The organism is Candidatus Palauibacter scopulicola (genome assembly GCF_947581915.1).
GTDB classification, from domain to species: domain Bacteria; phylum Gemmatimonadota; class Gemmatimonadetes; order Palauibacterales; family Palauibacteraceae; genus Palauibacter; species Palauibacter scopulicola.
The window spans coordinates 115,343-173,013 of sequence record NZ_CANPWG010000021.1 but is presented as its reverse complement, the minus strand read 5'-3'; the positions used below and the strand labels follow the sequence as shown (position 1 = coordinate 173,013).

47 protein-coding genes (2 of these 47 running past the window's edge) are annotated in these 57,671 nt (G+C 69.9%); 25 read left to right on the top strand and 22 right to left on the bottom strand.

Features of this window, described 5'->3' with window-relative positions:
- The 8 genes in view from lnt to RN743_RS04665 are tightly spaced (at most 13 nt apart) and all read left to right on the top strand, a layout consistent with a single transcriptional unit that may run on beyond the window.
- Positions 1-1,056: the 3' portion of an apolipoprotein N-acyltransferase gene (gene lnt / locus RN743_RS04700; RefSeq protein WP_310776809.1), read on the top strand. Its footprint begins 612 nt before the window's first position; the window shows 1,056 of its 1,668 coding nt (coding positions 613-1,668); its start codon lies off the left edge, out of view; its stop codon occupies positions 1,054-1,056.
- On the top strand, positions 1,053-3,134 hold the full coding sequence (locus tag RN743_RS04695; protein ID WP_310776807.1) for a TonB-dependent receptor: 2,082 nt from the start codon (positions 1,053-1,055) through the stop codon (positions 3,132-3,134). The genes lnt and RN743_RS04695 overlap by 4 nt, the downstream gene beginning before the upstream one ends.
- A 13-nt stretch (positions 3,135-3,147) precedes the next feature.
- Complete coding sequence (locus RN743_RS04690) at positions 3,148-4,581, top strand: isochorismate synthase (RefSeq protein WP_310776805.1); 1,434 nt, start codon at positions 3,148-3,150, stop codon at positions 4,579-4,581.
- Positions 4,578-6,341, top strand: a complete 1,764-nt coding sequence (menD, locus tag RN743_RS04685) for a 2-succinyl-5-enolpyruvyl-6-hydroxy-3-cyclohexene-1-carboxylic-acid synthase (RefSeq protein WP_310776802.1) — start codon at positions 4,578-4,580, stop codon at positions 6,339-6,341. The genes RN743_RS04690 and menD overlap by 4 nt, the downstream gene beginning before the upstream one ends.
- A gap of 13 nt (positions 6,342-6,354) precedes the next feature.
- Positions 6,355-7,215 carry a 1,4-dihydroxy-2-naphthoyl-CoA synthase gene (gene menB / locus RN743_RS04680; protein ID WP_310776800.1) on the top strand — a complete coding sequence of 287 codons (861 nt, stop codon included), beginning with the start codon at positions 6,355-6,357 and terminating at the stop codon, positions 7,213-7,215.
- Complete coding sequence (locus RN743_RS04675; RefSeq protein WP_310776797.1) at positions 7,203-8,096, top strand: 1,4-dihydroxy-2-naphthoate polyprenyltransferase; 894 nt, start codon at positions 7,203-7,205, stop codon at positions 8,094-8,096. The genes menB and RN743_RS04675 overlap by 13 nt, the downstream gene beginning before the upstream one ends.
- Entirely contained in the window at positions 8,093-9,577 is a 1,485-nt protein-coding gene (locus RN743_RS04670) for an AMP-binding protein (RefSeq protein WP_310776795.1), read from the top strand. Before RN743_RS04675 ends, RN743_RS04670 begins: the two co-directional genes overlap by 4 nt.
- On the top strand, positions 9,574-10,743 hold the full coding sequence (locus RN743_RS04665; RefSeq protein WP_310776791.1) for an aminotransferase class V-fold PLP-dependent enzyme: 1,170 nt from the start codon (positions 9,574-9,576) through the stop codon (positions 10,741-10,743). The genes RN743_RS04670 and RN743_RS04665 overlap by 4 nt, the downstream gene beginning before the upstream one ends.
- On the opposite strand, the gene RN743_RS04660 is transcribed toward RN743_RS04665, so the two are convergent.
- From RN743_RS04660 to RN743_RS04630, 7 genes are all read right to left on the bottom strand, one after another.
- Positions 10,740-13,901 (bottom strand): hypothetical protein, encoded by a 3,162-nt coding sequence (locus RN743_RS04660; RefSeq protein WP_310776789.1) that lies wholly within the window; start codon positions 13,899-13,901, stop codon positions 10,740-10,742. The genes RN743_RS04665 and RN743_RS04660 overlap by 4 nt on opposite strands.
- 75 nt (positions 13,902-13,976) lie before the next feature.
- Complete coding sequence (locus RN743_RS04655; RefSeq protein ID WP_310776786.1) at positions 13,977-15,203, bottom strand: succinylglutamate desuccinylase/aspartoacylase family protein; 1,227 nt, start codon at positions 15,201-15,203, stop codon at positions 13,977-13,979.
- A gap of 8 nt (positions 15,204-15,211) precedes the next feature.
- Positions 15,212-15,556: a 4a-hydroxytetrahydrobiopterin dehydratase gene (locus tag RN743_RS04650; protein ID WP_310776784.1), complete on the bottom strand. Its 345-nt coding sequence runs from the start codon at positions 15,554-15,556 to the stop codon at positions 15,212-15,214.
- Between the two features lie 35 nt (positions 15,557-15,591).
- The gene (locus tag RN743_RS04645) at positions 15,592-16,074 is read right to left on the bottom strand and encodes a redoxin domain-containing protein (RefSeq protein WP_310776781.1); all 483 of its coding nucleotides are present in this window, start codon (positions 16,072-16,074) and stop codon (positions 15,592-15,594) included.
- Between the two features lies 1 nt (position 16,075).
- Positions 16,076-17,875, bottom strand: a complete 1,800-nt coding sequence (locus tag RN743_RS04640) for a DUF2207 domain-containing protein (protein ID WP_310776779.1) — start codon at positions 17,873-17,875, stop codon at positions 16,076-16,078.
- The gene (locus RN743_RS04635) at positions 17,872-18,420 is read right to left on the bottom strand and encodes a LemA family protein (RefSeq protein ID WP_310776777.1); all 549 of its coding nucleotides are present in this window, start codon (positions 18,418-18,420) and stop codon (positions 17,872-17,874) included. The genes RN743_RS04640 and RN743_RS04635 overlap by 4 nt, the downstream gene beginning before the upstream one ends.
- Before the next feature lie 18 nt (positions 18,421-18,438).
- Positions 18,439-18,915: an EVE domain-containing protein gene (locus tag RN743_RS04630; RefSeq protein WP_310776774.1), complete on the bottom strand. Its 477-nt coding sequence runs from the start codon at positions 18,913-18,915 to the stop codon at positions 18,439-18,441.
- A 209-nt stretch (positions 18,916-19,124) separates the two neighbouring features.
- Here RN743_RS04630 and RN743_RS04625 point away from each other — a divergent pair, with 209 nt between their 5' ends.
- Together RN743_RS04625 and RN743_RS04620 are read left to right on the top strand one after the other, a co-directional pair.
- Positions 19,125-19,928 carry a PhzF family phenazine biosynthesis protein gene (locus RN743_RS04625; protein ID WP_310776772.1) on the top strand — a complete coding sequence of 268 codons (804 nt, stop codon included), beginning with the start codon at positions 19,125-19,127 and terminating at the stop codon, positions 19,926-19,928.
- 101 nt (positions 19,929-20,029) lie between these two features.
- Entirely contained in the window at positions 20,030-20,845 is an 816-nt protein-coding gene (locus RN743_RS04620) for a hypothetical protein (protein WP_310776770.1), read from the top strand.
- A gap of 79 nt (positions 20,846-20,924) precedes the next feature.
- Here the strand turns inward: RN743_RS04620 and RN743_RS04615 are convergent, their stop codons facing one another.
- From RN743_RS04615 to RN743_RS04590, 6 genes are all read right to left on the bottom strand, one after another.
- The gene (locus RN743_RS04615; RefSeq protein ID WP_310776767.1) at positions 20,925-21,980 is read right to left on the bottom strand and encodes a PQQ-dependent sugar dehydrogenase; all 1,056 of its coding nucleotides are present in this window, start codon (positions 21,978-21,980) and stop codon (positions 20,925-20,927) included.
- Positions 21,981-22,141: 161 nt separating this feature from the next.
- On the bottom strand, positions 22,142-24,610 hold the full coding sequence (locus RN743_RS04610; protein WP_310776765.1) for a choice-of-anchor B family protein: 2,469 nt from the start codon (positions 24,608-24,610) through the stop codon (positions 22,142-22,144).
- A 30-nt stretch (positions 24,611-24,640) separates the two neighbouring features.
- Complete coding sequence (locus RN743_RS04605) at positions 24,641-26,554, bottom strand: VCBS repeat-containing protein (RefSeq protein ID WP_310776884.1); 1,914 nt, start codon at positions 26,552-26,554, stop codon at positions 24,641-24,643.
- 22 nt (positions 26,555-26,576) lie between these two features.
- A complete protein-coding gene (locus tag RN743_RS04600) occupies positions 26,577-27,629 on the bottom strand; it encodes a YncE family protein (protein ID WP_310776762.1) in 1,053 nt (350 codons plus the stop codon).
- An 80-nt stretch (positions 27,630-27,709) separates the two neighbouring features.
- Positions 27,710-30,094, bottom strand: coding sequence for a choice-of-anchor B family protein (locus RN743_RS04595; RefSeq protein ID WP_310776759.1), 2,385 nt, complete (start codon positions 30,092-30,094; stop codon positions 27,710-27,712).
- A 48-nt stretch (positions 30,095-30,142) separates the two neighbouring features.
- Positions 30,143-31,177: an alpha/beta fold hydrolase gene (locus RN743_RS04590; protein ID WP_310776757.1), complete on the bottom strand. Its 1,035-nt coding sequence runs from the start codon at positions 31,175-31,177 to the stop codon at positions 30,143-30,145.
- 20 nt (positions 31,178-31,197) lie between these two features.
- Between RN743_RS04590 and RN743_RS04585 the strand changes: the two genes are divergently transcribed.
- The gene (locus RN743_RS04585) at positions 31,198-31,995 is read left to right on the top strand and encodes an alpha/beta fold hydrolase (RefSeq protein WP_310776754.1); all 798 of its coding nucleotides are present in this window, start codon (positions 31,198-31,200) and stop codon (positions 31,993-31,995) included.
- A 20-nt stretch (positions 31,996-32,015) separates the two neighbouring features.
- Here RN743_RS04585 and RN743_RS04580 read toward each other — a convergent pair whose 3' ends face one another.
- Positions 32,016-33,080, bottom strand: a complete 1,065-nt coding sequence (locus tag RN743_RS04580) for a hypothetical protein (RefSeq protein ID WP_310776748.1) — start codon at positions 33,078-33,080, stop codon at positions 32,016-32,018.
- A gap of 115 nt (positions 33,081-33,195) precedes the next feature.
- Entirely contained in the window at positions 33,196-35,013 is a 1,818-nt protein-coding gene (locus RN743_RS04575; protein ID WP_310776746.1) for a DUF885 domain-containing protein, read from the bottom strand.
- Positions 35,014-35,140: 127 nt separating this feature from the next.
- Between RN743_RS04575 and RN743_RS04570 the strand changes: the two genes are divergently transcribed.
- From RN743_RS04570 to RN743_RS04550, 5 genes are all read left to right on the top strand, one after another.
- Entirely contained in the window at positions 35,141-35,329 is a 189-nt protein-coding gene (locus RN743_RS04570; RefSeq protein WP_310776743.1) for a hypothetical protein, read from the top strand.
- Entirely contained in the window at positions 35,330-35,611 is a 282-nt protein-coding gene (locus RN743_RS04565) for an OsmC family protein (RefSeq protein ID WP_310776740.1), read from the top strand.
- 10 nt (positions 35,612-35,621) lie between these two features.
- A complete protein-coding gene (locus RN743_RS04560) occupies positions 35,622-35,849 on the top strand; it encodes a hypothetical protein (protein WP_310776737.1) in 228 nt (75 codons plus the stop codon).
- Positions 35,850-35,927: 78 nt separating this feature from the next.
- Entirely contained in the window at positions 35,928-36,188 is a 261-nt protein-coding gene (locus tag RN743_RS04555; protein WP_310776734.1) for a type II toxin-antitoxin system Phd/YefM family antitoxin, read from the top strand.
- A gap of 4 nt (positions 36,189-36,192) precedes the next feature.
- Entirely contained in the window at positions 36,193-36,606 is a 414-nt protein-coding gene (locus RN743_RS04550) for a type II toxin-antitoxin system VapC family toxin (protein WP_310776731.1), read from the top strand.
- An 18-nt stretch (positions 36,607-36,624) separates the two neighbouring features.
- Here RN743_RS04550 and RN743_RS04545 read toward each other — a convergent pair whose 3' ends face one another.
- A complete protein-coding gene (locus RN743_RS04545; protein WP_310776728.1) occupies positions 36,625-37,353 on the bottom strand; it encodes a UPF0149 family protein in 729 nt (242 codons plus the stop codon).
- Between the two features lie 201 nt (positions 37,354-37,554).
- Here RN743_RS04545 and RN743_RS04540 point away from each other — a divergent pair, with 201 nt between their 5' ends.
- The 3 genes from RN743_RS04540 (at position 37,555) to RN743_RS04530 (ending at position 39,888) form a co-directional block, all read left to right on the top strand.
- Positions 37,555-39,084, top strand: coding sequence for a solute:sodium symporter family transporter (locus RN743_RS04540; RefSeq protein WP_310776725.1), 1,530 nt, complete (start codon positions 37,555-37,557; stop codon positions 39,082-39,084).
- 145 nt (positions 39,085-39,229) lie between these two features.
- Complete coding sequence (locus RN743_RS04535; RefSeq protein WP_310776723.1) at positions 39,230-39,469, top strand: ribbon-helix-helix protein, CopG family; 240 nt, start codon at positions 39,230-39,232, stop codon at positions 39,467-39,469.
- Entirely contained in the window at positions 39,466-39,888 is a 423-nt protein-coding gene (locus tag RN743_RS04530) for a PIN domain-containing protein (protein WP_310776721.1), read from the top strand. Before RN743_RS04535 ends, RN743_RS04530 begins: the two co-directional genes overlap by 4 nt.
- A 15-nt stretch (positions 39,889-39,903) precedes the next feature.
- On the opposite strand, the gene trxB is transcribed toward RN743_RS04530, so the two are convergent.
- From trxB to RN743_RS04515, 3 genes are all read right to left on the bottom strand, one after another.
- A complete protein-coding gene (gene trxB, locus RN743_RS04525) occupies positions 39,904-40,860 on the bottom strand; it encodes a thioredoxin-disulfide reductase (protein ID WP_310776718.1) in 957 nt (318 codons plus the stop codon).
- A gap of 246 nt (positions 40,861-41,106) precedes the next feature.
- Entirely contained in the window at positions 41,107-42,297 is a 1,191-nt protein-coding gene (locus RN743_RS04520) for an ATP-binding protein (RefSeq protein WP_310776715.1), read from the bottom strand.
- 134 nt (positions 42,298-42,431) lie between these two features.
- On the bottom strand, positions 42,432-42,608 hold the full coding sequence (locus RN743_RS04515) for a hypothetical protein (protein WP_310776711.1): 177 nt from the start codon (positions 42,606-42,608) through the stop codon (positions 42,432-42,434).
- Between the two features lie 146 nt (positions 42,609-42,754).
- On the opposite strand from RN743_RS04515, the gene RN743_RS04510 reads away from it, so the two are divergent.
- The 5 genes from RN743_RS04510 to RN743_RS15970 all read left to right on the top strand — a co-directional run bounded on the left by RN743_RS04510 (position 42,755) and on the right by RN743_RS15970 (position 54,382).
- Positions 42,755-45,865, top strand: coding sequence for a tetratricopeptide repeat protein (locus RN743_RS04510; protein ID WP_310776709.1), 3,111 nt, complete (start codon positions 42,755-42,757; stop codon positions 45,863-45,865).
- Entirely contained in the window at positions 45,862-47,658 is a 1,797-nt protein-coding gene (locus RN743_RS04505; protein ID WP_310776707.1) for a CRTAC1 family protein, read from the top strand. Before RN743_RS04510 ends, RN743_RS04505 begins: the two co-directional genes overlap by 4 nt.
- Before the next feature lie 110 nt (positions 47,659-47,768).
- Complete coding sequence (locus tag RN743_RS04500) at positions 47,769-50,294, top strand: choice-of-anchor B family protein (protein WP_310776704.1); 2,526 nt, start codon at positions 47,769-47,771, stop codon at positions 50,292-50,294.
- 112 nt (positions 50,295-50,406) lie between these two features.
- Positions 50,407-53,913, top strand: coding sequence for an FG-GAP-like repeat-containing protein (locus tag RN743_RS04495; protein WP_310776701.1), 3,507 nt, complete (start codon positions 50,407-50,409; stop codon positions 53,911-53,913).
- Positions 53,914-54,187: 274 nt separating this feature from the next.
- Positions 54,188-54,382: a hypothetical protein gene (locus RN743_RS15970; protein WP_343218986.1), complete on the top strand. Its 195-nt coding sequence runs from the start codon at positions 54,188-54,190 to the stop codon at positions 54,380-54,382.
- A gap of 24 nt (positions 54,383-54,406) precedes the next feature.
- Here RN743_RS15970 and RN743_RS04485 read toward each other — a convergent pair whose 3' ends face one another.
- Positions 54,407-55,345 carry a hypothetical protein gene (locus tag RN743_RS04485; protein ID WP_310776697.1) on the bottom strand — a complete coding sequence of 313 codons (939 nt, stop codon included), beginning with the start codon at positions 55,343-55,345 and terminating at the stop codon, positions 54,407-54,409.
- 152 nt (positions 55,346-55,497) lie between these two features.
- Positions 55,498-56,055, bottom strand: coding sequence for a Uma2 family endonuclease (locus RN743_RS04480; RefSeq protein ID WP_310776881.1), 558 nt, complete (start codon positions 56,053-56,055; stop codon positions 55,498-55,500).
- 280 nt (positions 56,056-56,335) lie between these two features.
- Here RN743_RS04480 and RN743_RS04475 point away from each other — a divergent pair, with 280 nt between their 5' ends.
- The gene (locus RN743_RS04475) at positions 56,336-56,698 is read left to right on the top strand and encodes a cupin domain-containing protein (RefSeq protein ID WP_310776695.1); all 363 of its coding nucleotides are present in this window, start codon (positions 56,336-56,338) and stop codon (positions 56,696-56,698) included.
- A 3-nt stretch (positions 56,699-56,701) separates the two neighbouring features.
- Here the strand turns inward: RN743_RS04475 and RN743_RS04470 are convergent, their stop codons facing one another.
- Positions 56,702-57,671, bottom strand: partial view of a Uma2 family endonuclease gene (locus tag RN743_RS04470; RefSeq protein ID WP_310776693.1) — the 3' portion only. Its footprint extends 254 nt past the window's final position; the window shows 970 of its 1,224 coding nt (coding positions 255-1,224); its start codon lies off the right edge, out of view — the gene reads right to left on this strand; it ends in the stop codon at positions 56,702-56,704.

The following is a 57,671-nucleotide window of genomic DNA, read 5'->3' as shown; positions in this document are numbered from 1 at the left end:
CTCCTGCTCGTGCTCGCCGTCCCCATCGCCTATTCCGTGGCGCGCTGGCAGACGCTGGAGGTGCGGCCCGTGGCCCGCGTCGGGGTCGTCCAGCCCAGCGTCCCGCAGCACCTGCGCAACACCGATCGCGCCGCGTCGGCCGACAGCGCCTTTCGGTCGACGGCGACGCTCATCTCCGCGTGGCCGGACCGGGAGCGCATGGATCTCGTGATCTTCCCCGAGACGATGCTCGGGGCCGGTATCTTCGATCCGCTTCCCTCCTACGACTATGCCGGATGGCAGGAGGCGCGCGCCTGGGCCGAGGGCGTCGCCGAGGCGCTCGACGCCGAGGTCGCCGTCGGAGGGCGCGGGGCGGACGACCTCGGCGACCGGGAGTACCAGCCGTTCAACTCCGCCTTCCACCTCCGCCCCGGAGAAGGCGTCGTCAACCGCTATGACAAGCGCTTTCTGGTGCCGTTCGTGGAGCGGGTGCCGTTCATGCCCCCCGAGTGGTTCCAGGCCATCCCCTACGCGGGGGGGAACTTTGGCATCGGCGAGTGGCAGGCCCCGATCGAGATCGCCACCGAGGAGGGAAGCGCGGCGTACGGGACGATGATCTGCTACGAGTCGATCTTCTCCCCCCTGGCGCGGCACTACCGGCGGAACGGCGCGGACTTCCTCGTCAACATCACGAACGACTCCTGGTTCGGCCGCGACGCGTGGTGGAGCCGCTCGAGCGCCCTGTGGCAGCACCCGGCCCACCTCGTGATGCGTTCCATCGAGACACGGATGGGGGCGGCGCGCTCGGGGAACACGGGGGTATCGAAGGTTGTGGATCCGCTGGGGCGGGTGTCGCACCGCACCGAACTCTTCGAGCCCGCGTCTTTCGTGGCGGATGTGTCGACGACGGATGAGTTGACGGTGTACGTGCGTTTCGGCGACGTGGTGGGGACGCTGGCCGCGCTGGCAGCGCTTCTTGCTCTTGGGGCGTCTTTCCTGAAGGATCGCACCCGACGCGGCCGGACGCCGCGCGGGGCTTCGGGAGAGTCAGTGGAGCAGGCAAGCGGGAGCGCATGACACGGAGGATGGAAGGGAAGGTCGGGCGACGGTTCGCCCGGCGTGGCGCGTGGCGGCTTCTCGCCGCATTGGCGTGTCTGCCGGGGGCGGAGGGCGTCGCCGCGCAGGTACCGGACACCGTGTCCCGGGATACGGTGTCCTTCCAGCTTCGCGAACTCCGCATCGAGGCGCTGCGGCCGGTCGCCAGCGTCTCGGGTGCGAGCGCGGTGCGCCTCAGCCTTCAGTCGCCGCGCGTGGCCGCCGTCCCCCTGCTCGACGAGGCGTTGCGCGAGATTCCGTTCCTGCAGGTGCGGGAGAACTCGCGCGGCGAGGCCCAGCCGACGCTGAGGGGGACCGAGTCGCGTCAGCTTTCCGTGCTCGTCGACGGGGTGCCTCTGACGCTCGGGTGGGACGCGCGCACGGATCTTTCCCTCATTCCGGTCGACGCGGCGCGCGAGATCCAGCTCTTCCGGGGCATCTCGTCGGTTCTCCACGGTCCCAACGTTCTGGGCGGCGTGGTCTCGATCGAGATCGGACACGGGAGCGTCGACGCGGACCGACGGCTCAACGGGATGCAGGGCGGCATGGACGCGACCGGTGCGGCCTTCGGCGGCGTGCGGCTCGGACGCACGTGGAGTTCGGGGGACGGCGGCGTGTCCGTTCAGGCGGGCGGCGGCTACCGGACGCGCGACGGCGTACCGCTTCCCGGCGGCGTCGTGCAGCCGGCCGCGACCGACCCGAACCGGCGTCTCAACAGCGATCTCGACCATGTGAGCGCCTTCTTCACCGGCCGGGCCGAATCCGAAGGCGGCGCCTGGGTCTCCACGTCCGCCTTCGGGTATCGCGCCGAGCGGGGGGTCCCGCCGGAGCTCCACGTGATGAATCCGCGGCGCTGGAGGCTGCCGGAGGCGAAGCGCGCCGTGGGCACGGTCTCAGCGGGTACCGGGTGGGGTCGCACCCCCTTCGGCACGGGAGACTTCGAGGTCAGCATCGGGGTCGACGTGGGCGACGCGCAGATCGACGAGTTCGAGACGCTGGCCTATGAGGATGTTGCGGGACAGGAGTTCGCGGACGACCGCACCCTCACCTTCCGCGGCCTGTCCGACCATGAACTCGGCGATGGGATCGTGCGGACGGCACTGACGGTGGCCGAGACGCGCCACGTGGAGCGTCTCGTGCCCGGCGGAGAGTCCACCTTCCGGCAGCGCCTGTTCAGCCTCGGCGGCGAGGTCGAGTTGCCGCTTGCGGGCCCCGGCGCGGGGTTCTGGTCGGGCGCCCGCGTCAGCCTGGGGGCGAGTTGGGACCGCGGCAGCACGCCGGAGACCGGCGGTCGCGAAGCGCGCGAGACGATCGACGACTGGGGGGCGCGCATCGGGGGGTCCGCGCAGATCGGATCGCGCGTGCGCTTCCACATGGGGGCGAGCCGCCGCGTCCGCTTCCCGTCGCTGCGGGAACTGTATTCGGGCGCGCTCGGCCGCTTCGTCCCCAACCACGAACTCGCGCCGGAGATCCTCCGCGCGGCGGAGGGCGGCGTCACCGGGACGGTGGAGGCGTTCGGGGCGGAGGTCGAGGCACAGGCTGTGCTCTTCGTCCAGAGCTTCTCGAACGCGATCGTGCGCACGGGACTCGGGGACGGGAGGTTCCGGCGGGAGAACCGGCGTCGCGTGGACGCGGCGGGGATCGAGCTGCTCGGCGACGCGCGGTGGGGGAATGTTTCCCTGGGGGGCGACCTGACGTGGCAGAACGTGAATGTCACGGACCGGCGGTTCGAGGGCCGCAGCCTCCGTGCGGAGTATCAGCCCGGGATCGCCGTCGGAGCGCACGTGGAGAGCCCGCTCCCCGCGGGTTTCCGGGCGCGGGCCGCGGTGGAGGCGATCGGGCGCCAGTACTGCGTCGATCCGGACTTCGATGCCGACATCGCCCTCGATCCGACGGCCCGCGTCGACCTCGTCGTGAGTCGGGAGTTTGCGGTCAGCGGACCCTTCCGGACGCTCCAGACGTCGCTGTCTCTGGACAACCTCGCGGACGCGACGGTCTTCGATCAGTGCGGACTGCCGCAGCCCGGCCGGCTGCTGCGCCTCCAGTTCCGGCTCTTCTAGTGTCGTGTCCAGGATGAGGGCGTCCGGGCGGTCCCGCGGGAGGCGGGCGGAGGAGGCGCTCGAGGCGGCGCGCGGGGCGGGTTGCTTCGCCAGCGTGACCTTGCGCTTGCCGAGCATCGAGCCCGAAGCGGTGCTCGCCTCGCCACCGGTCGGCGTGCGTGGCTTCTGGCAGAGCGGCCCGCACTGGATCGCGCACGCGGGCGCCGCCGCGGAGATCGACAGCCGGGAGGGGGCGCCGGGACCCGCTCCCGGAGATCTCATCGCCTGGACGCGGGGGCGCGCGGAGAAACTGTTCTCGGAACCGTGGGTTCTCGACCTGGACGGCGAGGCCAGGCGGCCGCGCATGCATGGCGGCTTCGCCTTCGACCCCGCGCGGCGCGCGGATCGGGAGCCGGGCTTCTGGGAGGCGTTCCCGAGTGCGCGCTTCGTGCTGCCGGCCTACGAAGTCGAGGCGGACGAACGTGGTGCGTGGCTGACGGTGACGCGCCGCTTCGCCGCCGGCACCTCCGGCGGTCAGGCGATCGATCGACTCCGCCGGCGCGCGACGCGAACGCGCGAGCAGCTTGCGAGGCTCGAGCGTCAGGGGGCGGCGCCGGGGCCCGTGCCGTCCGCGACCGCCATCGAGGAACTGCTGGATCGCCGGCAATGGCAGCGCGCCGTCGACGAGATTCTTGAGGAGATCCGATCCGGTCGGGTTCGAAAGGTCGTGCTCGCCCGTTCCATCGATATCACGCTCGGAAGGCTGCCGGACTCCGCCGCCGTTCTCACGGCTCTGCGGACGGCGAACCCGCTCGCGCACCTCTACCTGATGCAGTTCGCCCGCGACCGCTTCCTCGTCGGCGCCGCCCCCGAGCTGATCGGTTCGCTGCGCGGGCGCCGTTTTCGCACGATGGCGGTCGGGGGGTCGACGCCGCGCGGCGCGGATCCGGCATCGGACGCGTGGCTTGGCCGCCAGTTGCTCGACAGCCGCAAGAACCGGGAGGAACACCTCGTCGTGGTCGAGGACATCGTCGAGCGGCTGCGTCAGTCCGGCGTCCGGATCGGAGCGATCCCGAAGCCCGCCCTGCTGCGCCTGCCGCGGATCCAGCACCTTCGCACGGACCTCGAGGCGGAGACCCGGCCCGGCACGCACATCCTGTCGCTGGTGGAGACGCTCCATCCCACCGCGGCCGTATGTGGCGATCCTCGCGCCGGCGCACGCGACATCATCCGCGCGCACGAGACGGAAGGTCGCGGCTGGTACGCGGGTCCGGTCGGCTGGTTCGACGAGGACGGCAACGGGGAATTCGCCCCCGCGCTGCGCGGCGGCGTCGCCAGGGGGCCGCTCCTCCGGCTCTACGCCGCCGCGGGCCTCGTCAGCGGTTCCCGGGCTCCGGCGGAGTGGGACGAGACCCGGGTCAAGCTGCAGACGATGCTCGCGGCGCTCGGTGTCGCGCGGACGCGGTGAGCCGGACTTCGGCCGCGCCCAATCGGAATGCACTGTGGGCGCGGGCGCTCGTCGACGGCCTCGCCCGGCGCGGGGTGTCGCACGCCTGCATCGGTTCCGGGTCCCGGTCCGCCCCCCTGGTGGACGCGCTGGCGGCGGACGACCGGTTCATCCTTCACCCTCACGTGGATGAACGGAGCGCCGCCTTCTTCGCTCTGGGCGCGGGCGCGGCGAGCGGACGGCCGGCGGCGGTCGTCACGACGTCCGGCACCGCCGCGGCCAATCTCTTTCCGGCCGTCGTGGAGGCGAGCCGGAGCGAGGTCCCTTTCCTCGCGCTGACGGCGGATCGGCCGGCGGCGCTGAGGGGCACGGATGCGAACCAGACGATCGACCAGCGGGATCTCTTCGGCCGCTACGCCCGCCGGTCCATCGACCTGGCGCTTCCGGAGCCGACCGCGGCGGGGCTCGCCCGCCTGGGAGCCGCGGTGGAGGCCGCGTGGCGCGCGGCGCTGGGCCCCCCGGCGGGACCGGCGCACCTGAACGTCCAGTTCGCGAAGCCGCTGGAGCCGGTTCGGGTGCCGGGCGACGTGCCTCCCGATCTGGAGCCGCGCCTCCCCGGCTCCCCGACGCCCGGCGACGAGCCGGGAGCGCTGCCGCCGGACGCCGGCGGCGAACTCGCGGCGCTGCTGCAGGGCGCGCGGCGACCGCTCATCGTCTGCGGTCCAAACCAGCGGCCCGGGATCGGCCGCGCCGCCCTGACGCTGGCGGCCCGGATGCGCGCCCCGCTCGTCGCCGATCCGCTCTCCGGCGCCCGTTTCGGCTCCGGCGCGGAGCGCTGGACGATGGGCAGCGCCGACCTTTCGCTCCGCGCCGACGAAGTGGCCGCGGCGCTGCGCCCGGATCTGGTCCTTCGCGTCGGACGCGCGCCGACCTCCGCAGCGGTCTGTCGCTACCTGGAGCGGCACGCGGACGCGCCCCAGTTCGTCCTCGACGCGACGCACCGCTGGCACGATCATCTCGCCACGAAGGCGCGGCCGCTGACCGGCGATCCGGTCGCGACCCTCGAGCGTGCGGCCGCAACCGATTCCGGAGAAGCGGAAGAGGCGTGGTTCGGGCGCTGGCGGGCCACGGATCGCGCGGCGCGTCTCGCGGTCGAGCGGTCGCTGGCGGAGACGTGGTTCGAGGGCGCGATCGCGAACGCCATGGCGGAGAGCCTCCCGGAAGGGACGCCCTGGTTTATCGGCAACTCGATGCCGATTCGCGACATCGACGCCTTCACGCGCGCGACGGATCGGTCGCTGCGCACCCTCGGCCTCCGAGGCGCGAGCGGGATCGACGGCAACGTGAGCGCCGCGCTCGGCGCCGCGGCCGCCTGCGGACGACCCTCGGCTGCGCTCATTGGCGACCTCACGCTACTCCACGATGTGGGGGCGCTGCTCGCCGATCGCCCGTCCGGCATCTCGCTCCACCTCGTTGTCATCCAGAACCGCGGCGGCGGCATTTTCCACATGCTACCGATCCGCGAGCACGATCCGCCCTTCACGCCCTACGTGGTCATGCCTCAGTCCGTCGATCTGGGCGCGGTTGCCGCCGCCGCCGGAATCCCGCACCGTCTCGTTTCGTCGGCCGCCGAACTGCGGGAGGTCGTGAAGGCGCCGGGCCCCGGCTCGGAGGGCCGGGGCCTCCGCCTCACGGAGGCGTGCGTCGAGCGTGAACACAACTGGCAGCAGCGCACCGCCGCGATCGAACGCGCGAAGGAGGCGGCGCGCCGCGAGATCTGAGGGAGAACCCGCGATGGCAGAGACCTTCTCGCCCCCGGAAAGCGGCGTCGACTGGGAGCCGGCCGGCGAATACGGGGATATCACGTATCACAAGAGCGACGGGATCGCCCGCATCGCCTTCAACCGGCCCGAGGTGCGCAACGCGTTCCGCCCGGACACGCTGTTCGAGATGTACGAGGCGTTTCAGGACGCGCGCGATGACGAGCGGATCGGCGTCGTCCTCCTGACCGGGAACGGACCTTCGAGGGACGGGAAATGGGCCTTCTGCTCCGGGGGCGACCAGCGCGTGCGCGGGACGGCCGGATACGTGGGGGAGGACGGGGTCGCGCGCCTCAACGTCCTCGATCTCCAGCGTCTCATTCGCTCGATGCCGAAGCCCGTCATCGCGCTCGTCGCCGGGTATGCGATCGGCGGCGGGCACGTGCTGCACGTGGTGTGCGATCTGACGATCGCGGCGGACAACGCCGTGTTCGGGCAGACGGGGCCGAAGGTGGGGAGCTTCGACGGGGGGTTCGGTTCCTCGTACCTGGCGCGGTCGGTGGGCCAGAAGAAGGCGCGCGAGATCTGGTACCTGTGCCGGCAGTACGGAGCGGAGGAGGCCGAGCGGATGGGGCTCGTGAACAAGGTCGTGCCGCTGGCGCGCATGGAGGCGGAAGGCGTCGACTGGGCGCGAGAAATCCTCGGGAAGAGCCCGCTCGCGATCCGGTGTCTGAAGGCGGCGATGAACGCGGACTGCGACGGACAGGCCGGGCTCCAGGAACTGGCCGGCCACGCGACGATGCTCTTCTACATGACCGAGGAGGGCCAGGAGGGGAAGAACGCTTTTCTGGAAAAGCGCGCGCCGAACTTCAGACAGTACCCTTGGCGCCCGTAACCCCCGGCAGCGCGGGCGCGTGGGTCGCCGGCGCCCGCCTGCGCACGCTGCCGGCCGCGGCAGGGCCCGTGCTCGCGGGCGGCGGGTTGGCGTGGAAGGACGGCGGTTTCGCCGCCGCGCCCTTCCTGGCGGCGCTCGGCGCCGCGCTCCTGATTCAGATCGGCACGAACTTCGCGAACGACTACTCCGACTTCGCGCGCGGGGCGGACACGGCCGACCGGCTCGGCACGCCGCGGGTGACGCAGGCCGGTCTGCTGACCGCGGCGGCCGTCCGGCTCGGGGCGGCGGTCTCGTTCGCGCTCGCCGTCGCGGCTGGCATCTACCTCGTGATTGTCGGCGGATGGCCGATCGTATGGATCGGCGTGGGCTCGATCCTGCTGGCGGTCTGCTACACGGGCGGGCCGTGGCCGTACGGCTACCACGGACTCGGCGACCTCGCCGTGTTCATCCTGTTCGGCCCGGTCGCGGTGGCCGGCACGTATTACGTGCAGCTCTCCCGCTGGGCGCCCGAGGCGCTCCTCGCGGGGCTCGGCGCGGGCGCGCTCGCCACGGCGATCCTGGTGGTGAACAACCTGCGCGACATCGCGACGGATGCCGCGGCGGGCAAGCGCACGCTGGCCGTGCGGATCGGTCCGTCCGCGACGCGGGTGCAGTATTCGCTGCTCGTCGCCGCCGCCATCGCGGTGCCGCCCGTCGGCGTCATGGCGGGGTGGTGGCCGCCGGGGGCGTTGCTCGCGTCGGGTGCGGTGCTGCTCGCGGTCGCTCCGCTGCGCGTCGTGTGGACGTACGAGGACCCGCGGACGCTGAACCCCGCCCTCGCCGCCACGGCGCGGATGACCGGTGCCTGGGGCCTCCTGTTCGCGGCTGGCTGCCTGTGGTGAACGAACCCGCGACTCCCGCCCCCTCGTCGTCCTTCTCGCTCGTGTCGCGCGACCGGAGGTGGTCCGCCGAGGAGATCCGCGCGGCGGGCCGCGCGGTGGCCGCGATCCTGGAGGAAGAGGGAGTGGGGGCGGGGGCCGTCGTCGCGCACCAGTTCCCGCTGGACGCGGCCGGCGCGGTCGCCCTTGCCGCGGTCGCGCCAGAGGCCGCTCCGGGAGGCTCCTGGGTCCTCGCCCCCGCGCATGCGGAATGGACGTCGCATGAGCGGAACGCGTTCGTCGTGGCGCTTCGACCGGCCGCCGCGCTTACGCGGAGGGCGGCGGCGTGGCCGGCTACCGGGTGGAGGCCACGGGCGGTCGCGGTCCCAGAGATCGGGGAGATCGTGGTGCATCTGCACGAACCCGCGGAGGCGGATCTCACCCTCCCCTCGGCGCCCCCGGGGCGGGCGGATCTTGCCGGGATCGGCGCCATCCTTCCCACGTCCGGAACCGAGGGACTGCCCCGCTTTGTCGCCCACGAATGGCGGTCGCTGCGCGCGAACGCCGCCGCCTCGAACGAGCGTCTCGGGTTCGGCGCGGGCGACCGGTGGCTCGCGACGCTCGCCTGGGCGCACGTAGGGGGGCTCGCCGTGCCGCTGAGGGCCGCGGCCGCCGGCGCCACGGTCGCGCTGGCGGGGCCGCGGTTCGACGCCGCCTCCGTCGCCCGGGCGCTCGACGAACTCGCCGTGACGCACATCTCGCTCGTGCCGGCCATGCTGCACGGGCTGCTGGCCGTGGGCGCCCGGCCGCCGGGCTCGCTGCGCGCCGTCCTGCTGGGCGGCGCGGCGACCCCGCCGGACCTGGCGGAGCGGGCCCTGTCCGCCGGGTGGCCGATCGCGCTGACGTACGGATTGACCGAGGCGGGGTCGCAGGTCACCACGGCCACGCCCGCGGAGGTGCGCGCCGGCGACCGGTCGGCCGGCGTTCCGCTTACCGGCGTCGAAGTGCGGATCCGCCCGTCCGGCGACGCGGCCGCGGGGCCCGCCGGCGCGCCGGCCCCGGGCCACATCGAGGTGCGCGGCGACACGCTGTTCCGGGGGTACTTCGGAGAGGCCGCGCGGCCCCCCGCCGGCTGGTTCGCGACCGGCGACCTCGGCCATCTCGATGCGCGGGGACGCCTGGCGGTGACGGGGCGGCTGCGCGACCGGATCGTAAGCGGTGGCGCCAACGTCGACCCGGCCCAGGTCGAGGCCGTGCTCCACGCCCACCCGGAGGTGGGGGAAGCCGCCGTCATCGGCTTGCCGGACGGCCGGTGGGGGCAGGTGGTGGTCGCCGTCGTCGGCGGAGCAGAGCCCGACCTCCCCGGCCGTCTCGACGCGTGGTGCCGCGAACGGCTGTCGGGGCCGCGCGTGCCCCGCCGCTGGGAGGTGCTGGACCGTCTCCCCCGGACGGCGACCGGCAAGGTGGACCGCGCGAGATTGAGGACCGACTTGAGAGGCGGATGATGGAACGACCGAATACGGCACTCGGCTGCCAGAAGAGCCGGTTCGCGCTCGACGAGGGCGAACACTTCCTCAACTGCGCCTATCTCGGCCCCCTCCCGCGCTCGGTCGCGGAAGCGGGCGTGGAGGGAGTTCGCCGCAAGTGCTCGCCGACCCCCTTCCCGAGCGAGCGGTTCTTCACGGACTGCGACCGCGCCCGGGAGCGCTTCGGACGCCTCGTCAACGCGCCGCCGGAGCGGATCGCGCTCGCGCCTTCCGCGTCCTACGGCATCGAGGTCGCGGCCCGCAATCTCCCGCTCGAACCGGGCCAGAACATCGTCCTCCTCGGCGAGCAGTTCCCGAGCAACGTGTACGCCTGGCGCCGCCGCGCGTCGGCGTACGACTGTGAGGTCCGCACCGTCGACCGCCCCGGGCCGCCCCCGTCCGCCGCGCTCTGGAACGAACGGCTGCTCGAAGCGATCGGACCGGAGACCGCCGTCGTCTCCCTCCCGCACTGCCACTGGACGGACGGAACCCGGATCGACCTCGAGGCGGCGGGGGAGCGCGCACGCGAGGTGGGCGCCGCGCTCGTCATCGACGGCTCGCAGTCCATCGGCGCCGTCCCGTTCGATGTGGAGCGCTTCCGGCCCGACGCGCTGATCACCGTCGGGTACAAGTGGCTCCTGGGACCTTATTCGACCGCCTTCGGGTACTACGGTCCACGCTTTGACGACGGCACGCCGCTCGAGGAGACGTGGATCTCGCGCCGCGGTTCCGAGGACTTCCAGGGTCTCGTCGACTATACCGACGAATACCGGCAGGGGGCCGCCCGGTACGACGTGGGCCAGACGTCCAATTTCATCCTCATCCCGATGCTCGTGGAGGCGCTCGACCTGATCCTCCGCTGGGACCCCGCCCGCATCCTCGACTATTGCCGCAGCCTCCTGTCCGGCCTCGCGGACGAACTGCGCCTCCGCGGCTGGGCGGTCGAGGACGACGAGTGGCGGACGGGGAACATCCTCGGCGTCCGGCTGCCCGCGGGCTGCGACCTCGCCGAGGTGGGCGCCCGCCTCGCCGAAGCTCGCGTCCACGCCTCCCTGCGGGGCGATGCCCTGCGCGTCTCGCCGAACGTCTATAACGAACCGCGCGACATCGACGCCCTCCGCCAGGTGCTGGCGACCTACGGCTAACTTCCGCCCGGGTGTCGGGGGAGGCCGCGCGCGACTTCCAGCCGTTCGCCCTCCGACCGCAACCGCGGCGGGAGCGTATCGGGCCCGTCGCGGACGATGCTGCGGACGCGTCGCGTGGCGCGGTCGATGACCAGCGCGGCGCGGCCCCCGCGACCCCGGTCCACCGAGACCGACCCCGCCGGGCCGACGAGCGTGAGGACATCCAGCGTCTCCGCCCAGGCGGGATCGAAGGGGATCGCGAAGGCGAATGCGCGGTGGTCTTCGCCGATGCCGTGGCCGACCGAAGTCGGCGTGAAGCTGAGCGAGAACAGGATCCGTCCCGCCGCATCGCGGCCCGACAGGCGGTACGGGCCCGCCGACGAGGGAAGGTGTGGGGCGGTCGGATAAACGAAGGCGGGTTCCAGCCGCGGTTGGCCGGCGTCGACCCCTCCCCAGAGAAGGAGCATGTCGCCCCGCCCGGCTCCGCGATCCGCCGCGTGCGCGAACGCCGAAATCCCGGCGCTTCCGTCCCGTGCAAGTCGGAACTCCAGCATCTTCGTGAAGCTGTAGTCGCTGATCCACTGGGGATAGCAGTACGACATCAGGTCCCGGTATCCCTCCGGGTTGAACACGTGCCCCGGGCCCGGCCCGTCGCCGCCACTGTCTTCGTCGCCATTCCCGAAATCGTATCCCCACACCCCGATACGACCGTCCGGCCACGGATAGTCGGGGTCCACCGCCCCTGGGTCCGTGACGGGCGCGTCGCAGGGCGTGTGCGGACGCCCGAGGTTGTGCCCCAGCTCGTGCGCGAACACGAGGCGAAGACGACCGGTCCGCTGCAGCAGACCGTCCGGACCGTGTGAGCCCGTGAGAGAGCTTCGCCCGCCCAACATCCCGAGACCGTCGATCCAGTACGCATCGGGGTGCCTCGAGCGCGGTTTCGGAACGCCGAAGATCCCGGTGTAATGCCCCCGGGGGTCCTCCGCCTCCATCAGCCGGAGCAGTTCGATCTCACGGATGAGGCCGACGACCCCCGCCTCCGAGGTGTCCGCCCACGTGTGGTAGGGTTCGCGGAGCGCCACGTGCAGGTCTCCGACCGGCAGGACGGTACGGGCGTAACGCAGTACGTTCCTGCCCGCGGCCGAGCCCGCCCCCGTGGCCGCCGCCGCGAGTTCGCCCGCGAACGCCGCCACGAGCGGATTCACGTCCCGGTTTTCCTCCGAATGGTACTGCACCGGAACGAGTGTCACGCGCAGCGGGGGCATCCGCTGAACGTCGATGTCGTACGGGCCCTCCGCCGGAAACCGGGACCGGCTCGAGGAGGTCAGGGGAAGTGCGCCGTCCGGATCGAGTTCCACGACCATGCTCACGCCCGGCTGCAGCACGCGGCCCGGCACGACGGCGTTGAAGGATCTTTCGAGGCGGCTCTCGTCGACGGCGAGCGGAATGCCTCCGCCGGGAGGGTCAAGCTCCGTTCGGTACGTCTCCGCTCCGTCATGGAAGAAGGTCGCGGTGGCTTCCGGCCGGAAGCCGTTGACCTCGTCGGCGGTCGCGAACACGCGAAGGAGGGCGCGCCGATCCGCCACGAGCGGTACGCCGCCCTCCCGGTCCTGGGCCGCCTGCGTGAGATACGCATGGGGCACGGACATCGTGACCGAAGCGGGGTTGGACACGACGAGCGGGTCCCCCGCGACGAGATCGAAACCGTCGCAACGATCCGCGCAGGCTTCGGCAAGCGCCTCTTCCGTGCCGACGGTGACGGAGACCGGGGAATCCGCAGCGTCGCCGGGAGTGAGCGTTACGGCGGCGCTCGCCGTGGTGCCCGCTCGCACCAGGATCGAGTCGACCGAGAGCGTCCCCCCCTGGGCGAGAAGAGGGAGTCGGACATCGAAGGGCGCCCCCTCCAGGATTCGGGCCTCGATCGTGGCGGGCCCCGGAGCCGTGGGGTCCTCGTGGTCCGTCCGGACGAGCCGCACGGGGAAGGCGAAGGCGGTCTCGTTCCCCCCCAGCGTCAGCCGTTCCAGGCTCCGAAGGCCGGTCAGCGCGCCCGGGGGCAGCGCGCGCAGTTCGTTGTCCTGCAGAAACAGCTCCCGCAGGCCGGCGAGGTCGCCGAATACGCCCGCGGGCAGCGTCCCCAGCCGATTGTCGACCAGGGAGAGCCATTCGAGCCTGCGAAGTCCCGCGAACACCCCCGGCGGCAGGTCGGCGATCAGGTTTCCCGCGAGATTGAGCACCTCCAGGCTGGAGAGATCGGCGAACGCTCCGGGGGGGAGGGCTCCCAGCCGGTAGTCCTGGAGCGAGAGCCATTCCAGGCCGGAGAGGGCGCTCAGGTCGGCTGGGCGCAGTCGGCCGGGGGGCACTCCGGTTCCCCCCTCGAGGCCGGGCTCCCGCGGCCTGATCCTCAGCGAGCGGAGTTCGGCCAGCGCCTGACCGTCGGGGGCGCTGCAGTCGTCGGCCCGGAGCCCGCGCACGATCGCGTCGCGCACGGCGGCCGTCCGGTCGCACACTCCCTCCCGGATGACCACCGCGGCGCTCGAAGGAGGGGCGAGCACGAAGCCGCTCCCGGCCGCCGGCCGACCGAGGACAAGGGTGAGGACTTCACGGGGCGGCTCGATCTCATCGTCGTCGGCGATGCGGATCTCGATGACGGCGGCACTCGCTCCCGCGGGGACCTCGATCTCGCCCCCGCCCGCGCCCAGCACGTCCGCCGAATCCGCGTCATCCGTCAGCCGTGAGTCATCCGCGCCCAGCGAATAGCGCACGGCCAGCGGCGATGCCGCGGACTCGTCGAGCACGACTTCGACGCGCGCGATGCCGCCCTCCCGCGCCTGCGCCACGCCCAGGGAGAGCGCGACGCCGGCCCCGACCGTCGCCTCGAAGCGCTGCGTGACCGCAAGTCCGCCGCCGTCGCGGGCCGTCACCTCCACCGTCGCGGACCCCGGCGCGACCCCTTCCACCGTCACCCGACTCCCGGCAACCGTCACGCGGGCGACGCCGGTGTCGAAGGATCTCGCGGCGAACGTCAGCGCATCGCCGTCCGGATCCCGGAACCAGAGGTCTGCGTCGATGACCGCCGGATGCCCGAGCCGCACATCGAGGTCGGGAAGGGCGTCCACCGCCACCGGGCTCCGGTTCTTCGGGGGCCCCGGCGGCGTGACCTCCGTTCCGCACGCGCCCACCCACACAGCGGCGCCCGCGAGTGCGACCGCGGCGGCGCGGGTTCCCAACCGGGGCCGGCAACGAACCACGGGTCGCTAACCGCCCGTGGACGCAGACTCCGGCCGGCGGGCGGGCCCTTCCTGGCGTCGCACCATCACCGCCCCGCCGCTCTCGCCCCGGACGGTGAACCCCATGAGGTGGAGGAGCCCGATCACCCCCCGGTTGCGCGCCCAGCGCGCCAGGACGACGGCGTCGCTCCGTGCGGGATGCGGCCGTACTCCCGGAAGCCATGTGGCCGCGCGATCCGCACCGGCCGTCCGAAGTACCCGGGACACTTTCAGCCACACGGGAGCCCGCTGCCGGACGATGAAGAAACCGTCGTCGCCTTGCCGCTGGTAGAGTGGGAGGAAGACGCGGCCCGCAAACGCCGTCCGCACCGGTCCCGCCCGGTCCGCGCCGAGTTCCTGCCCCGCGTCGACCACGTCGAAGTTCCTGAACCCCGGGTGCATCCGGAATTCGTCCTCCTCCGAGACGACGTGGCGATAGCGGACATGGAGCACACTCGGCAGGCCTTCTGCGCGGCGAGCGAGACGCGCCTTCAGGTCGCCCGGACCCGGTGCGCTTCCTTCCTCGATCAGTCCGAGGGTCTCAAGCAGGATCCACACGGCCTCCTCGTGCACGTCGATGGACGACGCGGCCGCGTGCTGCCCCGCCTCGATGCCGATGTTCGCCCAGCCCAGGCGGTCGAAGTAGTGGAGCATGGCGCCATCGATCTGCTCTTCCAGTCCCAGGACCACCGGGACGGGAAGGCGGAGTGCGAGTGCCCGGTTCTGAAGCGTGTCCCCAAGCGTCGTGAAAGGCGCGCTTTCCGCTGATGTGGTATGAAGGTCGAGGACGTGGATGGGCCCGCGCGCGCGTCGGTCTTCCGCCTGGAAGGCGGCCAGAAGATCCCGCTGTTCCGCCAACTCGGCGCTCCCCACGATCGGCCCCCTGTCCCCCTCCCGCGCCGGCTCCCCGGAGCGCAGCGACTCCAGTACCGCGTCCACGCGCTCGCGTTGCCACACGCGATTGAGATCCTCGTCGATGAACCGCGTACCCGCTCTGCGCGCCTGGAGGTTGCCACGGAGGCCGACCAGGTCCCCGCGCATCCGAAACCGGTTCGACGAGAGCACGTCCAATACTCGTTCCAGCGCCGCGATACCCGCCGGTTCGTTTCCGTGCAGCGAGGCGATACAGATGACGAGCGGACCGGGCTCGGCCCCCCGGTACGCGCCGATCCGTCGTCCGTGGTCTCCGGGCTCCTCGATGGCCCTTGAGGACATCCTGTGGTTCACGCCCGCGGTCGGTGCAGCGTTTCCGCCTTCGCCGCGAACACGAAGTCACTCTCCGTGAGCCCGTCGATCTTGTGTGTCCAGATCCGAACGACGACCCGTCCCCACGCGAGGAACAGGTCCGGGTGATGGTTCTGCTCCTCCGCCATCCCGCCCACGCGATTCACGAAGTCGAGCGCCGTCACGAAGTTGGGGAAGCGGTACTCCTTCTCGAGGTGGTGGCCGTCCACCACCCGCCAGTCGGCCCCGAGTTCCTCGGCAAGCGCGTCGAGGGCCGCTCCCTCCAGGGGTGGAACGCCGCCTCGACACGGAATGCACTGCTGCTGCGCGAGCGGTATCGACATCGGATCGTCTCCGTGGCTGCGGTTCGTCTCTGTCCTCAGGGCGCGTCGGCAACCGCCTGAAGGAGTTCGTCGTAGTCGGGCTCCACGCCCGCGTCCTCCGACACCCATGCGTACGCGACCCGGCCGTCCGTTCCAATCACGAACGCCGACCGCTTGGAGACGCCCCGAAACCCGTGAAACTCCTCGTACAGCACGCCCCAGTCACGCGAAACCGTGCGGTTGAAGTCGGAGAGGATGGGGAACGGGATGCTCTCCTCGGCCCGGAAACGGGACGTGACGAACGGGCTGTCGACGGAGATCGCGAACACGGTGGCGTCGAGCGACGCGTAGGCGCTCCACTCATCGCGGAGCCTGCACATCTCCGCCGTGCAGACCGAGGTGAAGGCGAGGGGGAAGAAGAGGAGCACGATCCGGTCGCGGCCGAGATGGTCGCCCAGATCGATCGTTCCTCCGGCTTCGTAGGGGAGCGTGAACGGCTCCGCGCGGTCGCCGACCGAAATCTTCTTGCTGGAAGTCATGTCAGAATGCGCCTCCTCCACCTCCGCCGAAGCCGCCGCCCGAGAATCCGCCGCCCCCGGAAATCCCGCCGCCCGAGAAGCTCGAGCCCTGGGCGCTGCGCGGCGCGGACTGCATCACGCTGTGCGTCTCCGCGGACATGCTGTTGAGGTTCGAGACCAGGATATGAGAGTTGAACGTCGAAAGAGCGTGCCCATGATACCAGTCCGGGGGTTCGCGATACAGGTCCCGGAAGGCTCGCGCCCACTGCGCCGCGACGCCCAGCGCCATGGCGTACGGAAGACACTTCTCGAACATCTCGGGGCCCGTGATCTTCCGCCGGTAGCGGTCGGATTCGACGCGCGTGAGGAACTCCTCGAACCCCTTCACCTGCCGCAGCAACTCCGTCCCCCTCTTCGTGCGCGCCGGCATGAAGAGTCCGAAAACCACGATGACGAACGCCGAAGCGATGGCCGCCCCGAGCACGGCCCCCATCGCGAGCGGGAGCACGGCCTGGGCGAGCAGCCCGCCGAAGAAGATCACGATGCCGACCAGGAACCCCAGACCCACGTATTTCCCGGCGACGATGGTCGGCGATTCGGTGTACACGCCGTGCTCGATGAGCGTCGCCAGCAATTTCGACTTCAGTTCCGGGAGGTCCTTGTAGAAGCGGTCCTTGAGGTCCGAGAGCCGGCGGGTCCTTCGCCCCCCGAACACCGCCCGCAGGAGCGCGCGTTCGTGCGGGGCCAGGTGGTCGCCCGTGTTGTCGCGTCGCTCGAAGAGGTAGTCCTTTCCGGTCACCAGCCCCAGGAGTTGCTTCTCCTCGCGTTCCTCGATCGTCAGGTGCCCCCGGACGGCGAGGTCGATCAGCGTCGCCGTGATGTCGCGCAGGTCGGCGCGGTTGTCGATGATGACGCCGACCTCGGCGGGCGTCAGGTCGCCGGGCGGCTCGTAGCGCGGCTCGATCGACCCGATCTCGGGATCGCGCCCCCGCTCGTTCCAGCGCCGGTACATGAAGGCGAGGACGAAGAAGGGCAGGAAGAGCGGCCAGTTGTCGGACAGGTACATGCCGGCGCGGTCGATCGCCGCGGGCCGCCGCACGACGCCGGCATTCCATCCGACCCCGATCGTCAGGCCTTCCCGGAAGCCGAGCGGCCGGTCGGTTCGCACGTCGATCCGCGTGCCCGTGACGGCGACCGTCGCATCCCGGCCCGTGGCGCCGTAGCCCCCGGTGAAGGCGTGGGCGCGCACGCCCCCGACCGCCGGCGGAAGCCTCACGGTTGCGCTCGCCGTCTCGATCGGGACCGGCCATTCGGTGCCCGTCACGTTCCAGTACAGTTCGTCGTACGCCTCGACGATGCCGTCCGTCCCCTCGTCCGCCTCGAAGAAGCGGAGCCCGTTCGTCACGCTGTACGAGAGTCGGACCGTGCGCACCGTGTCGACGGCGCCGGGCACCCAGATCTTCGTGCTCAGGTAGTCCCCATCGCGCGTCGACTCGTGGCGCAGCGGATTCCCGTCCGCGTCCGTCGCCGCCTCCACGGAAGTGCGCAGCCTGTACCGGAACCCGTTGATGCGGTACTCGACGGGAATCGTCCGCTGGATGCCGTTGTAGCTTCCATTGAACCGCGGCCGGATCGTTTCGGTCACCTCGACGGCCCCGCTTTCCAGCACCCGGATGTCGGCGTGGAAGTCCTCGATGCGCCAGGAGCGCTCCTGCGCGGCCGCCGGAGAAGGGAAGAGCCAGATGGCACCGGCGGTGGCGCCCGCCAGCAGGGCGGCTCGCACCGCCGCCTCCGCGGCTCGTCGCGGGTGTCCGCGCTTCACGAGAACGCCACCTGCGGCCCCTCGCGCTGCCGCTCGTCGTCGAGCGAGAAAAACTCCCGGCGTGTGTGGCCGAACAGCCCGGCGATCAGATTCGTCGGGAAGACCTGCATCTTCGTGTTGTAGTCCCGGACGACGGCGTTGTAGTAGCGTCGCGCGTTCTGCACCGCCTCCTCGATCTCATCCAGGGAGCGCTGAAAGTCCGTGAACGCCTCGACCCCGCGCAGCTGGGGATAGGCCTCGGAGAGCGCGAAGAGCCTCCCGAGCGCCCCCGCGAGCGCTCCCTCGGCCGCCCCCGCCTCGGCGGGCCCCCGTGCGCCCATGGCCCGATTCCTCGCCTCGACCACGGCCTCGAGCGTCTCGCGTTCGTGGCCCGCCGATGCCTCGACTGTCTCCATGAGGTTGGGGATGAGGTCCCAGCGGCGCTTGAGCTGGACGTCGATGTCGGCCCAGGCGCCGTTCACGCGTACGCGAAGCCGCACGAGGCTGTTGTACATGCCGATGGCGATGAAGGCGACCGCCGCGAGTATGACCAGGAACCACAACATGACCTGCCTCTGTTTCCCCTATGCTCCACGTCCAAGGCGGAGGATGATCTCGAACTCCTCCTCCGTCACCGGCATGACCGAAAGTCGCATGCCCCGTTTCATGACATTGATAGCCTCGAGGCCGGCCGTTTCTTTCATCATCTGCCGCGTCACCGGCGTCCCGAAGGTCTCCACGTAGCGGAAATCGGGGCACCACCAGCGGGGATCCTCCCGGCTGGACTTCGGGTCGAAGTAGTGGCTGTCGGGATCGAACTGGGTGGAGTCCGGATGCGCCGGACCCGCGACTTCAGCCACCCCGTAGACGCCGAGCACCCTGGTGTTGGAATGATAGATGAGGACCTTCTCGCCCGGATTCATCCGGTCGCGCATGAAGTTCCGGACCTGGTAGTTCCGCACGCCGTCCCATTCCGTCTCGCCGTCGAGGGCGAGGTCGTCGATCGAGTACACGTGGGGCTCGGTCTTGGCCAGCCAGTATCCGGTGATTTCGACCGGCATGTCGCGCCTTCCCTGTTGATGTCCGTCCGCATCCCGACGGCGCGCGGATGTCCCGCGCGGATGGGCGGAATCTACCGGCGCAGCCGTGTACGGTGAACCCCGCGCCGCGGGCCTCCCGCTGCCGGCCCGTGGCGACACCCGGCGTCAGCGCCGAAAGTGGCGAGGCGCTAGCTTACCCGAATTGGCAGTTCACGTCGCACGGAGCGCGCATGAAGATCCCGCTGTACCAGCTCGACGCCTTCTCGGACCGGCCCTTCGAAGGCAATCCGGCCGCCGTCTGTCCGCTCGAGGCGTGGCTCGACGACGACGTCCTGCAGAAGATCGCGGCGGAGAACAACCTCTCGGAGACCGCGTTCTTCGTTCGCGACGACGAAAGCGAAGGAGATGGGTTCGGGCTCCGCTGGTTCACGCCTCTGTCGGAGGTCGACCTGTGCGGCCACGCGACGCTGGCCTCCGCCTGGGTCATTCTCGAGCGGCTGGCGCCGGGCCGCGAGAACGTGCGTTTCGAGACGAGAAGCGGTGAGCTCGTCGTGGAACGGGGCGAGGGGGATCTCCTCGTGATGGACTTTCCGGCGCGTCCCGCGGCCCCGCGCGAGGCCCCTCGCGCCCTGGTGGAGGGGCTGGGGGCCGCACCGGCGGAGGTTCTGGCCTCGGAGCGGGACTATCTCGTCCTCCTCGAGGCCGAGGACGATGTCCGGAAGCTGAAGCCGGATTTCGCGCGGCTGCGCGGACTGGACCGGCTCGGGATCATCGTGAGCGCGCCCGGAGTGAGCGCGGATTTCGTGTCCCGCTTCTTTGCGCCGAGCGTCGGCGTGCCGGAGGATCCGGTCACGGGCTCCGCGCACTGCACGCTGGCGCCCTACTGGGCCGAGCGGCTCGGTCGCGGCGAGGCGCCGCTCGAGGCGAGGCAGATCAGCGCCCGCGGCGGTACCCTCATCTGTCGCCACCTCGGGGACCGCGTGACGATCGCCGGTCGTGCGGCGCTCTACCTTACCGGCGAGATTACGCTGTGACGGTTTCCGGAGTGCGGCCGTCTACGGGACGACGAGAGACAGCGGGCGCGGAGCCGGGCGACCGACCGGACGCCAGGGAAACGCGGGAAGGAGCGGGACGGATGATGCGTACACGGATGCTGCGCAAACGGCGGAGGAGTCGAAGCGCGCTCGGGACCGGACTCGCCGTGCTTGTGACGCTGGTGACGCTGGCGCCTTTGGACGTCGCGGCGCAGGTGCCGGGCGGACAGCTCCCCGGCCAACCGCCCCGGGACGCCTCCGGGGGCGGAAACGGCGCGCAATGGGACTTGGGCGGGATCTTGTCCGTGATGTCGCCGCGGGGGCAATTCGGTTCGTTCGTCAACGACGGTTTCGGGGGGGCGCTCACGGCCCTGCTCGGCTTCGCGGACTCCCCCGCCTTCCGGGTCCGGTTCGAAGCCGGCTTCCTCGAATACGGGTCGGAGACGCTTGGCGTCCCGGTATTCGCGGCGACCGACCGGATCCTGACCGACGTCGTCACGCAGAACAACATCGGCTACCTGGGATTCGGCCCCGAGATCCGGTTTCCGTACGGCCCCGTCCAACCCTACGTGAACGGCTTCGTCGGGCTCGGCTACTTCTTCACGGTCAGCTCCGCCGAGCCTGGTTGGGACCTCTACCAGACGCTCCATCGCGACTCGCCCTATCAGGGGACGACGGTGAACTTCGACGACGTGCGCGCGGCGTACGGCGTCGGCGGCGGCCTGGCGATCCCGGTCAGCCGGTCCGCCAAGCCGGTAGTGTTGAAGCTCGAAGCCCAGTACCGGAGGCACGGCCACACGGAGTATCTCGTGCCCGGGAGCATCGTCGAGGACGGCTTCGGCGGGAGTTCGTTCTCGCCCATCGCCTCCGATGTTGACTTCCTGCTCTTCCAGGTGGGGCTGACGTTCAGGGTTTAGCAGCCCCGGCCCAGCAGCGTCGACACGATCCGGCGGCCATCGGCGGGTATCATCGAACACGGCGGCCCGCCGAGCGCCGCTACGGCTGGCGGCGCTCCAGGCGGGAGACGGAGCCGGTGATGTTCACGACGTAAAGTTCCCCGGCGCCGTCGACGCCGAAGGACGACACCGCCCCGAGGCTCCCCGCGTTCCAGCGTCGCTCGTCCGTCGCCTGCCCGCCGTCGAACCGGAAGCTCCGCAGGAAGCCGGTGCAGAAATCCGAGTAGAAGTAGTGCCCCGCGATCTCGGGGAGCTGTGAGCCGCGGTAGACGTATCCTCCGGTCACCGAGCAGACGCTGCCGTCGTGGATGTACTCGACGACGGGCAGGGTAAGCCCCGACATGTCGCACCCGGAGCTCTGGTAGCAGGCGGTTCCCTCCATGGTGCTCCAGCCGTAGTTCACGCCCGCCTCGCCCGCCGGCACCGCATTGATCTCCTCACGCTCGTTCTGGCCCACGTCCGCCACGTAGAGGACGTTGTCCGCGAAGTCGAAGGTCGAGCGCCACGGATTCCGGACGCCGATGGCCCAGATCTCGCCCCGCGCGCCCTCTTCTCCCGCGAACGGGTTGTCGTCCGGGATCGCGTACGGGTCGCCTCCGTCCACGTCGATACGGAGGATCGAACCGTGCAGCGTCTCCGGATTCTGGCCGTTGCCGAACGGATCGCCCGCCCCGCCCTCGTCGCCGAGGAAGATGTACAGCATCCCGTCGGGCCCGAACTGCAGCATCCCGCCGTTGTGGTTCTGGCGGCGCTGCGTGAGCGCGAGGATCCGCTTCGCCGAGCCCGGGTCGAGCCGGTCGGGGTCCCCCGAGACGGTGTAGCGCTCGACCACCGTGTCGTCCCCCGTGTCGGTGTAGTAGACGAAGACCTGTCCGTTGTCCGCGTACCGCGGGTGGAAGGCCATCGTGAGGAGGCCGCCCTCGGGGGCCGTGCCGACACGGCCCGAAAGGTCGAGGAAGGGGTCCGCGAGGAGTTGCCCGTCCGGGCTCGCGATGCGGATGCGGCCCGTCTGCTCCACGACGAAGAGTCTCGCGTCTCCCGGCGGAGCGGTGAGGAAGACCGGTTGGGAGAGTCCGGTCAGCACTTCGTTCGCCACCAGCTCGAAGGCGGCGGGCTCCGGTGGCGCGGGCGGCGGTGGCGGAGCCGGGGAGGGGCCGGTGCCATCCGAGCATCCCCAGCCCGCAACCCCCGCCAGGAGCGCGAGCGCCCGCGCCGTCAGCGGCCGGGCGGCCGCCGCGGGCGGGTGACCCGGGCGTCTCAGGGCACCAGTTCCGGCCGGCGGTACCGGAGGAAGAACACGCCTTCCTTGCCGCTCGACACGATGATCGTCCCGCTGGCGAAGAACGGGTAGTTCGACCACGAGCCGTCGAAGGTGACGGACTCGTCCCACGGCACCGTGTCGAAGAAGCCGACCTCGCGCGGGTTCTCGCGGTCGCTGATGTCGAGCACGCGCAGCCCGCTCACGTAGTTCGACTGGTACATGAGATCGCCCACGATGTAGAGGTTGTGGTCGATCGTGAACGTCTCCCCGAAGTGTTCCTTGACGAGGATCGGATCGTCCAGGTCCGAGACGTCCCAGATGAGCGTGCGGCTCGCCTCCATGTCGGGCTCCGTCCCGGTCTGCTGCGCCTGGCCCACCGAAGCCATCTCGTCGAGTTCGTCGTTCTGGTAGAAATAGCGGTGGTCGTCCGTGAGCCAGCCCTGGTGCGTGTAGGTGGCGGCCGGGTAATCGGCGGTCGAGAGCGTGACCGGGTTGTCCCGGTCCGTGACGTCCGCGATCACGACGTGCGTCTCGTTGGCCTTGAGGCAGATCTCCTTCCCGACGTGCTCGGCGTCCGGGCCGTGGTAGTTCACGCACTGCGCGTCGTGCGTGTAGCCGGTCTGCCCTCGTCCGGTGCCCGCCTCCGCGTGGCAGCCGAGGAAGGTCGGCGCCTTCGGATCGCTGACGTCGATCATGTGGAGCCCACCGCCGCACGTCTCGCCGCCGCCGCTCGAACCGACGGCGTACGCGGTCGCGGTCTCCTCGTTGATCACCACGTTGTGGGCGCTCGCGATCCCCTCGTAGACCGTGTCGGGATCGAACTCGACCGGCGCACCGCGCACGTCGCGGAGCCGCGTGAGGTCGAAGACCTGCATCCCGTGCTCGCCGGCATTGTCCGCCACGACGAAGGCGTGGTTTGCATGAACCTTGATGTCGCGCCACGACTGCGTCAGCGAGCCCGGCGTCTTCGGCAGACTGCCCAGGTAGACGGGCGCCGCGGGGTCGGAGATGTCGATGAACGCGGTGCCATCCGTGCGGCCGACGATCGCGTACTCGCGGCCGGTCTGCGGATCCGTCCACCCCCAGACATCGTTCGTCTCGATGCCGCGGTCGGTGCCGCCGATCGCGTCGAGCGGCAGGAATGAGATCACGTCCACCTGGTCGCAGGTGAACTGGTCCGCCATGCCATCGTCGCCGCAGTCGACCTCGGAGAGCGCCGTCAGCGGGCGCCGTTCCTCGGGGATGAAGAGCTTTGCCGTTTCGGACCATGTGCCATCCCGGTTCTCGAACACGGCGGCGGAACCGAGCGCCGCATCGTCCCACGGCTGCCCAACGACCGCCATGTCGCCGGAGGCGGAGATCGAGAGGCCGAAGCCGTCTCCCGCATCCGTTCCGGGCCCCGCGGCGATGCGGGTCACCGAGCCGAACTCCGCGGCCGCGGCATCCCGGGAGAAGGCGTAGATCGCGCCGAAACGGCCCGCGCCCGGTGCCGCGATCCAGAGTTCGTCATCGCGCGCCGCGATGGTCGCTCCGAAATAGTCGCCGGGCTGACGCTGGAAAGCCGACAGCGATCCCTGCCGCACCCACTCGCCGGACGAGCGGCGCACGTAGTTGAGGACCGTCCCCGCCCCGTCGTAGGCGCCCGGCAGCCCGAGAAGGGCGTGGGAGCCGTTGATGCCGACCGCGAGGACCGCGGCGCGATTCGCCACCAATGCCGCTCCCGGCTGCCTCTCGTCGCCCTCGTGGCCGAGCCGCGCCTCCTGCACCCAGTCACCTTCGGCACTCCGCCCGAACACGTACGCGGCCCCGGGCAGTTGCGGGCCGGCGAAGGCGCCCACGATCACGCGTTCGCCATCGGTGTGGGCGCCCCAGCCGAAGAACTCCTGCTGGGGATCCGGGTCGGCGGAGGTCAGGATCCCGTCCTCGATCCACTCGCCATCCGCGCCGCGCGTGAAGACCCAGGCCCCGCCGGTTTCCTGATAGCCCAGCGCGGTGACGACGAGGAGGTTGCCGCCGATCGAGGCGAAGCGGCCGAAGGACACGCCGGGCGGGACGCTCTCCGGCCGCAGGTAGCGCTCGAATTCCCACCCGTCTCCGCCGCGCCGGAAGATCAGGACGCTGCCGTCGCTCTGGCCGTCCCCGTCGGAGTCGAGCGCCGTGGCCCCGACCAGCAGCCGGTCGCCGTCCGCGAGCACGAAGCGGCCGAAGTAATCCGCGCCGCCATGTTCCGGCGCGCGCAGCGTCGCCGTGCGCTCCCAGCCTTCTCCGGCCCTCTCGTACACGTAGAGGCTGCGGGGCGAGGCCGACGATGGGTCCTGTGGATTCGCAGCCGCGTCGACCGCTTCGCTGACGATGATCGTTCCTTCGTGGAGCACCACCGTGCCGCCGAATTCCTGGGCTTCCGCCGCCCCCGGCAGGAGCAGGCCGCAGACGGTCGCAGCGAAGAACGTGCGCGTTCTATTCATCAGGTACATCCTTTACGTCCTTTCAACGATTCAACGTCGTTCGAAGTAGTAGAGGCCGCCCCCGGCGGCGCCGACGACGAGGTCGAGGTCACCGTCCCCGTCCAGGTCCCCGAACTCCGGCGTCGCAAATAGCGGCAGATCGTCCGCGGAGGGGAACCCGCCGTCGGCCTCGACGAAGTTCGGGGCCGCGGGAGTCCCATCGTTTCGGAAGTAGCGGATCCCGTCGGACTCGGTGCCGACGATGAGATCGAGATCGCCGTCCCCGTCGTGGTCGAGGAGTTTGGGGAAGCTCCTCCGGCCGATGTCGATTCCCCCGTATTCGTCGCTCACGAATTCGAAGCTCGGTTCCGAGGCGGAGCCGATGTTCACGTAGTAATTCAGCGCTCCCGAGGACTCCCCGATCATGAGGTCGAGGTCTCCATCGCCGTCGAGGTCGCCGAGCGCGGGCGTCGCGTTGCTCCCGCGCGTGATCTCGACGAACGCCGAGTCCACCAGCGCGAGGCGGGGTTCCATGGCCGACCCCTCGTTGCGCGCGTAGCGGATCTCGTCGCGCCAGGTGCCGAGCAGCAGGTCGAGATCGCCGTCCCCGTCCAGGTCGCCGAAGGCGGGCGCGTTGTGGTAGGCGCCCGGCAGTTCGAACTCGCCCGTCCGGCGGAAGACCGGCCGCGTCCCGCTCCCTTCGTTCTCGAACAGGAAGACGCGCGAGTTCGACAGATCGCCGGGGTCGATCTTGTTGCCGAGCAGGAGGTCGAGGTCGCCGTCGCCATCGAGATCCACGAGGGAAGCCACGCTCTCGCTGCCCACATCGATCTGCGAGATGAAGCGGCGCGTCCGCAGTTCGAAGCCGCCGTCCGACTCCTGCGAGAAGAGCATGAGGTTGTCGGCGGTCGTCGTGTTCGCGTTGTACGCGCCGCCGAGCACGCCGATGAGCAGGTCGAGGTCGCCGTCGCCGTCGTAGTCGCCGAAGGTCGGAGCGTTGTAGCCGCTCGTCCGGATCGGGTCGTCGAGAGGGAAGGGACGCGGCTCCACCCGGAGGTTCGGCGCCTCGCACGAGCCGGCGTTCTCGATCAGGAGGAGTCCGGCCTCGAAGAAGTCGCCCCAGAACATGTCCGTGTCGCCGTCCGCGTCGTAGTCGGCCAGCGCCATCGTGTTCGCCCCGTGCAGGGTGGGGAGGGGCCCGCCCGCGTCCGGGCCGCCGAAGGGCGGCACGCCCCCGGCGGCCGCCGGGTCGGCGACGATCTCGATGTCCTCGAAACGGTCCGTGATGTGCCGGAAGGGCGAGGCGTTCGCGCCGAACGCGCCCGTCGCCTCGTAGCGCGTGACCGTCCCCACGAGGCGGCCGATGAAGAGGTCGAGGCGGCCGTCGCAGTCGATGTCCGCCGCGTTGGGGATGTTCTGCCGGTCCGAGAAGATCGCCTCACCGCGCGTGTCGCGGAGGGTGTCCGCGATGAGTTCGAATACGGCCCCGCCCGCCGTGCCCGTGTTCCGGTAGAGCTTCATGTAGCTGAAGGGGGACTCCGCGAGGAGGTCGCGGTCGCCGTCCGCGTCGACATCCACGAAGCGGAACCACTCGCCGACCTCGAGATCCGAGTACGCCTCCGGCCGCCAGGTGTGGCGCCGTCCGTCCGGCGTGTCCTCGCGCTCGAAGAACATCAGACGGTTCGTCGTCTCCTGCACGAAGAGGTCGAGGTCGCCATCTCCGTCGATGTCCACCCACTGCGGACGGGGCACGTTGAAGCCGCCGAGGAAGGGGATTTCGTACGGGTTCCCGGCTTCGTCGAACACCGGAAAGGGAATGACGGCGCGAACGAACCCGGGTCCGCCGCCGGCCGCGCGCTCCGGCGCCAGCTCCCCCGGACCGGCGGCGCCCGATGCGCATCCTGCCACGAGGAGCGCCGCGGTCAGCGCTCCCGGCGCGGCCCGCCGACTGCGGGGCCCGGCCATGCGGCTCACGTCGCCGGGGCCCTCAGCGCGGGCTGGACGCGAGACCGATGCCCGACGCGTAGGGCGGGGTCTCGATGACGTCGATGATCTCGCGGGTCGCGGTGTCGATGACGACGACCGTGCCGCCGGGCGCGTCGTATCCCATCCGATCCGACGACGTGTATGAGCCGGTCTCGTTCCGGTTCGCCACGTAGAGTCGGGAGCCGTCCGGCGATAGCACGCTGCCGTGCGGTTCGGCGAGGCCTTCGCCCCGGATCACGGCGGCCACGGACCAGTCGGAGGTGTCGACGAGTGTGACCTCGTTCGCGCCCAGGTTGCCGAACCAGATCCAGCGTCCGTCCGCCGACCAGCTCGGGTGCCACGGCCGCGCCCCCACGTCCAGCTCTCCCACCAGCTTCGGCGCCACCGGCTGCGTGACGTCGAACACGAGGAGCTTGGCCGTCATCTCCGCCGTCGCAACGAGCGTCCCGCCGTCCGGCGAGATCGCGTACTGGACGAGAACGTGAGGCATCGTCCCGGAGCCGGGCAGCCTGAGCAACTCGGCCTCGCCGCTCTCCGCTTCGACCGTGACGACGGAGTTCTCGCCCAGGCTTCCCGCGTAGACCCACCCGCCGTCGGGACTCGCCAGCAGGGCGTGCGGACGCGGGATGAAGACATCGTACTCCTCGACCTCCATCGAGATGCGGTCAATGCGGCCGATGCGCTGGGGCGGGTTCACCGCCGCCATCGACCGCCCGACGAACAGCCAGGGCTCCGAGGGGTGGAGCGCGAGGAGGCCGGGACGCTCGAACTCGACGGAAGCGACGAGTTCGTTGTCGCGGTCGAACTTGAGCACCCGGTCGGCCGCGATGAGCGACACGTACCAGAACGACCCGTCCGGCTCGACCGCGACGTGGTGCGGCTTCGCGTTCGCCCCGTACCCCATGGCCTCCAAGTCGATGACCTCCACGACCTCGTGGGTCTCCAGGTCGATGACGGTCACGGCCGCCGCCTCCTGGTTCGCCACGTAGAGGAACGGACCTTCCGCGGAGGCGGCGGGCACGTCCCCCGCCGCGGCGGCCCGAACCGCTACCAATCCGGCCACCCCCAGGGCGAGGAGGCCCGCCCGCGCGGTTCGGGCAGCCCCTGGCCAAAGCCGCGCTGCGATTCTCCTCATTACGGCACGAGTTCCGGCTTCTGGTACTTCACCATGAACAGGCCCTCGCTCCCGCTCGTCACGATGATCGTCCCGCTCGCGAAGTACGGATAGTTGCTCCACGAGCCGCCCATCGACGGCCCCTCGGCGTACGGCACGGTGTCGAGGAAGCCGACCTCGGTCGGATTCTCGGCGTCGCTCACGTCGAGGATCCGCAGCCCGCTGTTGTAGTTCGACTGGTAGAGCAGGTTGTCGAGCACGTACATGTTGTGGTCGCTCGCCGTGGACTCGCCGAAGTGCTCCTTGACGAGGACGGGGTCGTCGAGATCGGTGATGTCGAAGATCATTGTGCGCGTCCCCGAGAACTGCGTCCTGAGTTCATCGAGTTCGTCGCCCAGATAGAAATAGCGGTGATCCTCCGTCACCCAGCCCTGGTGCGCGTAGGCGACGTTGGCGTAGGTGGCGGTCGACAGCGGGATCGGGTTCTCCTTGTCGGTGACGTCCGCGATCGAGACGTCGGTCTCGTTGGAGCCGAAGCAGATCTCCTTGCCGGCGTGCTCGCGGTCCGGGCCGTCGTAGATCAGGCAGAGCGCGTCGTGCGAGTACCCGGTGCCGCGGCGCCCGGTGCCCTCGTGCCCGAAGCAGCCGACGAAACTCGGCTCGGTGGGCTCGTTGATGTCGATCATGTGGAGGCCGCCGCCGCACGTCTCGCCCCCTCCGCTCGATCCCACGCTGTAGGCGAAGCCCGTCGCCTCGTTGATCACGATGTTATGCGCGCTCGCGATCCCATCGTAGTGGGCGTCCGCCTCGAAGGTGACCGGCTCGCTCCCGACATCGCGGAGACGGGTGAGGTCGAACACCTGCATCCCGTGGTCGCCCGCCCCATCGGAAACGATGAAGGCGTGGTCCCTGAAGACCTTGATGTCGCGCCACACGCTGCCCCGCGCGCCCTCCGTCATGGGGAGACGCCCGACGTAGCGCGGGTTCTGCGAGTCGGTGATGTCGACGAAGGAAGCCTGGTCGGTAAGCCCGACGAGGGCGTATTCGCGTCCGGTCTGGGGATCGGTCCAGCCCCACACGTCGTTGACGCGGACGCCGCGGTTCGCCCCGAGCGACTGCACGGGCATGAAGGAGAGGATGTTCACTTCGCTGCAGTCGAAGTCGGCCGAGACGCCCTCCTCGCAGCCCACTTCGTGGCCGTTGATCGCGGCGTAGTTCTTCGCGTCGCTCCACACCTCGGCGGTTTCGACCCACTCGTCGCCCCGCCGCTCGAAGACGTAGGCGGTCCCCATCCCGTAGTCCTTGCGGCTCGCGGCGACCACCGCGACGTCACCCTGCACGGCGACCCCGCCGCCGAAGCCATCGCCCGCGGCCCGGTTCGAGGCGGAGAGGGCGCCGGCCAACTCGACCCCGCCTTCGGGGTCGGTCGAGTAGCGAAGCACCCGCCCCTCGCGGCCCGCGCCGGAGCCGGACCCGCCGATCCAGATCTCTCCGTCCACGGCCGCGAAGGCTTCGGCGAAGGTCCGGCCGAAGGATCGGCCCCCGGCGACGACCGGCGGATAGAACCGGCCTTCGGGCCTCCAGGCATCGCCATCGGGCGTGAACGTGTAGGCGATGCCTACGCCGCCCGCGCCGGGTGCTCCAACCACGAGCCGGAATCCGTCCTCGGTGTCCTCGCCGTACAGGACGCTTCCGAAGGCCGCGTTCTGGCCCGCTTCCGCGGCCGTGAGCGGTTCCGGCGCCGCCGTCCAGGTTCCGTCCTCGGCCCGCGTGAAGAAGAACACGGCCCCGGCGCCGTCGGCGGTCCCCGGAGCGCCGATCGCCGCCACCCGGCCATCCGTGAGCATCGCGGCGCCGAACCCGTCTCCAGCGGCCGCCTCGGGAGATTCGACCGACCCGGCTTCATTCCAGGCGGAGCCGTCCCACTCGAAGAAGTAGACGCGGCCGGCGGCAGGAGCCCCCTGCCGGGGCGCCCGACCCGGCGCCGACACCAGCGCGATGTCGCCCGCGACGGCCCCGCTGGTGCCGAAGAGGAAACCCTCCGGCAGATCGGTCGGCCTCAGCGTCGCGACTTCCTCCCATACGCCGTCGCTCCGCTCGAACACGTGGGCCGCGGCGGGCGAACCGACGAGCATGCGGTCCCCATCGACGGCGAGCGAAGTCCCGAACCGGCCGCCCTCCTCCGCCCCGTAGGGCGCAAGTTCCGCGGAGACGGCCCATCCATCCGGCCCCCGCTCGTAGACGTAGACGGCTCCCGTGGACGTCGGGCCGCCGCTCTCGGCGATAAGGACCTGGCCGGACGAGACCGCAACGGCCGGGCTCCGTCCGAAGCCCTGTCCGGCGACTGGCGTGGCCAGGCAGGCGAAGGCGGCCGCCAGGGCCGCGACTCGTGAAAATCCGCGCATGAAATGACTCCCATCCTGAAGGCTGCGGACAATAGTCGTACAAACCACTTAAAACACGCCGGAATCGGGATGCGTTGTCCGGTGCGGTGTCCGATGCATCGCCCGCGAGATGTAGCGGGTAACGGTCTCTTCGAGCCAGCCGGTTCGCGCGCCGGCCCGCGCGCCGGCCCGTCCCATGCCGCGCCCCCGGCCCACGAACCCGAGATGCCCGCCGCGTTCGGTCAGTGCGAGGGACAGATTCGGGCGCCGCCGGATCGTCTCGACGGGCACCGAACTCCCCGGGGCGAGCGGGTCGTCCCGCGCGTGGATAAGCAGCATGGGAAGGTCCACGGGGTCCACGAAACGCTTCGCGCTGCAGCGCGCGTAGTAGTCGGCGGCGTCGCGAAAGCCGTGAATCGGCGCCGTGAGCCGGTCATCGAACTCGCGAAGCGTGCGCGCCCTCGCCGCCCCGGGGGCCACGACGTCCGGGAACCTCAGGGCCTTTTCACGGGCCTTCTCCCGCAGGCTGCGAAGGAAACGCCGGCCGTAGACGCGTCCCATCCCGCGCTGCAGGGCGTCGGCGCTGGATTCGAGGTCGTAGGGGACCGATACGGCGGCCGCGGCGACGAGGCTCCGGCCGCCGCCCTCCCTTCCGAGCAGGTTGAGGAGCGCGTTCCCGCCCAGCGAGAACCCGACGGCGGCCCGCGGGAGACCCGGGAAGCGCGCCGCCATCCAGTCCAGCGCACGCTCGATGTCGTCCGTCCGACCCGAGTGGTAGGCACCCGGCAGACGGTTCGGCTCCCCGCTGCACGAACGGAAGTTGAGCGCCACCGCCTGGATGCCGGCGGCCGCCAGCGCCTCGCTTGTCGTCACCATGTAGCCCGAGTGCGCGCTCCCCTCGAGTCCGTGGAGAAGGAGGCACAGACCCGAGGGCGCTTCCAGTCCCCTCCACACATCGAGATCGACGAAATCGCCGTCGTCCGTGTCGAGCCGAACCCGGTCGTACCGCGGCTCGAAGCGGCGGCGCACGATCCGTCCCACGATGGTCTGTGCGTGAGGATTCCGGAGGCCCGGTGCCGGCTCGAACGCCGACAGATCATTCAAGATCCATTACCTTTCGTTCCGTGTCTCGACCATTCCTGCATCAGTACACCGTCTCCGAGGCGGGTTCCCGGCGCTGGCTCTACGTGCTGCACGGCATTTACGGCACCGGCCGCAACTGGGCTTCATTCGCCCGCCGGCTCGTCGCCCGGCGTCCCGAATGGGGAGCCGTGCTCGTGGACCTGCGGCTGCACGGGCACTCGCCCCGCTTCGAGCCGCCGCACACCCTTGCCGCGTGCGTGCACGACGTGCTCGAACTCTCGGAGTCGCTCGAGCGGCCCGTGGACGCGACCCTCGGGCACTCCTTCGGCGGCAAGGTGGCGCTGATGGTGGCGGCGGCCGCGACGCCGAGCCAGACGTGGATGATCGACGCGACGCCCTCCCGCCGCTCGCCCGGCGGAGGCGCCGCCCGACTGCTGGATGTGATTCGCCGGCACCCGGGGCCCTTCGCGGAGCGGCGTGACGCCGTATCCGTGGTGGAGGCCGAGGGGTTCGCCTCGCCCGTCGCGCACTGGCTGGCGACCAACCTCGTCTTCGTCGACGCCCGCTATCGGTGGCGCCTCGACCCCGATGCCGCCGAAGAACTGCTTGCCGACTACTTCAGGCGCGACCTCTGGGACGTCATCGAGACGCCCGTCCCCCCGTCGGAAGTCCACGTCGTGCGAGCCGCCCAGTCGGACATCCTCTCGGCGGATGATCGCGGGCGGCTTCGAGCGGCGATGCTGAACGGCCGCGTACATTTCCACGAACTCACCGGTGGCCACTGGCTGCACGTCGACAATCCCGATGGACTCCCGGACCTCGTCGCCGAGCACCTCTGACCGGCCACGGCCTGCCAGGGCTACCAGACTTCGTACCACGTGCCGGGGATGGCCGCTGCCGGCGCGGTGAGTCGCTCCGCGGCCGCCGCGACGGCGCAGGCGCTGAAGCGCAGGTCGATGCGGTGGCCGCCGAAATCGGCCGCCACCCCCGCGCCACCGGCGAGCCCGCTTGCCACGCTCCCCTGGATCGAGACATCGCCGTTCAGGATCAGGGCGCCGCCCACGAGGATGAGCCCCCTCCAGCCGAACCCATCGTTGAGCGTCAGGTTGCCCTCCACGACGAGGGCGCCGCGCCCGCTGGAGCCCGCGCCGAGCGCCGCCGCCCCCGAGATCCGCGTATAGGACGAATCGGCTCCGGGAGACGGCCACGGATCGGGCGGCACGACCGCGTCGGGACGCGGACCCCAGGAAGCGACCAGTTCCGTCCAGCGGATCCCCGTTTCCGCCGCGACGGACGCATCCGCCGGCAGCCGTCGGTCCGCCGGGGATCCCGAGATCGTGAGCAACGAATCGGGCGCCGGCGCCGGTCCGCCCCAGTACGCGACGCCCGCGACCGGCGAGGGCTGTTGCGGACAAGCGCCCCCGGATGTGCCCAGGCCCGTGATCGTCCCCTTCGGGGGGGTGCCGCCCGCGCTCCCCACGAGGACGAGCGCGCCGGGAACCCGCGGCGGGCCGGCCACCCAGAGAAGCTGCCCCACCGACCGCTCGAAGGTCGCGCCGCCGTGGACGACCCGTCCCAGGGATTGGGCGCGGTACACGGCCTCTCCGGGCCGCAGTTCGATGAGCCGCTCGAAGGAGACCGTCGCGGTTCCCGCGCCCAGCGTGACGGGAGGCACGGAAGGGTTCGGCATCTCGGCGAGCGCGATCGCCGTCGCGAGCCCGCTCTCGGCCACGTAGAAGGCCTCCGTGGAGCGCGCGAAGGCGCGGGCGGACTGTCCGTCGATCCAGGTGATGAAGAAGCCGCCGGCCGCCATGAGCGAAACGAGCAGCAGGGTGAGCATCACGGACGGCAGCGCGAAGCCGCGAGGCTCCGATACCGGGGGCGCGGGGATCCGCAGCCGTGGAATCCTGCCGAGAGAGCGCATGACGTGAACGTGCCGCGCACGATCAACGCCGTCTCAAGGCGGCAACGGCCACCCCGGCGGGCAGCCCGGGGCAGGACGCCCTGTCAGCGCCGGTTCGGACGCAGCGGGGCTGCTGTCAGCCGGCGGCCTCCGCGAGCCAGCTGTCGATCGCGTCGCTGAGCGCGGGAAGGCTCAGCGCGCCGTTCTCCAGGACCCGGTCGTGGAACTCCGCGATGGAGAACGTCTCCCCGAGCCTCGCCTCCGCTTTCGAGCGCAGCCGCGAGATCTCGAGCTGCCCCAGCTTGTAGGTGAGCGCCTGGGCGGGCGATGTGATGTAGCGGTCCACCTCGTTCTCGATGTTCACCTCGGCGAGCAGCGTGTTCTCGCGGACGAAGTCGACCGCCTCCTCGCGGGTCCAGCCGAAGGCATGGATGCCGGTGTCGACGACGAGCCGGCTGGCCCGCCACGCATCGTAGGAGGCGAGGCCGATGCGGCTCAGGCCGTCCACGTAGAGGCCCATTTCGTCGGCCAGGTGCTCCGCGTACAGCGCCCACCCCTCGACAAAGGCGACCGAGCCGAGGTGCTTCCGGAACTCGGGCAGACCCTCGATCTCCTGGGCGATGGCCGTCTGGAGGTGGTGCCCCGGAATCGCCTCGTGGAAGCTGAGGACATCGGCCTGGTACCGCGGACGGATCTCGGGCCGGTAGGTGTTCACGTAGTACGTGCCGGGCCGCGATCCGTCCGGCGCCGGTTCCCGGTAGTAGGCGAGCTGGCTCTGCGGCGCCTCGTACAGCGGGATCGGACGGATCACCATCTCCGTCCGCGGCGTCGTGCCGAACCAGTCGGGCATAACGAGGGCCGCCCGCGCGTAGGCCTCCTCGGCCATCTGCACGATCTCCCCCGGCCAGCGGAAGAACATCTCCGGGTCCGACCGCAGCCGCTGCTGGATCTCCTTCAGGTCGGACGTGCCGAGGACTTCCTCTCCAAGCGTCCGCAGTTCGTCGTGGACGCTCTCCAGCTCCGCCAGACCCTGGGCGTGGATCTCGGCCGGTGTCAGGTCGAGCGTCGTAAAGGTGCGGATCATCGCCTCGTAGCAGGCGCTGCCGCCCGGCAGGCTGGAGAGTCCGACCGCCGCTCCCGTGCGCGAGTGCGGATAGAGTTCGTCGCGCAGAAAATCGCGGAGTCTCGCGTAGGCGGGCTGGATGCGCTCCGAGGCGGCCTCCCGGATGCCGGCCCGGAAGTCGTGGCGCGTCCCCTCGGGCCAGGCATCGAGCCGCGTCCCCGCCGGAGCGTAGATCGGCCATTCCTCGACCGGTCGTTCGAGGAGCGCGTCGAGCTGCACGATCGTCCGGTTCACCGACGCGCGCGCCGCGACCCGGCCCGTCTCGAGGCCCGTGCGGAGGTTCGAGATGTAGTCGTCGATATAGTCCGCGAACGCGTTCCAGCGCCGGATCATGCGCTCGCCGTCGACCGGCGTCTCCAGCGGCTGGGCGCCCACGATGTTGAGGAAGTCGAGCTGGAACCCCTCCCGGTGGTCCACCACCCACACCTCGAGATCGCACGTCTGCTCGGCGACCTCCGTCGAGAGCTGATGGTCGAGTGCAAGATAGGTGAGCCGGTTCCCGGGCCGCAGCGACGCGAGGTCGATGGCCGCGAGCGCATCCATGAGGGCACCAACCTCGCGCCGGCGATTGCTGCGCCCCGCCGGCGAGATGTCGCGAACGCGGTCGCTGAGGCGGTGCTCCCCCAGGTAGGTCGCCTGCAGCGGGTTCCAGGAGAGGTAGGCATCCCAGAAGCGGTCGCTGAGCACCGACAGGTCGCTGAGTGGAGCGGGGGCCCCCGTTTCGGCCGAGCCCCGCTCGCAGGCCGCGATCCCGCCCGCCATGAGGATCACGGCCACGATCCGGCCCGTCGCTCCGGCCGCAAGTCGGCTCCCGTCGCGGGTTGACGTCATGCTGGTTGCTCTTGATCGTTCCGTTTGCGCGTCACGCCCCGAATCTCGCCGCCCGAAGATGCGGCAGGGAGGGCGGGTGCGTAAAGGAGCGCCCACGAGGGGGAACCGAAAGCACAAGGAGAGCGTCGTGTCCCAGCCGTTCTACACTGCCCGCGCGCGTCTCGAGAAGGTCGAGGGCGTGCACCGGCGGGCCCGCCTCGAAGAGGGGACCGAGATCGACTTCGGCGTCCACGGTCCCATCAAGTCCCACTACCGGATCGACGCGAAGGACCTGCCGCTCCCCGTCGACTACCAGGTGGCCGCGACCGGGGGCTGAATGCTGGGCACGCTCAACGGCGCACTGGAAGTGCGCGGCATCCGCCTGGCCCCCGAGGACATCACCGCCGAAGCGGAGGGCATCCTGCACCTCCGCGACCGCATGCCGCTGCTCGAGGAGATCGTCGTCCACTACCGGCTCCGCATCCCCGCCGAGGCCCGGGAGACCGTCGACCGCGCCCTTGCCGGCCACGGCGCGAAGTGCCCCACCGCCCGTTCGCTGGAGGGCGCGATCAAGGTGAGCTGGACTGCCGACATCGAGGAGATCCCTGCTTCATCATGATGAGGGCGACGTGACACGGAGCGAGGACATGGTCCGCGTGTTCGAGGCGTGGGATGAGAGCGAATTCCTCGCGGCGCGGCTCGCCCTCGAGGCGGACGACATCCCCTTCAGGGTCGAAGGGGAGTTCGCACCCGTGTCCTGGGGCCCGACGGCGGCCGCGAAGGTCCTCCGCGTGCCCGCCAGCCGGCACGAAGAAGCGAGGCAAACCCTCTCGCGGGTTCTCCACGTCGATTCCTGAGCAGCTTGCAGCCGAATCTTGCTTCCCTTCCAATATCGGACTAGTCTGATGTCTAGTCAGATCACCCGGAGGGATTGAATGAGCAACGCGTGGCAGGTTCAGGAAGCGAAGGCGCGTTTCAGCGCGCTTCTTGAGACGGCGTTGACGCAGGGGCCGCAAGTTGTCACGAAACGCGGCGTCGAAGCCGCGGTCCTGGTGCCCATCGACCACTGGAGACGGTTGGAGAAGATGGCCAAGCCGAGCCTGAAAGAACTGCTGCTCGCGCCCGAGGCCCGGACGGACCATCTCGTTCCGCCGCGCCGCGAAGTGCGGCAGCGGGCGACGCCCCGATTCGACTAGCCGCGTGTTCCTGCTCGATACCAACGTCGTTTCGGAGTTGCGGCGCCCGAGGCCGCACGGCGGGGTGCTGGCATGGTTTCGCGACGTTCCCGCCGCCGAATTGCGTCTCTCGGCGGTCACGGTCGGTGAGATTCAGGCCGGAATCGAGATCACCCGCGAGCAGGATTCGGCCAGGGCCGCGGAACTGGAAGCGTGGCTCGACAAGGTCCTCGAGACGTACGAAGTGCTCCCGGTGGATGCGACCGCCTTCCGTGAATGGGCGCGGATCATGCACGGGCAATCGGACACGCTGCTCCAGGATGGAATGATCGGCGCCGTCGCCACGGTGAACCGACTGACCGTGGCGACCCGCAACGTCCGCGATTTCGAGCGACTCGGCGTGAAGACCGTCAACCCGTTCGGGCATTCGGAGCGCTGACCGCTCGGCCGGCGGACGCTACACGAGCCGGATCCGACCGCAGCATTTCTTGTGTTTTCGCCCGCTCCCGCAGGGGCATGGCGCGTTCCGGCCCGGCCGGTCGGCGCGAACGGCGGGGCGTCGAGGTTTCCGTTCGCGCGCGATTCCCTCGAGCGACAGGCCCGCTTTCGCGTACATCGCCGCGCAATCGGGAAAGACGCTTCGTGCGCCCGCGAGGGCGTCCTCGAGCGAGGCGCTTTCATCCTCCTCCTCCAGCACGGACTCGAGCGTCGACCGGTTTGCCCAGATCCCGAGTCCCCAGAGTGAGAGGCCGAGTTCGTCCATCACCTCATCGCCCCCGGCGCGCCAGTCTTCCTCGAGCCACAAGTGGCCCTTCATGAAGCCGCGAGCCCACTGCGACACGGGAGCGTCGGGTTCCAGGTTGGCTTCGAGATCGTCGCGGAACTCGAGGGACGCCGGGAGGGCGCCGTCGCGCTGGCGGACATCCGCCGTGACTTCGTTGTACACCGAGAACAGCGCCCGCATGATGCGGTCCGTCTCGGTCTCCGACTCGAACTCCGGCACATCCCCGCCGACGACGAGCGGAAGCCACTCCGCCGGCGGGCAAAGGCGCGGGCCCGCGGCCAGAGCGAAGAAGAAGCCCTCGATCTCGAAGATCGTCATCCAGGCCTCCTGCCCGGGCTTCGAGAGCCAGGTGGCCAGCGTCTCGCGATCCGCGCCCATAATGGGTCCCGTCGACTCTCTCACACCTCAGCTCCAAACCGTAGGTGAAACCGTGCTCGCCGGATCAGGTCGCCGGCAGTCGATCTTCCGCGGCATCGTACAGGCCCGCCACGCGCCGGGCGACCGCCCCGCCGAGTCCACATCCCTTGCGGGGTCTTGCAACGGGCGGCTAAACACTAGCCTCCGTTGCGAATCGCCCTCGCGCCCCCGTCCGGAGCTCCGCATATGACCTTCCGGCCGCTCGATGTTGCGGCGTTCGCGGGCTTTCTGCTGCTCGTGGTCGGGGTGTCGCTCTACGCCTCTCGCGGGCGGCGGGACGCGGCGGGATACTTCCTCGCTGGTCGTAACCTCCCCTGGTGGCTCATCGGGTTCTCGCTCATCGCGTCGAACATCTCGACGGAACACTTCGTGGGGATGGCGGGGCGGGGCTACGACATCGGACTCGCGATCGCGAGCTACGAGTGGATGGCGGCCGTCACCCTCGTCCTCGTCGGACTCTTCTTCCTGCCGCGCTTCCTCGCGGCGGGGATCTTCACCATCCCCGAGTACCTCGAATTCCGCTACGACGTGCGCACGCGCACCCTGATGGCGGGCTTCATCCTCGCGGCGTACGTGCTCGTGGCGCTCGCGACGGTGCTGTACTCCGGCGCGCTCGCTCTGGAGTCGATCTTCGGCCTCGACGTGTCGGCCGGCATCTGGCTCATCGGCGTGCTCGCGGGCGGGTACACCATTTACGGCGGACTGAAGGCGGTGGTGTGGTCCGATCTCCTCCAGGGCGTGGCGCTCCTCCTCGGCGGCGTGCTCGTGACCGTGCTGGGGTTCCGGGCCATGGGCGGCATCGGCCCCTTCCTCGACGCGGCGGACGGAAAGCTCCACACCGTCCTCCCGTGGAACCACCCGGAGATGCCGTGGGTCGCCGTCTTCATCGGGGGCCTGTGGATCCCGAACATCTTCTACTGGGGACTGAACCAGTTCATCACGCAGCGCACGCTGGCGGCGCGCAGCCTGGCGGACGGGCAGCGTGGGCTCTTCCTGGCCGGCTTCATCAAGTTGTTCATCCCGTTCATCATCATCTTCCCGGGGATCATGGCGGCCGAGCTGTTCGCCGATCAGGTGACGAACCCGGACCAGGCCTACCCGGTGATGATGCGCGAACTCCTCCCGGTCGGGCTGACGGGGATCATGTTCGCGGCGCTGTTCGGGGCCGTGATGAGTTCGCTCGACTCGATGCTCAACTCGGCGGCGACGATCTTCAGCGTCGACCTCTACAAGCGGCACCTGCGGCCCGAGGCGTCATCGCGGCGCCTCATGGTCGTGGGACGGATGACGACGGGCGTGCTCGTGGTGGTGGCGTGCCTGTGGGCGCCTGTCGTGGCCCGCGCGCCGAGCGTGTTCGAGTACATCCAGATGTTCTGGGGGTTCATCTCGCCGGGGATCGTGGCCGCGTTCCTGTTCGGGATCTTCGCGCCGCGCACGCCGCCCGCCGCCGCCTTCGGCGGGATGGTGCTCGGGATCCCCGTCTACGGCGTCCTCCTGGGGCTGCTGCCGGAGGTCGCGTTCCTCCACCACATGGCGATCACCTTCCTCGCGATCAGCGCGTACATCGTCCTCGTGACCCGCGCGCGGCCGCTCTCGGTCGCCCGCCGGCTGCCGCGTGCCGCGGAAGGCGTGGACCTGACGCCCGCCCCCCGTGCCGGATTCTGGGCCGGAGGCGTGATCGCGGGAGCCGCCGTCCTCTACATCATCTTCTGGTAATCCAGGTCATCTTCCGGTAATCCGGGCCTCGGGACGTCCCCCCCCGCGTCGAGTTGGAATTGACGGCACATCGCACATCGCGTAATACTTATTATCGTACTACGGTAGTAGGCAATTATGTAATACACACAGGCGAAGGGCTGAAATGAAGCCTGTATCGCTGAAGATGCCGGGGCACCTCGCTCGGGAGGTCTCCGAGGCCGCGCGCCGGCGGGGAGTGAGCCGATCGGCGCTGATCCGCGAGGCCCTCGAGGCATTCCTGCGCATGGAGAGAAGCACGCCACCCGTTTCCGCCCTGTCCCGGGCCGCCGATCTAGCTGGCGCCTTCTCGGGGCCCGAGGATCTGTCGGCGAACCCGGACTACCTGCGCGGCTTCGGTCGATGAACCCGTGCACCATTCTCGATACGGGCCCGCTGGTCGCCTTCCTGAACTCGCGGGACGGGCATCACCGTTGGGCACGGGACCAGTGGGCCCGCGTCGAACCTCCGTTCCTCACCTGCGAAGCCGTCATCGCCGAGGCGTGCTTTCTGGCGCAGCGTCTCGGCGCCGGAGCGCCGGAAGCCGTGGTCTCGCTCGCCGAGCGGGGCGTTCTCGTTGTGTCGTTCAGGCTGGCGGACGAGGCCGCCGCGGTCGCGCGGATGATGAAGAAGTACGACGACGTCCCGATGTCCCTGGCGGATGCGTGCCTCGTCCGGATGTCCGAACAGCACCCGGGCAGCGTGATCCTCACCCTGGACGGCGACTTCAGGATCTACCGCAGAAGCGGCCGCCACCCCATCCCGACCCGGATGCCCGGCGCGTGAGGACGGAGGCGCGGGCTACCCGTTGTGGGCGAGGAAGCGTTCGGCGTCGAGGGCGGCCATGCAGCCGGTGCCCGCCGCGGAGACGGCCTGCCGGTAGTAGTCGTCCATGACGTCGCCCGCCGCGAACACTCCGGGCACGTTCGTGTCCGTGCGCCACGGCGTGGGCATGTCGACGTAGCCGTTCTCCTTGAGGTCGACCTGGCCCTGCAGGAACGCCGTGTTGGGGATGTGGCCGATGGCCACGAACATCCCGCCCACCTCGACCTCCGACGCCTCGCCCGTCACCGTGTCGCGCAGGCGGAGGCCGGTGATCGCGTCGTCCCCGAACACCTCCTCCACAGTCCGGTTCCAGAGAAAGCGGATCTTGTCGCTGGCGAGGGCCCGCTCCTGCATGATCTGCGACGCCCGCAGTTCGTCGCGCCGGTGGATGAGCAGCACCTCGCTCGCGAACTTCGTGAGGTAGAGCGCCTCCTCCATCGCGCTGTCGCCCCCTCCCACGACGGCGAGGACCTGGTCCCGGAAGACGGGCAGGGCGCCGTCGCACACGGCGCACGCGGACACGCCACCCCCACTCTGCGCGAGCCGCTCCTCGCCCGGCACGCCGAGCCAGCGCGCGTTGGCCCCCGTGGCCACGATCACGGTCTCCGCGCGCACCTCCTGACCCCCTGACGAACGGAGCAGGAAGGGTCGATTGGAGAAGTCGACCTCGACGATGTCCTCGGTGAACACGCGCGTGTCGAAACGCAGCGCCTGCTTCTTGAAGTCCAACATCATGTCGATGCCGCTAACCCCTTCGGGGAAGCCGGGATAGTTCTCCACATCAGTTGTGAACATAAGCTGCCCACCCGGGATCATGGTGCGGCTCCCCGCACCTTCGAACACGAGCGGATTCAGGTTCGCCCGGGCCGCATAGATGGCCGCCGTCCACGCGGCGGGGCCCGAGCCGATGATGACAACGTTTTCTGTGCTCATCGCTCCATATCAGTTCTCGGCGGTGGATGTCGCATTCTCGGCCCGCGCGGCCTCGGCTTCCCGTCGCCGAACGGCTGCCGCGCGTGCCAGCGCCACTTCCCGCGCGCGGCGGAGGGCAATCATGACATTCTCCACCGATGGCTCTCCCTCCGGGAACCTGTCCGGAGCCTGCCTCCGGTCCTCCGTCATGGCGCTTCTCCAAGTGAAATCATCTCAGCGGCCCGAGGCCCGTCCCGCGCAGGGCGGCTACGAACGCCAATCGTCTCCGGGCAGGATCCGCCGCATGAAACGGTCGAAACGGGGAACTGTAAACGCGGTGTCTCCGTGGCTGGGGCTCCAGATCATTCCCTTTGAGATCAATTGGGCGCGCATGGGTGCGAGCGAAGTGACGTCCCGGTCAAGCACCGCGGCAATCTGCCCAGAGCGATGTGGTCCCGGACCGAGTTCGGCCATGGCCCGGAGGTATCTTCGCTCCGCTTGCGTCGATCGATCGAAGCGCACCATGAAGAACCCCTCATCAAGCGTCGCGACGGCCGCTGCGGACGCCGACCGCACATCGCTCGCCGTGATCGGCGTTTCTTCTGCCACGTCCCATACGTGCTTCCCCCATTCCTGGAGAAAGTAGGGGTATCCCTCGGTCTCCCGAAGGATCATGTCGACCGCTTCCGGCTGGAAATCCACGCCCAGGTCCCGGGCCGGCTTGATGATCGCCGTTAACGCGGCTTCCGCGGACAGCGGACCCACCTCCGGAAAGTCGAATAAACGCTCGGCATAGGACTTGGCGCGACCCATCCGGCCGCGCAACTGCGGGAGCCCCGCCCCCACGAGGGTGATCGGAAGACTGCGTTGAGCGGCCCGGTGCAGCGCGACGACCAGCGCCGCCAGTTCCTCTTCGGCGACGTATTGGAGCTCGTCCACGAACATGACCAGTCCCGTATCCGCGCTCGCGCAGGCCTCCCCGACGGCTTCCAGAAGTGCCTGCAGGTCAAGCTCGAGATCGCCGTTGTCCGCGAGACCCGGCTCGGGGTCGAGATCGAGTCCGAATTCGATGTCCTGGTACTTTACCTTGAGGGCCCCGGCGAACCCCGCCAGACCCCGGAGTGCGCGCCTCGCCAGTTCGCTGGCGCGCGACTTCTTTTCCAGCTGGATCATGGCCAGGCGGAGGCCCGGTCCCAGCAGGGCAGGAAGCGAGCGTGACTCGGGCGCTTCGACACGTGTGACCAGCATGCCCTTCGACTCGGCGTACTCGCTGGATTTCAGCAAGAGAACGGTCTTGCCGACCCCCCGGAGGCCGACTGCGAGCACGCTCTTGGCGGGACGACGCATGCGCGCCCTCTCGAGCGCGATCCGGATCCGATCCATGAGATCTTGCCGGCCCGCCAGTTCGGGTGGAGGCATCCCTGCGCCGGGAGAATAGGGGTTGAGGATCGGATCCATCGGTGCCGCCGTTTATACGAAGGTTAGCGAGTTTATCTTGACGGGATAATATCGCTAAACTTGCTATAAATTCCAAGCGGAGCGGCGTGGAGAAGCTGCAGCGACGAGCGACAACCTCGAGTCTCGGTCCCCAATCAACGTTCAGGGGCGGTCAGGACCTTCTCTGCTTGCGCAGCCTCGGCCTCGCGTCGCCGAACCGCCTCGGCGCGGGCCAGCGCGACCTCCTGCGCCCGCTCCAGCGCGATCAACACATTCTTGATCGACGGCTCTCCCTCCGGGAACCTGTCCGGAGCCTGCGTTTCATCCTTCATCACGACGTCTCTCCCTGTGGATCACGAACCTGCGAAGGGAGGCAACCTATCGTGCCCGGGAGTCCGAACGAACGACGCCGGGCTTCTCGCTCGCTGGCGGCCGGTGTTGGTTGCGCGGGCGCGGCGGTTGCGGTTTCGTTCGGGGCATGAATGGACGCGGGCGGGAGACGGAGGAGGGGGCGCCGAACGCGGCCCGATCCGGTGCGTCGGACCGCGCCGGGGTGGCCGACGAGGCCGGCGGCTCCGGGGCCGACGCCGGGCGGGGGCGGCCGGTGCTGCGCTCCATCCTCGGGACGGGGCAGCGGCGCTGGCTGCGGTTCGGGCTCGGGGTCGCCGTGTTCATGCTGGCGAACACGCTCTATCTGCTCGCGAACCGGCTCGCGGACGGGCTGGGGCTCGAGTTCTTCGCGGTGGGAGAGAACTCGCTCCCCCAGCTCTTCCAGGCGATGGTGCTCACGCACACGGGTGTGGGGCTGCTGCTGGCCGCGATCATGTTCGGGTTCCTCGCCGCGCACCTCCCGACGGTGTGGAAGCGGAAGCACCGCGCCTCGATCCTGACGGGGATCGGGATGGGACTCGTGGGAGGCGTCCTCGTTCTCACCGGACTCTTCATCCTCACCGCCGCGGCGAGCCGCGAGAACAGCTGGGCGTGGTGGGCGCACGTGGGGAGCGCCGTCCTCATCGTCTCGGCCTACGCCGGGCACCGGTTGGTGAGCTACGCGCGTCCGCCGGGTGTGCGGGCCCGCCGCTTCGCGCTCGCCACCGGCGCCGTGCTCGTCGTTCTCGTCGCGTGGCACAGCCTCACCCACCGCGGGCTGCAGCTCACCCCGGAGGCCGAGGCCGCCCTCGCCCAGGGTCTGAACGAGGGCCCCGGAGGCCGCGACCGCGACGTTTCGCGCTTCGTCGATGCGGACTTCGTCCCGACCGGCCTGGTGCCGCCCGAGAGTCCGTTCTTCCCGGCCGCGACCACGACGAGCACGGGGACGTATCTGCCCTCCCGCATCATCACCCGCACGGAAGCGGGAGAGCTCGCCGCGCAGGCGGCCCGGGAGCGCGCGGCGCGCGTCCGCGCCGAGGTGGAACGGCGGGGGTTCGCGGCGGACGAACTCATCGGCGCCACCCAGTGCGTGCGCTGCCACCCCGATGTGACGGCGCAGTGGGCAACGTCCGCGCACCGCTTCGCCTCCTTCAACAACCCCTTCTATACGGCGACGATCGAGGACATGCGGGAGGGGTCGCTGGAGGCGGGGCCGGAGGTGATCGCGCACCTGCGGGAGTTCGGGCTCGAGCCGGACGCGGCCGGGCGCGTGAAGAGCAAGTGGTGCAGCGGGTGCCACGATCCCGCGCTCATGCTCGCCGGCGCCATGGACGCGCCGATCGATCCCGCCACGGTCGAGGCGCAGGCCGGGCTCACCTGCCTCGCCTGCCACGCGATCGACCGCATCCACGACAACACGGGCAACGGCAACTACAACATCGCCGACGAGCAGGAGGACCCCTACCTGTTCGCCGAGGCCGAGGCCGGGACGCTCGGCGCCTACCTGCACGACGCGGCGCTCAAGGCGAAGCCCTCCGTCCACATGGCGCAACTCCTGAAGCCGGTCCATTCGACGTCGGAGTTCTGCGCCACCTGCCACAAGGTGAGCCTCACGGAGCCGGTGAATAACTACCGCTGGCTGCGGGGGCAGAACGAGTACGACGCGTGGCACGACAGCGGGGTGGCGCGGAACGCGTCGCGCACCTTCTACCTGCCCGCGGCCGCGCGCGTGTGCCAGGACTGCCACATGCCGCCGGAGGAGGCGCCGCTGGGCGACGTCTCGGCCGAGGACGGAATGGTGCGCTCACACCGGTTCCTGGCCGTGAACACGGCGCTCCCCTTCCTGCGCGGCGACACGGCGACGATCCGCCGCACCGAGGAGTTCCTGCGGGACGAGAAGCTGCGGGTCGACATCTTCGCCATCCGGCGGGGTCCCAACGACGATCCCGAGATGGGGCTCGATCTCTCGCCTCCGAGCGTGTCTCCGGGGGAGACGGTCATGTTCGAGGTCGTGGTCCGGAACCAGGGCGTGGGCCACACCTTCCCCGGCGGGACGAACGACTCCAACGAGGGCTGGCTCGAGTTCGAACTGGTGGACGCCGAGGGGCGGCGGATCGCGATCAGCGGCGAGATCGGCGCGGACGGATACCTCGATCCGATGGCGCACTTCTTCAAGTCGGTGATCCTCGACCGCGAGGGGCGCCCCATCCAGAAGCGGAACGCGCAGGACATTCACGTGACCGCCGCGGTGAACGTGATCGGCCCCGGGAGCGCGGACGTCGCCCACTACCGGATCACGCTGCCGCCCGACCTGCCCGAGGGTTCGCTGACGGCGCGGGCGCGGCTCCTGTGGCGGAAGTTCGACCGGGCCTACACGGAGTTCGCGTTCGGCGCCAACCCGCAGGGGTTCGCGGAGTTCGACGACGTCCCGGAGCTGCCGATCACCGAGATCGCCCGCGACGAGGTCACGATCGGGGTGGGCGGCCGCGTGGACCCGGTCTCGACCGAGGAACAGGACGAGGAGATCTGGGTCCGCTACAACGACTACGGGATCGCACTCCTCATGGAGGGGAACGACCGGCTCGCCGAGCGCCCCTTCGAGCGCGTGGCGGAGTTCTTCCCGGACCGCGTGGACGGGCCGCTCAACCTGGCCCGCATGGCGCTCATCGCCGGCAACCTCGACGACGCGTTCGACAACCTCGAGCGGGCCGAAACCATCGAAGCGGGCAACCCGCGCGTGGCCTGGGTGTGGGGCGGCGCGCACCAGGAGGACGGCGCGTACGATGCCTCCGAGGCTGCGTACCTGGCGGTGCTCGACGCCTTCCCGGAGGACCGCGAGGCTTGGTTCCAGTTGGGGCGGACGCGATACCTTGCCCAGCGGTACGAGGCGGCGGTCGAGGCGTTCGACCGGACGCTGGCCATCGATCCCGAGCACCGGCAGGCGCACTACAGCCGCATGCTCAGCCTGCGGGCGCTGGGGCGCGACGAGGAAGCCGCGCTGGGCGAGGCGGCGTTCGAGCGTTACCGGATCGACGAGGCGGCGCAGGCGATCACGAGGGCCTACAGGGCGGAGAACCCCGGCGTGAACCTGATGGCACAGGATATCCGCACGCACGAACTGCGGCCGATCGCACCGGCGGGAGGCGCGGCGTCCGCGGATCGTTCGGCGGGAGGCGCGGCGTCCCCCGACCGTCCGGCGCGCGGCGGCGGAGGTCGATGAACGCTCGCCGCGCCGGACCCCTCTCGATCGGCCTCCTCGCGGCGGCGACGGCCTGCGGTCCCGACGAATCCGAGGACGCGGAGGCGCCCTCCTATACCCAGACGCGCCCGAGCTTCACGGCGCGCGAGGGCAGCGACGCGACGACGTCGATCCGTTTCACGGACGTCACGGCGGCGGCGCGGATCGACTTCGTCCACGCCACAGGCGCCTTCGGCGAGAAGTGGATGCCCGAGACCATGGGGAGCGGCGTCGTCGTGCTCGACTACGACGGCGACGGCTGGCCCGACCTCTTCTTCGTGAACAGCACGGGCTGGGAGGGGCGCGCGGAGGACCGGGGCGCCCGGTCCATGCTCCTGCGGAATCTCGGGGATGGGACGTTCCGCGACGTCACGCGCGAGGCCGGCCTCGACCGGCCCCTCTACGGCATGGGCGGGGCGGCGGCCGACTACGACGCGGACGGGGACACGGACCTCTACGTGACGGCGGTCGGGGACAACCGGCTGTACCGGAACGACGGGGGACGATTCACCGACGTGACCTCGGAGACCGGTACGGCGGGGAACGCGCCGGACGCGACGGATCCCGCCTGGTCCACGGCTTCGGCCTGGTTCGACGCCGACGGGGACGGCTGGCTCGACCTCCTCGTCTGCAACTACGTGGACTGGACGCCGGAGACCGACCTCTTCTTCACCCGCGATGGGGTGAATAAATCCTATGCGACCCCCGAGGAATACAACGGCGAGTCCTGCCGCCTCCTGCGGAACGAGCCGGCCTCGGCGGGGGTCGGCGGCTCCTCGGTTCCGGGCGCGGCGGCCCGGACCTCCGCGCGGCGCTTCCGGGACGTGACGGCCGAATCCGGCCTCGAGAACCCCGAGGGGAAATCGCTCGGCATCGTGATCGACGACTTCACCGGGAACGGCCTCCCGGACGTCGCGATCGCGAACGACACCTACCAGAACTTCCTCTATCGGAACGAGGGAGACGGGACTTTCGCCGACGTGGCGCTCGATGCGGGGGTCGCCTTCGACGAGTTCGGCCGGGCGCGGGCCGGGATGGGGGTCGACGTCGGGGACATCCTCAACCGGGGGCAACTCTCGATCGCGATCGGCAACTTCTCGAACGAGCCCGTGTCGCTGTTCACGCAGATCCAGGCGGGGCTGTTCCAGGACCTGGCCGGGTCGGCGCGGCTCACGCGGTCGACGCTCCTGCCGCTCACGTTCGGGCTCCGCTTCGCGGACTTCGATCTCGACCGCTACGTGGATCTCGTGCTCGGGAACGGCCACATCGAGCCGGAGATCGAGGCGATCCAGGGGGACGTGACCTTCGCGCAGCCGCCGCAGTTGTTCCGGAACGACGGGCGCGGGGGGTTCATCGACGCCGGCGCCATGGCGGGCGGGGGATTCGACGAGCCGATCGTGGCGCGCGGGGTGGCGACCTTCGACTACGACCGCGACGGGGATCTCGACCTGGTGATCTCGACGAACGGCGGGGCGGCGAAGCTCTTCCGGAACGATCTTGAGCCCGGTCCGGGCTGGGTGCGGTTGCGCCTGGAGGGGGCGGCGCCGAATCTCGGCGCGGTCGGGGCGACGGTGCGGGTGTTCGTGGGCGACGTGGCGCAGCGGTTCGTGGTCTCGACCGCCTCGTCGTATCTCTCGCAGTCCGAGGCGAACCCTGTGCTCGCGGGCCTGGGCGGGGCGCCGCGGGCGGACAGCGTCGTCGTCGTCTGGCCCGGAGGTGCCCGAACCGTCACCGGACCCGTTGAGGCGGGCGCGGCACTCACAATCCGCGAGTAGCCTTCCGCCGGCGCGGCGGCGGCCGTCGCGAGGGCGATGGCATCTGGCGCGAGCGCCGTCCGAAACCGATCATTCGTCCGCCAAGACCCGCCTCCAGGAGACCGTCCGCGATGACCCCATCGAGCCCCGCGCGCCTCGCCGCCGCCCTCCGTCCCGCCACGCCGCAGCCCGCCCTGCTCTTCGTGATCGCGTGCGCCGCCGCCGTCTTCGCCGGCACTCCGGTCGCGGGCCAGTCGGGCTCGTTCGGCCACTCGGTGCTGATCCACGAAGGCGAGCTCCTCGTAGCCGAGCCGACCACCAACTTCCGCCCCGGTGCCGTGTATGTGTACACAAGAGGAGAGGAGGGGTGGATGGAGTCCGGCGTGATTCGCGGGCCGGACCCCGAGATCGCCGATGGCTTTGGCACGGTGCTGGCCGCCGCCGGCGACCATCTCTTCGTCGGCATGCGCGGGACCGGCATCCAGATCTTCGGGCGTGGCGAGGGCGGCGGATGGGTATGGCGGGACGCGATCACGGCCGATGAGGTCCGCGGTCTTTCACCGGACTGCCGCTTCGACGGCTATTGCGGGACCGACTTCGGATTGGCGCTGGCGGCGGAGGGCGAGTGGCTGATGGTGGGCACGCCCGACCCGGCCGATGGTCCGGGCGGAGGAGGGCCGGACGTCCGGGACGATGCCGGTGCGGCGGGCACGATCCACGCGTACCGGCGCGGCGCCGACGGCCGGTGGACGAAGCGGACGGAGTTGCGCCCTTCGGGCGGCGGCCCGGGCGACCGCTTCGGAGCGGTGGTGGCCTTCACGGAACGCGGCTTGCTCGTCGGTGCTCCGGGCTGGGGTCCGCGGATCGAGGGAGGCGGCGAGGCCCGGGGCGAGAGCCGCGAGGGGACGGGCCGCGTCTACCGCTTCGACCTGAGTGGGGACGGCTGGACGGAAACCGGATCGATAGGGTCGGCGGAAGGCGCGGGCTCCGGCTTCGGTATCGCGCTCTCCGCAGAGGGCGACCGGCTTCTGATCGGCGCGCCGGGCGCGGACGCCGATCGCGGGGCGGTCCTCGTGTACGCCTGGGAGGTCGGCTCCGGTTCGTGGGTGGCCGAGGAGCGGATAGTGCTCGAAGGCGGCGCAGAGGGCGACCGCTTCGGCGCGGCGGTCGCCTTCTCCGGACCCGACGTGTGGGTGGGCGCGCCAACGGAGCGCGAGAACGAGACCGGTGCCGTCCTGGTCTACGAGGCCGAAGCGGACGGCACCCTTCCCCGGCGGCCGCGCCGCATCGCCCTCCCTCGCGAAGAGACGGTGGAGCGCGACCGTTTCGGCGGACTGGTGGTCGCGGACGGAGCGCTCGCGGCGGTTGGAGCGCCCGGCATGCACCATCAGTCGGGCTCCGTCCACCTCTTCGAGGACAGCGGCCCCGGCTGGGCGGCGGCGGGCATGCTCGCAAGCGCCCCCGATGCCCTCGAGCCCATGGTCGGCGAGGAGCGCCGCTGCGTGGAGGGCAGCGTCGGCCCCTTCGATTGCAGCGAAGTCGAGCTGCTCGCGTTCATTCCCAACTCCATTCTGCGGGCCGAGGGCAGCGCCCGGGGCGTCCGCGCCAACGACAACTGGGGGTGGACCGACCGAGAGACCGGGCGCGAGTACGCGCTGGTGGGACGCAACGACGGCACCTCGTTCATCGACCTGTCGGATCCCACCCGTCCGGTCCTGGTCGGCGATCTGCCCAAACCCGACGGCACGCCCCCGTCGCAGCTGTGGCGCGACATCAAGACGTACAAGGACCACGCCTTCATCGTGGCCGACGGAGCGGGCGACCACGGCATGCAGGTCTTCGACCTCACCCGCCTGCGCGACGTGGCGCCCGGCGACATGCCCGCGCTCTTCGAGCCCGACGTCCACTACCGTGGGGTGGCGAGCTCGCACAACATCGTGATCAACGAGGAAACCGGGTTCGCCTACGCGGTGGGCAGCGGCGCGGGGCGCGAATCCTGCGGCGGCGGTCTTCACATGATCGACATCAACGATCCCCGGAATCCCGAGTTCGTTGGGTGCTTTCAGGAGGACGGCGGCACCCACGACGCGCAGTGCGTGCTCTATCGGGGTCCCGACGAACGATACGAGGGGCGCGAGATTTGCCTCAACTCGAACGGACGGTACTTTCAGATCGCCGACGTGACCGACAAGGAGAACCCCTACGCGGTGTCTCGCGCGACGTCACCCAATGCCGCCTACATCCACCAGGGCTGGCTCACTCCCGATCACCGCTACTTCTATCAGGACGACGAGTCTGACGTGATCTCCGGCGCGGTCGAAACCACGCGGACATTGATTTGGGACTTGAGCGACCTGGAGGATCCGGTGCTTGTCAACCAGTTCATGGGCTCGCTTCCCGCCAGTGCCCACAATCTCTACCTGAAGGACGGCTTCGCGTATCAGGCCAACTACCGCTACGGCCTCCACGTGCTCGACATCTCCGATCCCGTGAACCCGCGCGAAGTGGGCTTCTTCGACACGGCCCCGTATCAGGAGGGTCCGGGCTTCGGCGGGGCGTGGAGCACGTATCCGTTCTTCGAGAGCGGCACCATTATCGTCACGAGCATGCGCGAGGGGCTCTTCGTGCTCAGGAAGAGGGTGCGGCCGGTAAGTTAGGGCAGTATCGGGCTTTCCGGCGGGGCGGTTCGTGTAATTCCATGGACGGGAGGAGTGTGCGGTGACGGAACCGAAGCGGTCTGGCAGTCCGGCCCCGATCCGAGTTCGCGGGTTGACCTTCCTCGCGCTGATCGTTGGCTGCGGGGAGGCGGGGGCGCCCGTGCCGGAGGCTTCCTTGGCCGAGATTCTCGCCACGCGGGGGACGGCGGACGCGGCGCTTCAGCAGGACCGCCTGGAGGACGCACGGTCCGACTACCAGCGCCTCGTCGAGATGGCGCCGGCGGAGGCGGCGGGGTACGCGGGACTCGGCCTCACGGCGCTCAAGGCGGCGGACTACGAGGCGGCCGAGGAGAACCTTCTCGAGGCGCGCGAGCGGGCGCCGGACGATCCGGAGCTGACGCTGGCGCTCGCCACGCTGCGGACCGAGACGGGCGATTTCGGGGAGGCGCGGGCGCTGCTGGACGAGACGCTGGCGGCGGACCCGGGCCACGCGCGCAGCCTGTGGGGGTTGGCGGAGGTGGAGGCCCGGGCGGCGGGAGTGGACTCGGACGCCCGCGCGGACGTTCTGGCGCGCCTGGCGGCGGCCGCGCCGGGCAACCTGGCCGCCCTCGCCGCGCTCGCCGATGCGCAACTCGCGCGCGGCGAACTCGACGCCGCCCTGGGCACGATCGAGAGTCTGCGGCAGGTCGCCCCGGACTTCCGCCCCGGGCCGCGCGCGGCCTTCGAGGCCGCCGAAGATGCCCTCCTGGATGGCGACGCATCGACGGCGATCGGCCAATTCGCGGATTTCCGCGCGGCGTTCGAGGTCACCTCGCCCTACCAGGCGAGCCTCGACGAACTGAGGCAGCCGGGCGGCCCCCTCGCGGGCGTCGCCGCACTCGACTTCAGCTTCCTCGTCTCCCTCCGCGTCCAGGAGCCCGAGGCCGTGCTTGCCTCCCTCCGCTACACGAACGCGTCGACCCTCGCCGGGCTGGTGGGCATCCTGCCGGCGCACGACGGAACCCCTCCCCCCGCCACGATCGCAACGGGCGACTTCGATGGCGACGGCGACGAAGACCTTCTCTGGAGCCACAGCGGGATAGGGCGCGTCCTTCGCATCGACCTCGGCCGCTACGTGGACACCTCCGGTGATCTCGGCACCCTTGACGCGGGGGAGGCAGAGGCGGCGGCGATCTGGGTCGATTTCGACGACGATCGCCGTCTCGACGTGTGGTTCGCGGGGCGCTCGCCGCGCGCGTACCACAACGACCCAGCCGGAGGTTTCCGGGAGATCGCGCTCCCATCGGCTGCCACGGGGGAGGCGGGCGGCGCGGCCAATGACGTCTTCGCGGCGGATCTGGACCAGGACGGCGACCTCGACCTGTTCGAACCGCACACCGGTGCGAACCGCCTCTTCCGCAACAACGGCGACCTCACCTTCGCGGAGATGGCGGTCGACTTCGGACTCGCCGGCCCGGCGGACGCCGACACGCGCGACGCGGCCTTCGGGGACCTCGACAATGATCGCGATCTCGACATTGTCCTCGCGGAAGGCTCGGGCGGCCTCCGCCTGCTCGACAACGAGCGCGCGGCCACCTTCGCCGACCGCACCGACCGTCTCGGCGCGGAGGGCGAGGCGGCTGCGGAGGAAGCGCTGGCCGTGGCGGTCGGCGACGTGAACGGCGACGGCCGGCTCGATATCGTGGCCGCCGGAGGGGACCGCGTTCGCCTCCTGCACGGATCGGCCGACGATTTCGCGCTCGCGGCGACGGTGCCGCTGAACGGTCTCGTCCCGCGCGACCTGCTCCTGGTCGACTTCGACAACGACGGTCGGCTGGACCTCGCCGTCGCCGGCTCGCCCCCGGGTCCGGCCTCGGGCGTTGGCTTCACGACTGGCCCCGGGTTGCGGCTCTTCCGCAATGAAGGGAATGGGCGCCTCGTGCCGGCCGACGAGTTTCTCCCCGATGTTGCCTCGGGAGATTTCCGTGATGTCCGTTCGTTCGATTACAACGAGGACGGCGACGCCGACCTTCTCCTCCTCGGTGGTGACGGGCACCCAACCCTCTTCCGTAACGACGGCGGGAACGCGAACCACTACTTCCGACTCGACCTCGCGGGACTCGGCGAGGGAAGCCGCAAGAACAACCGCTTCGGGATCGGGGCGCGCGTCGAGGTGCGGGCCGGAGACCTCTTCCAGGTCCACACCGTCACGGACCCCACCACCCTCATCGGCCTCGACGGCCGCCTGAAGGCCGATGTCGTCCGCGTGTACTGGCCGAACGGCGTCCCGCAGGACCTCTACTTCCCGGGCACGGACCAGGACCTCGTCGAGGAGCAGACGCTCAAGGGTTCGTGCCCCATGCTCTACGTGTGGGACGGCGACGGGTTCGAGTTCGTGGGCGACATGATGTGGAAGAGCGCGCTCGGCATGCCCCTCGGCATCCTCGGCGGCGGCCAGCGCGCCTACGCCCCCGCCTTCCCCTCGCAGGAGTACCGGCGCCTCCCCGACGGCGTGCTCCAGCCGCTGGACGGCGAGTACGTGATGCAGATCACCGAGGAACTGTGGGAGACGATCTACGTGGACGGCGTGAACCTCGTCGCCGTCGACCATCCCTCCGAGATCGACGTGTACGTGAACGAGGCCTTCATCCCCCCCGCGCCCATCGACCTCGAACTGTGGCGGGTGGGCGAACGGCACGCCCCGGTCTCGGCCACGGACGAGAACGGACGCGATCACCGCGAGGCGCTCGCCGAACGCGACTTCGACTACGTCTCGTCCTTCCGCCCCGGCCGCTTCCAGGGGATCGCCGAGCCGCACGAACTCATCCTCGACCTCGGCCCCGAGGCCGCGTCCGGCGATGTCACCCTCTTCCTCACCGGTTGGATTTTCCCCACCGACGCAAGCATCAACGTGGCGATGGGCCAGTCGGACGCTCTCGCGCCGCACTTCCCGGAACTCGACGTGATGGGCCCCGGCGGCGAGTGGCAGCCCGCCATCCCCGGCCTGAGCTTCCCGTCGGGCAAGGACAAGACGGTCGTCGCCGACCTGCGCGGTCTCTTCCCGACGGACGACCGAAGAGTGCGAATCCGCACGAACCTCATGGTCTACTGGGACGAGGCCTTCTTCACGACCGGCCCCGCCCACCCGGGTGCGGCCGAGGCGCGCGTGACGTCGCTGGCGCCCCGGAGCGCGGACATCCACTATCGCGGTTTCGCGCGCGAGTTCAGGAAGGGCGGCCGCTACGGCCCGCACTGGTTCGACTACGATTCCGTCACGGTCGAGCCCCGCTGGCACGACCTGTTCGGCCTCTACACCCGCTTCGGCGACGTGACCGACCTCGTGGCCGAGGGCGACGACCGCTACGTGATCCAGAACGCCGGCGACGAGATCACCCTCCGCTTCGATGCCGAGGCGTTTCCCGCGCTGCCCGAGGGCTGGGGGCGCACCTTCCTCATCTACTCCGACGGCTGGGTGAAGGACGGCGACCTCAACACCGCCACCGGCGACCGCGTCGTACCCCTCCCGGCCCGAACGCTGTCCGGCTATCCGCCGTCCCCCGAGGAAGGACGCGCCGAAGCCCCCGAAGCGGAACTCGCCGACTACCTCACCCGCGTGATCCCGCCCCGGGAGGACCGATGAGCAACGTCGTTTTCGACTGCGTCCTATGGCGCTGGGAGTGAGACGATTGCGGGACGAGGGGGGTGAACTGACGAAGTTGCACGACCCCTAACGGGCAGGTACCCTGAGGGTGAGATTCAACAGGCCCCTGCGCGCCGGGTCGACCGTATAACGGTCGGCTAATCCAAACGGACGCAGGGGCCGTTCATTTGTGGCGAGGTTCGCCCGAGGCAAGGGTCCGGCACCACTGGCTCCGGACGACCTGCGGCCCCGCTTCGAGCAGAAAGGCGTCGACATGCGGATCGGTCTGGACATCGCGTCTCTCGCGCTCAAACGCCTCGTTACTGATGTCGCGGTCGTCACTCGGGACTCCGATATGGTCCCGGCATTCAAGCTCGCCCGGCGCGAGGGATTGCAGGTACACCTGGATCGTCTGGGCGTAGGGCGGTGCGAAGAGCTGTGCATCCACTCCGACACTGTGATCGGTTGAGGAGCGAGGCGGAGCCGGACGAGGCTAATCGTGTCTCGGCAAACACCGCGATCCATTCACGCCAATGCTCCATGCCGCAATCCGCGCACTTGTCGCCTTCTCGAGCCGGTAGTAGCCACGACGCGGAGATGTGATGACGAAGCCGCGGACAGGCTTCCCATGTTTCGCCAGCCAGCGACACGCGAAGTAGATCGCGGAACCCTTCCCGCCGCGCCGCCCGGCGTACCCGTGCTCGAGTACATGGGCCACCGCGTCGTGGAGTCGGACTTCCTGGTTCTGACCACCCAAGGCGATCAAGCCCAGTACCAATGCATCGTCCCTGAAGAGCCCCCCGTAGCCCTCGGTTTCCGCTGGCTGAGACACCTCATGGTCCGCGACGACCGGCGGCGGCGAGCGTGAGTCATCGCTCGGGTCCCTGCTGCTCAGTCGCGGCTGCGTGATGTGTTTCGGCCGCTGACTGCCGCGCCACGACGGATGTACCAGGACGTGCCACTCGATCTCAGGCGCGATGGAATCACGGACTTGCCGGAACCGAGCCTTGTCGAAGGCCGCGCTCTGGAACACGACGACGTGCGGCGCAAGCACCCGCACTTCCTGCAGGAACAACGCCGTTTCGAGGTGTCGGTCGACGTGCTTGCGATCCTGCCCGCCACCCTTGTTCCGTCGGCCGATCGTGACCCACTTGTAGAAGTTCGTCAGGGCGACATGGGAAAGCGGATTGCTTCCGAGTGCGTAACCGGCTCTCAAGATCGCCCGGCATGTCTGATCGCGGTCCTTGACCCGGTCCCACTCGTGACTTGGGAAGGCGTACTTCAACGCCGTGAAGTAGGTGCCCGCGATGTGAGGGTTGAGCGAAGGCAGAGGCTTGCACTCGATCGCTTGGCGCCTCTCCTCGAAGTGCTGGAGCCGACCCGGCGTCTCGTCTGACCCGATGTCGAGTCCGACGACGAGCAGCCGCTTCACATCCGGATCCGTGCCGTACAGCGAGCCGATGTACGGATAGGTCGCGAACTTCCGGTCAGCTTGCCGCGGCGTCGTCCCCGTCTCCGGATCGATCTCAATGTCGCGAAAAAAGTGCCGGTAAGCGGCTTCCACCCGCTTGCGGTATTGGATTGTCAGGAGTCGGGGCGGAAGACGTCCCGCAGATCGATGGTGCCGAGGCGCTCCGAGCCGAGCCGCACGGGGAGCGTTGTCGTGTGGCGCTCGTGCTCGGGATCTTCACCGAAGCGCCACACATCCACGGCGTTCGCGTCCGGATCGACGATCCAGTACTCGGGCACGCCGTGGCGCTCGTACAGGTCCCGCTTCTTGCTCCGGTCGCGGCGGGCCGTGGAGGGGGAGAGGATCTCGGCCACCAGATCGGGCGCGCCCCGGATCCAGTCCTTCCCCACGATCCCCCTCCGCTCGGCGGACACGAACATCAGGTCGGGCTCGACTCCCTCGCCCGTGACCGGGAACTCAACCCCGACGGGTGCCCAGAACAGCTCTCCGCGTTCTGCCTTCACGAGCAGAGGATCGAGGGCGCGGAAGAGCCGTCTGGTGATGCGGTGGTGGCGGATCGAGGGTGCGGGGGTCACGTACAGCTTGCCCCCGATGACCTCGTAACGGTTGCCGTCGTCCGGCATTCGCTGGGCGTCGAGCCAGGTGACGGGTGCGGTCGAGGATTGCGGCATGGTCTGCACATCATAGCTCCGGGCGGGGGTGAAACCAAAGTCCAACCCCACGGTCCGGCCCCTGCTCATCCAGCTCTCAACTGCAATGCCGCCCCTCTGGCGACGGGGCGGAATGAGCCGCGAGCAATTCCGGCTCGACGCTCCCGCTCGACGCCCCGCACCTACGAGGCATACCGTGACTCGGTATGACGCATCGTTGTGTTGCTCATGGAGATCGGGATATGGACCTGCGGGAGCCTCAAGTGACGACCGAAGCGAACCACGGAGCGGAGAGTCGGGGATGAAGGAAGCCGTCAACCTGGAGGAGAAGTTCGGCCTGCTGCCCGACTACTGGCAGCCGCGCGTCGTCGCCGAACTCAACGATTACCTGTTCAAGATCGCGCGGGTGAAGGGCGAGTTCGTGTGGCACGACCACGCGGATACGGACGAGGCGTTCTTCGTCCTCGAGGGCACCCTCCGCATCGACCTCCCGGACGGCGCCGTCGAGATCGGCCCCGGCGAACTCTACGTCGTCCCCCGCGGCGTGAAGCACCGCCCGGTCGCCGAGGAGGAGGTGAAGCTGATGCTCGTCGAACCCCGCGGCGTCGTGAACACCGGCGACGAACGCGGCGGCCTCACCGCCGAGTCGGACGTCTGGATCTGAAGATCAGAGGTCCGGCGCGAACACGGCTTCCAGGTCGATCGAGCCGACCTCTTCGGTTCCGAGTCTGACCGGGAGGGTCTCCGCAAAGCGTTCGTGCTGGGGATCCTCCGCGAACCGCCACGCGTCAACGGTGTTCTCGTCCGCATCCACGACCCAGTACTCGCGCACGCCTTGACGCTCGTAGAGGCGGAGCTTGAGGCCCCGGTCGCGGCTGGCGGTGGAAGGTGAGAGGATCTCGACGACGAGGTCCGGTGCGCCCGTGAGCCCCGCGTTCGTGATGAGTCCGCGCCGCTCGTTGGAGACAAACAGCAGGTCGGGCTGCACACCTTCTCCGGTGGCGGGGAACTCGACGCCGAAGGGGGCGGGCACTACGACCCCGTGCCCGGGTTGTTCCAGAACCTCGTCGAGCGCCTTGCCGAGCCGGTGGCTTACGCGCTGATGACGGAACGTCGGGGCGGGGGTCATGTAGCTACTGCCCTCGATCGCCTCGTAGCGATTGCCGTCGTCCGGCATCTGCTGGACGTCCTGCCACGTGATCGAGGGGATTTGCATGGTCGACACATCATAGCTCCGGGCGGGAGTCGTCTCCAAGTCCGCCCCTATGGTCGCCGGCTTCATCATCCCGCTCTCAACGGAGCGCCGCCTACCGCTTCGGTGGACCACCGCTTCGCGGAACCGGAACAGGTCTCGCGAGAAAACGACCTCCAGGTCGACCGCGCCCACCTGATCCGCCCCAAGCCGAACGGGTAGCTCCGTCCTGAAGCGCTCTTCCTCCGGCTCCTCCCCGAACCGCCACACGTCGACCACGTTCCGGTCGGGATCGACGATCCAGTACTCGCGAACTCCCTGCCTCCTGTACAAGTCGAGCTTGATCCCGCGATCCCGGTCTTCCGTCACGGGAGAAGTGATCTCGATCACCAGGTCCGGTGCGCCGACGAGCCAGTTCTCCGTGATGATCCCCCGCCGTTCGTTG

Coding starts and splice junctions, on each gene's coding strand:
- RN743_RS04695 (WP_310776807.1), top strand. CDS start 1,053: ATGACACGGAGGATGGAAGGGAAGGTCGGGCGACGGTTCGCCCGGCGT.
- RN743_RS04690 (WP_310776805.1), top strand. CDS start 3,148: ATGAGGGCGTCCGGGCGGTCCCGCGGGAGGCGGGCGGAGGAGGCGCTC.
- menB (WP_310776800.1), top strand. CDS start 6,355: ATGGCAGAGACCTTCTCGCCCCCGGAAAGCGGCGTCGACTGGGAGCCG.
- RN743_RS04665 (WP_310776791.1), top strand. CDS start 9,574: ATGATGGAACGACCGAATACGGCACTCGGCTGCCAGAAGAGCCGGTTC.
- RN743_RS04655 (WP_310776786.1), bottom strand. CDS start 15,203: ATGTCCTCAAGGGCCATCGAGGAGCCCGGAGACCACGGACGACGGATC.
- RN743_RS04650 (WP_310776784.1), bottom strand. CDS start 15,556: ATGTCGATACCGCTCGCGCAGCAGCAGTGCATTCCGTGTCGAGGCGGC.
- RN743_RS04645 (WP_310776781.1), bottom strand. CDS start 16,074: ATGACTTCCAGCAAGAAGATTTCGGTCGGCGACCGCGCGGAGCCGTTC.
- RN743_RS04635 (WP_310776777.1), bottom strand. CDS start 18,420: ATGTTGTGGTTCCTGGTCATACTCGCGGCGGTCGCCTTCATCGCCATC.
- RN743_RS04630 (WP_310776774.1), bottom strand. CDS start 18,915: ATGCCGGTCGAAATCACCGGATACTGGCTGGCCAAGACCGAGCCCCAC.
- RN743_RS04625 (WP_310776772.1), top strand. CDS start 19,125: ATGAAGATCCCGCTGTACCAGCTCGACGCCTTCTCGGACCGGCCCTTC.
- RN743_RS04620 (WP_310776770.1), top strand. CDS start 20,030: ATGATGCGTACACGGATGCTGCGCAAACGGCGGAGGAGTCGAAGCGCG.
- RN743_RS04610 (WP_310776765.1), bottom strand. CDS start 24,610: ATGAATAGAACGCGCACGTTCTTCGCTGCGACCGTCTGCGGCCTGCTC.
- RN743_RS04605 (WP_310776884.1), bottom strand. CDS start 26,554: ATGGCCGGGCCCCGCAGTCGGCGGGCCGCGCCGGGAGCGCTGACCGCG.
- RN743_RS04595 (WP_310776759.1), bottom strand. CDS start 30,094: ATGCGCGGATTTTCACGAGTCGCGGCCCTGGCGGCCGCCTTCGCCTGC.
- RN743_RS04580 (WP_310776748.1), bottom strand. CDS start 33,080: ATGCGCTCTCTCGGCAGGATTCCACGGCTGCGGATCCCCGCGCCCCCG.
- RN743_RS04575 (WP_310776746.1), bottom strand. CDS start 35,013: ATGACGTCAACCCGCGACGGGAGCCGACTTGCGGCCGGAGCGACGGGC.
- RN743_RS04565 (WP_310776740.1), top strand. CDS start 35,330: ATGCTGGGCACGCTCAACGGCGCACTGGAAGTGCGCGGCATCCGCCTG.
- RN743_RS04555 (WP_310776734.1), top strand. CDS start 35,928: ATGAGCAACGCGTGGCAGGTTCAGGAAGCGAAGGCGCGTTTCAGCGCG.
- RN743_RS04540 (WP_310776725.1), top strand. CDS start 37,555: ATGACCTTCCGGCCGCTCGATGTTGCGGCGTTCGCGGGCTTTCTGCTG.
- RN743_RS04535 (WP_310776723.1), top strand. CDS start 39,230: ATGAAGCCTGTATCGCTGAAGATGCCGGGGCACCTCGCTCGGGAGGTC.
- RN743_RS04530 (WP_310776721.1), top strand. CDS start 39,466: ATGAACCCGTGCACCATTCTCGATACGGGCCCGCTGGTCGCCTTCCTG.
- trxB (WP_310776718.1), bottom strand. CDS start 40,860: ATGAGCACAGAAAACGTTGTCATCATCGGCTCGGGCCCCGCCGCGTGG.
- RN743_RS04520 (WP_310776715.1), bottom strand. CDS start 42,297: ATGGATCCGATCCTCAACCCCTATTCTCCCGGCGCAGGGATGCCTCCA.
- RN743_RS04515 (WP_310776711.1), bottom strand. CDS start 42,608: ATGAAGGATGAAACGCAGGCTCCGGACAGGTTCCCGGAGGGAGAGCCG.
- RN743_RS04510 (WP_310776709.1), top strand. CDS start 42,755: ATGAATGGACGCGGGCGGGAGACGGAGGAGGGGGCGCCGAACGCGGCC.
- RN743_RS04505 (WP_310776707.1), top strand. CDS start 45,862: ATGAACGCTCGCCGCGCCGGACCCCTCTCGATCGGCCTCCTCGCGGCG.
- RN743_RS04500 (WP_310776704.1), top strand. CDS start 47,769: ATGACCCCATCGAGCCCCGCGCGCCTCGCCGCCGCCCTCCGTCCCGCC.
- RN743_RS15970 (WP_343218986.1), top strand. CDS start 54,188: ATGCGGATCGGTCTGGACATCGCGTCTCTCGCGCTCAAACGCCTCGTT.
- RN743_RS04480 (WP_310776881.1), bottom strand. CDS start 56,055: ATGCCGCAATCCTCGACCGCACCCGTCACCTGGCTCGACGCCCAGCGA.
- RN743_RS04475 (WP_310776695.1), top strand. CDS start 56,336: ATGAAGGAAGCCGTCAACCTGGAGGAGAAGTTCGGCCTGCTGCCCGAC.